Consider the following 40,566-nt stretch of genomic DNA (forward strand, 5'->3'; position numbering starts at 1 on the left):
GTTTCATTCCGACTTTGGATTTCTGCGATCACTACATTTACAATCTCAAACATGATATTGATTTCTTCTGAAGTTTTGCCAACAGCTTCCATCAGTCGCACTTCTTCCGAAGCCAATTGGGAAACGATTTGGTATACCCGATCAATGTCTTTTCCTGTGAGTTGTATTTTTTCATTGAGTTCTAAGATGTGTTTTCCGATCGCATCAAGCCTTTCATGAAGGTCGGAACAGGTTTTTAAAAGGATTTCTGAATATTCGTGCATGTCAATGCCATAACCTGAAAGTAAGAGGACTGGGTCGGTATTTGTGACCGTTGGTTCTAAGTAGCGTTTCAGAATATTCTTATGTTTTTGTTTCCTTATCAAAAAGAACCCAAATGGAATGAGAAGTCCCCCTTGTAATGCGTATGAGATTGGCTCGGCAAAGGGGCCAAAATGAATTTGGTAGATGATGATCGCAAGGAAAAGTAAAAAGAAACCTAGATAAATGGAATCATTCCAAAGCAATTGGTTGTACAACCTTTGTTTTTCTTTGTCCACACGTTCATTCTGCATTGGTTTTCCTAAAAATTGGGGATTTCTAATTTTTTTGACGCATTTTTTAGAAAAAAGACATCTAATCTTTAGACTATGATATTCACGAAAAGGGAAATCGAAGAACATTATCCACTCGCTGAACGTTTGCGTTTGGAAAAAACAAAATCACAAAATTCAGTGATCTATTGGATCAACGAACTGGTGAGAAACCAAGTCCGTGGTGCAGAGGATGTGCCAAGCCTAATTGAGGTCACAAAGGATTTGGTCATGCAAGTGGAAGACTTGTATGCAGAGAAAGAAAATTCTCTGACCAATACAAGCGAAACGCAGTCCAATACAATAGAACTAGATTCGATGGAAGAGCAAGTCTCTGATTTGTATGCGGAAAAAGAGATGTTATTTGCGGAAACAAAAACCCATTCCATTGCTGAGGTCATCTCCCTCATTCGTGGTATGGAAGAGCAATTGAATTCAATGTACTCAGAGTACGAAACATAAAAACATTCGATTAGGAATCAAATTAATGAGCAAATTCATAGACCCAAATATTTTAGGAAAACTTGGAAACCTTAGCCAAGCAGATGCTGATTCTTACCCATTTGGAGTTGTAAAAGTGGATGAATCTGGCAAAATTTTATTGTACAACAAATATGAATCCGAACTTGCCAATGTTCCCATCCAAACGGCGGTAGGGAAAAACTTCTTCACTGAAGTTGCCATTTGTACAAACAACCGTATTTTTTACGGTAGGTTTAAAGAAGGAATGATCTCCGGTGATTTGGACATTGCCTTCAATTATGTGTTCACCTACAAAATGAAACCAACCAATGTGGTCATCCATTTGTACCATGACAAAGGCACAAACACAAACTGGATTTTTGTAAAACTTAGATAACTCACTGTAAATAGAGTTGTTCTTTTACATACTCCTCAAGTCCAGAAAGGCTAACAAAATAACCCGTTTGTTTGTCCTCTTCTGGAATTTTGGATCCTAGTTTTTTCTCCAACTTTAGTACCATCTCGGTAAACAAAATGGAATCCATCCCGCAGTCATAGACGAAATGGTCATTTGGTTTTGGTTCGTATCCTAAAATCGATTTTAGAATCATGGCAATCGTTGTGTTCCCATCAATCGTGATCGGAATCTCATTTTTTTCTTCCAGGGATTTGAGTCGTAAATATTCTTCTAAACAAAGTTTGGTGATCGTAACATAATCTGTTTTCCCATTGGGCAGTTTGGGGATACTCTTTTGGATCACAATCACACGTGGCACATGACTTGAGGGAAGTTCATGCCTCAATGTACGGTAAATTTGGTCAATCGGAAGGGTCGAATCAGTAAAGATCCCAATTGTGTCACCTGATTCCTGTTTGATTGGAACTGATACAAATTGTCCCACAAGTCCTAAACCAAGGATTTCCGATTCGATCCTGTCTAGAGACACTCGTTTCCCTTTGTGTTTGATGATCCGATCCTTTCTTCCCAAGAGGAAAAATCCGAGTTCACTGGAATCGCCCAAATCACCTGTCGCATAATACCCGTCCTGTGGAAGGGATACAGATTCCCAAACTTGGTTTTGGAAGGTATAAAAACGTTTTGATAGAAACGGGCTTTGGATTTGGAGTTCCTTTTCCTCTGCTTCGTCTCGGAACCGAAACCGTACCTCTTGCAAGATTTGGAATCGATTTTGCCGTAATGGGTCTCGGTACCCCATTCCCCCTGTCTCCGTTGATCCATAAATTTCAAGTATCGAAATGCCTTCTCTCTCTCGGAGTGCACGAGCCAAGGGAACTGGAAATTTCATCCCGGAGACAATGGCTCGTTCTGGGAGCGATTCTCCCTCTTGTAAGGCCAGTTGGAGTTTAGGGGCAGAGGTGATCCAAAGGGTCTCGGGATCTGTTGGGGCATCCTCATTTCCCGTACGAATGGGAATGCCTAAGGCCTTGGGGAGTAAATACCCCCAGAGCAGCCCATACAAATGGCAAAAGGGCACTTGTACAAAGACTTCCCGGATTCCCTTGGAGAACGTTTGGAATTCCGTTAGGGAAAGCCAGGCATGGATCTCATTGTGGATTTGGTCCAAGTCCTTTGGGACTAGTTTCGGAAGGCCAGTGGAACCCGATGTCACCAAACTAAAGGAACGAGGGTTTGTGATTTGGGGGAGAGGGAAATCGGTGAGTTCCCTTTCCAGTTTTGTCCCACGCCACGAGGGGTCGACAAGGATGGGATGGTTCTCTTCTAAGTCTTTTTCAAAATTGCCAGAAAGGAAGTAATGATTGTCAGCAAAACGTAAGAGGGAGGCCATAAAACAAAAATCCTCCCCCCAAGGATTTGGAGGAAGGATTTCTTTTGAGAAGGTAGGTTTGTTTTTAAGCGGCTTTTGGGTTTCCCATTCGTCGTTTCATTAAAAAACCTAAGGCAGCTCCCACCACAATCATACTCACTGATACTTCTAAAGCGTTTTTGCGAACCGCTTTGATTAAGTAGGCAGTGAATCCATTGTCAGTATAGAAGTCGCTCACTCGGACAACGTACGATGGTCTGTTAGGCGCTGGGATTTGGTCTATGTGTAGGTACCAATCCTTATGAGCCACACCATTTGAGTGCATCCAAGAGTTGAAAAAGATGTAACCAGAAGTAGATGGTTTTCGAATATCAGCACCTTCTGTTGGGTGGTTGAAAACACCTGGAACGATGATGGCCCAAGGGAAACCATTTTTATCTAGGAACGCATCTTTTCCTTTTGCATCTTTAAAGTAACCAGGACGGAAGATTTGTCGGAACACACCATCTGTCTTTTGGTTGATCGCAAGGAAGTAATTGAGGTGTCCCCCAACGAGGTTCTTCGTTGCATTGAGGTCAACGGGTTCTTCGAAGGTGATGGTGACTTGAGCTGTCACACCACGCACAAAGTCATTGATGGTGAAAGTTGATCCTGCAGCAGGAGCATTCTTTTTCCCAAACAATGTTTTGTCGGAACTTGGAAGGAGTAAGATACCTCGTTTGAGTTGTGCTTGCGTGAGTGTTCCACCAGTACAGTCTCCGGCTGCGTTGGCAGTGTACTTAGGAGCACTAACACAACCATTCCAAGGGTTACCACTTCCATCCACATAACTCACTTGCACGTTCGCGTTCGTTGGCACATCAAGGGAAAGTCGGAGTTCGTGGTTGTATCCTGCACCTTTTGCAACGTGAGTGTAAGTTCCACGGATCGTTTTCACCTTGTTTGTTGGAGTTTTGTCCATCTCTGTGCTAAACACAGTGGAATGGTCATTTAAGTCAGCATCCCCAGCGGAAGGGAACATGTCTTCAAAAGCGATCGTATAACGACCAGACCGTGCAATTGCCGCTAAACTTGGATCATCTGGATATTCGTCAAAATTGTTTGCGATTCCATCACAATCGGAATCAACAGCTTGCACACAACCATTCACTGGTTGGAAGTTCGTTGTGTCTACGTTGACAACTGGAGCCACCACAACGGTTCCTTCTGAGTTGTTGCCTGTTGCTGGTTGTTGTACGGGAGCAGAACCAACAATCTCTACCACTTCACCAGTGGTTGGGTTCACACCCACAATGGTGATGTCCACAGAGACAACGGTTGGAGGAACGCTGATTGGAATCGTTGCCGATCCATTGCCATCAGTGGTCCCTACGCCCACAACATTTGGTTCCCCTGTTGTGACAGATTCCGTTACCGTCACTGGTGCGTTGGCAACAGGACCAGATTCGTTTTCTACCACTACAGTGACAGGAACTGTAATATTTGTTTCAAAGTTAAAGTCGCCACCGTTTGTTTGGTCTACCACATTGGTTGTGGTTTCATTGTTCACGGTAGTTGGTGCCGGTGTAGGCGCCGCAGGAGCTGGTGTGGGAGTGACAACAGAACCTGTGTCCCCATTACTTGTATCGCCACCTGTCCCTTGGGTTGTGTCAGGAGAGGTCACTTGGCTTGGATCTGTCGTTTCCAATCCAACCACAGTAAATGTTCCACTGCCTGTATCTGTAGAAGTTGTATTGGCTTGGGTTGTCCCATCGCCGAGCCCTAAGAAGGGGAGTAATAACATTCCTTTTTTCTTATTGGAACAATCCACAAAGAAGAGGGGAAGCACCAAAAGAATGATCCATCGATTCATATTTTTTTCCTACCTGTATATGGGATTGAACGACAAAGAATGAAAAAAATCAACATTCTTTTCGAAAAAATTAGGGAAATCCATGGGATTTCTGGGGGGATGTACGAACAGAATTCAAAAAAAAGTACAAACTCTATCCTTGATCAGACATAAGTGTGTATTAAGCGATCAATTCGCTTTTTTTGCTACGTGGGCCACAGCATTTCCAAAGACAAAATTCTGAAACCAGACATTAGTAAACCCCACTTCCTCGAGGATGGTTTTCAAGGTTTCCTGGTCTGGATAGGTTTTCGAAGAATGAGGTAGGTAATCAAACATTTCGTTTTGTTTCCCATACAAAAGGTACCCAAAGAGGGGTACGATTTTGAAAAAGTAAAAATCAGCAAAAACTTTCAAAAAACGAGGGCGGACACGACCAACATCTAAGTTGACATAAACGCCTCCTTCCTTTAACACTCGTTTGATTTCCTTTAAACACAAACGTAAATCGGAAACATTACGTAGCCCAAAACCCATGGTGACAATATCAAAACTTCCATCGGCAAATTGTTTTAGGTCCATGGCATCACCCACAATGAGGTTTACTTGTTTTCCTTCCACTTTTGGAAAGGCATACGACAACATTTGTTCTGAAAAATCAAGACCCACAACGGTTTCTAGGTTTGGGTGTTTGGAAAGTCGAGAGGTGATGTCCCCGGTCCCACAACACAGATCCAGAGCTGATTTGGCATTCGGAACGGCCTCGAGAGCCTTTCGAACCACCCAATCCTTCCATTTGCGGTGGAGGAAAAAACTGTTCCAATCGTTGAATCGATCATAGGCTTTGGCAATCCCATCAAAATTTTGTCTTACATATTCCGGTTTCTTTTCTTGGGAAGGCAGTTGGTATTGGTTCATAGAGGTCGATACATCCATGAATTGGACATTTTCAATTCCCGCAATTTTGATTTTTGTTCTTCTTTTTGCTTTTTCTGTCCTTTCCTTTGCCAATTTCATACGTTTGTCCCTGGGATTTCGGAAGTTAAATTCTAAAAATGAAAGAGAAGGGATTTTTCCCTCAGAACCAAGTGAAGAGGAGATGGAATTGTTTTTTTCTCCCATTGAAAGGACGATTGATTGGTTTCCTACCATTGCTTCTGTCTCCATGTTGCTTGGGCTTTTAGGGACTGTGATAGGGATTAGTACAGCATTTGGAGAAATGGAAGCCCAAGGGAAAGTGAGTTTAGAAGTTTTGGCTGGTGGGATCAAAGATGCATTAAACACAACCATTGCTGGGTTATTTGTCGCCATCCCTTGCCTTTTATTCCACCGAGTCTGTGAAAACAAGGTACGTCACCTTTCAGAAACAATGATTTTTGATTTTTCAAAACCCAAATGAGAGTTCGGAAACCCAAACACAGTACAAACATCGATATTAGCAGTTTGATTGATGTTTTGTTTATTTTACTCGTGTTTTTGATGTTGGCAGTTCGGTTTACGGAACCCACATCTACGATCTCATTGGACTTACCCAAATCCAAAACAGATAGTTTTGGAAGCCAAAGTTATGTTTATAAAATCCAAATGAAGGCCGTAAACGAGATTTATCTCAATGGAGAGAAAGTGGCACTTAGTTCTCTTTCAGACCAAATTCAAAAAAATACATCTCAATTCGATGCAGTGAGTTTGGAAGTGGACCAAAAGATTGAATTTGGAAATTTTGTGACGGTGACTGATTTACTAAAAGCAAAGGGATTTGAGAAAATTGATATCAAAACAAAAAAAGACTAAGCGTTGTTAGATTGCAGCAAATCAATCAAAAACTTGTATCGTTTGTTTTTTACTTTTTCGAGAAGGATTGTTTTACCTTTGTGATCAAAAGGAAGATTCGTTAACATATTGAGTAACTGGCCGAAGTTTTGGATTTTGATGAGTTGTAAGATCTCAAGCTTAAACTTACCCGATTCCAGGTTCAAAAAAGTTTGAACAAATTCTTTTTCTGTATCTTCCACTTTCGTGAGATGCCAAACTTCTTTGGAACTTGTGGGTCCAAGTTTTGATTTTTCCTTTAAGTCAGATGAAATTTCATTTACTTTTGTCAGAGGTAACTCAAAACGAAAAATCGATCCTTGGTTTAAATCACTTTCTACTTGGATCATCCCTCCTAAAAAATCAACTAACTGATGTGATATGGAAAGCCCAAGCCCTGTTCCTTCCTTGTAAGAACTACCTTGTTCCGTTTGTTGGAAGGCCTCAAATATGGAATGGAGTTGGTCTTTTGGAATTCCAATCCCAGAATCTTTTACGATAAAATGAACCCTATCAACGGATGGATCAAGTCCTGGTTGGATTTGGATTTCCAAATGGACAAAACCTTGGTTTGTAAATTTTAATGCATTTCCTAATAAATTCACAAGGATTTGTTTTATTTTTTGTAGGTCTGCTTCATAAAAATGATTTTCAATCACCTGAGGGTGTAACAATTCAAATTGAATTTGTTTTTCTGCAAACCGGTAGGAAAACATGGAAAACAAAGTGTCCCATAATTGCACAAGGGAAAACTTTTCTTTCATCTCTGTCATTTTCCCTGCTTCGATTTTAGATAAATCCAATATATCATTGATCATTCCAAGTAAATGGACACCATTTTCATAAAGCGAATGCACATATCCTTTTAAGTGTTCTGGTAAATTGGGATCCTTTTCTAATATTTGGGAAAATCCAATCACTGCATGTAATGGCGTTCGTAACTCATGTGTGATTTTTGAAAAAAAGACCGACTTCGATTGGTTGGCTTTGATGGCAGCTTCCACAGCTTTTTGCAGCCGTTTGTTTTGTAATTCGATTTTTTGAGAATAGTCGTTTAACTTATCTTCTGCGATCTTCCGATCGGTGATATCAAATACAGTGGATTTGCTAATCACAAAGTTTCCATTTTTATCAAATGTGGGAACGGAATTTAAACTCACAAAAAAAGTGGATTTGTCTTTGCGTACGAATTCTAATTCTACTCCCGTTAAAGTCTCATGGGGGAAAGAATGTAAAATTTGTTGGAATTTATCATAACTACTTTCCGTTAACAAATCATTGATTTTGAAATTCCCAACAATTTCTTCCCTTGAATACCCCAACCAATCTAGTTCTGTGTCATTGATCGAAACCAAAACGTTGTCTTTGTCGAGGGAATGGTAACCACAAGGAGCATTGTTATATAAATCTAAAATCCTTTCATAGGATTTCATTAAGTTTTCTTCTGCAATTTTACGATTGGTGATATCAATTCCTATCGACAAAACTTCATAAGGATAACCAAATTCGTTTTTTAAAATCCGGTTAGACCAAGTAACCGTTCGTTTGTCATCATTGCCAATGAATACATCAAATTCCTGTCTGATGTTTTGTTCTGGTCTGTGGAAGATATTCCATAATTGGCTTTTGATTTCATTGGATTTATCAAATGGGATCCGAAACAAATCGAGGACAAGGTCTTTGCCTTCTGCCATATCTTTTCCCATTTGGAAAAATTCTTCAGCATACGGGTTTACCGAATGGATTCGAAAATCGGGGCTCCATCGAATGATGATGGAATTTGCTGTATCGTATATATCTTGGTATTGTTTTTCTTTTTCCCGAATGATCCTTTCTATTTCTTCTGCATTAGAAAGGTTCTTACGAAATAAAATTAACCTAAGTTTTTTTTCCCTTCTGTAGGCATTATGATAATAATAAGCATAAAAGAGTAAGGCCGATGCAATCAGAATGGCTATGATTTCGTCTATCATTTCACTTCTAATAATAACATCGTCATATCATCCGCAACTTTTCCAATTGAGTATTCTAATACTTCTTTTGAAATTGTTTCCAAGAGATCCTGAGATGGGAGTTGGATGTATTTTTCTACCAATTCGGAAAATTTTTGATCACCCAAGTATTCATCTTTTTCGTTCGGTACTTCAAACATCCCATCGGAAAACAAAAACAATCTGTCACCTGACTTCAGTATGATATCTTCATTGGTTGTATTCAACTGATCGGGAAACATCATCAAACAAAATCCTTTGGTTCCTAGTTTTTGGATTTGATTGTCACGTAATAAAAAAATGTGATGGTGCCCCGCCATAGAATAGGATAACAAATTTTCTTCAGCACGATACCGAATGTATACAGCACTGATAAAATGCGTACTGATGAGTGGTGTTAAGGTATTATGAAGCCAATACAAACATTCGCTAGGTGACAAAAATGACTTATTCATGGTTTTGAAAGTGATGATGGCCATAAGCGATACCATTGCCGCAGCAATTCCATGCCCTGTCACATCACCAAATAAAATGTCCAGGTCCCCTGAAGGTAATACATCATAGGTAATCAAATCCCCACCGACTAGGTCCATTGGTTTGTAAGAAGTATAAATTTGATAGAGAGGAGAGGGGGGGAATTGGAAGGTAACTAACTTTTCTTGGTTAGCTTTTGCCAATTCTAAATCCTTTTGGATCCCATACAATAAATCGATCCGCTCTTTTTCCAAGGTTTTGATTTTGATATGAGTGCGAATCCTAGCTAAAACTTCGGATTCTTGGAAGGGTTTTGTGATATAATCTACGGCACCTGTTTCCAATCCCTTAACGATGTCTGATGTTTCATTTAATGCAGATAAAAATAGAATGGGAGTGTTTTTTTGTCGTTCCATCCCAAGCAAACGATTGGCAACTTCCAATCCACTGATGCCAGGAAGTAGTATGTCGAGTAAAATCAAATCAAAATCCAAAACTTCCGCAAGTTCTAAGGCGTACTCACCATCATAAGCAACTGCCACTTCATATCCTTGGCCAAGTAAAATATGGGTGATGATTTCCATATTGGTTTCGTTATCATCAACAACTAAAATTTTTGCGGCAACTTTGGAATTCACTATGCAAAAAGCATGTGTTACAAAATTCTTTTGGCAAGGTTTTTTTGAAACATTAGGTTTCTCCATTTCTTAAATGAGAAAGATTATCCATATTGATATGGATGCGTTTTATGCATCAGTGGAACAAAGAGATTTCCCAGAAATGAGAGGGAAACCTGTTGTTGTAGGTGGATCTCCGCATTCTAGAGGTGTGGTCTGTGCTGCCAGTTATGAAGCTCGGAAGTTTGGAATTCGATCGGCTATTTCTTGTTACCAAGCATACAAACTTTGCCCAGAAGCAATTTTCACTCCCCCTCGTTTTGAGGTATACAAAGCAGTCTCCAAAGAAATCCGTTCCATCTTTTTAGAATACACGGACCTGGTAGAACCACTTTCCTTAGATGAAGCATATTTAGATGTCACGAAAAACAAAATGAATTTACCTCTTGCCAGTACCATCGCAAAAGAAATTCGCAAAAAAATTTGGGACAAAACGGGACTCACTTGTTCGGCAGGTGTGGCAACAAACAAGTTTTTGGCGAATATGGCTTCCGAGAAAAACAAACCAAATGGATTGTATGTGGTTTTACCTGGAGAAGAAATTTCCTTTTTAGATGAACTTCCTTTGTATCAATTTTATGGGATCGGGAAAAAGACTTTTGAAAAATTGCAAAGGTTGGGTTTTACAAAAGGGAAAGATTTACGCCAAGTGGATGAATCCATTCTCACGAAAGAATTTGGAAAAATGGGAGCCGTGTTTTACCGGATGGCAAGAGGTTTGGACGAAAGGGAAGTGATTCCCTACCGTGATCCAAAATCAATTGGAGTGGAAACAACCTTTACCCACGACTCGGATGATTTTTCCTATTTTTTACTTACTCTGGAATCACTCGCAAAAGAATTAGAAATGCGAATGATGAAAAAAAATAAAAAGGGGAAAACACTTACCCTTAAAGTAAAGTTTGAGGATTTTACGGTAAAACAAAAATCAGTCACATCCGATGCCTTTTTCTACTTGGCAGACAATCTTTTGGAGCAATCCTCGAATTTGATGGCTACTGTTTGGAAGGAACACGTCGACCCTCCCAAAAAAATACGACTTTTAGGTTTATCAGTTACCAATTTTAGTGAAAAGGAAACAAAAGGAGACGGAAACCAACCCTCCCTGTTCGGATAATATATGTTAGATGACGAAAATGATTTAGAATCTCTCGGTCCCTTAAAAGTATTACGTGTAAAAGGAGACCCCGATGCCCCCACTGTAGTTTTATTTCATGGTTATGGGGCAAGTGCCTTCGATTTATACCCAATCCATGAAGTGTTAGTAACCGATCAAAAATTCAATTGGGTTTTCCCACATGGTCATTTGAGTATCCCTTTGATGCCTGGATACAATGGTAGGGCATGGTTTCCGATCGATATGGCTGCTTTGGAAGAAGCAATTCGCAAAAACGATTTTAGAAATTTTGCAGACAAAGACCCAGAAGGAATGGATATCGCAAGGGCATCCGCCTATTTGATGTTAGAAGCTCTTGGAGTTCCATGGAGCCAATTGATTTTAGGAGGGTTTTCCCAAGGAGCTATGCTTGCAACAGACATCACATTACGAAATGAACAAAATTCAAAAGGGCTCATGATCCTTTCCGGTGCTTTAGTCAACGAAGCCCTTTGGAAAGATTTGGCTCCTAAAAAAACAAACTTACGATTTTTTCAATCCCATGGAGAATTTGATCCTATTTTAGGTTATGCAAACGCGAAAAAACTCGAGAAATTACTCCGAAATTCAGGATTACTCGGAGAATTCATCGCTTTCCCTGGTGGCCATGAAATCCCAGCACCCGTCGTGCAAGGCATCAGCCGGTATTTAAACAGTTTGTCATAAACAAAATTGGGTGAAATGAAATTCCTATCGTTTTTCTTCATCCAACTGGTCTAAGGTTGGGTGGTGGTTATGAAACGGTTTTTCTATTTAGTTTTGTTTTTGGGAATTTCACAAACTCTTTTTGCACAGAGTTTCGATCACAAACATAGTGTTTGGGATTCATTATTAAAAAAACATGTGAAAAATGGTCTCGTTTCCTATAAGGGATTCATCTCAGATGGATCAACCTTAAATGGGTACTTGGATCAATTAACAAAAGTAACTGATGCAAATTACCAATCATTTTCCGAAAAGGAGAAAATGAGTTTTTTAATCAATGCCTATAACGCATTCACAGTGAAACTCATCCTCGACCATTACCCAGTTGAAAGTATCACTGACATTGGATCTCCCTTTTCCAAAGTCAATTTGGCACGAGGGATCCCTTGGAAAAAAGAATTTTTCCAATTACTCGGTAAATCCCGCCATCTGGATTGGATTGAACATGAAAAGTTAAGAAAAGATTTTAACGAACCAAGGATTCACTTTGCCATCGTTTGTGCTTCCATCGGCTGTCCTATTTTGCAATCGGAAGCTTATTCTCCGGCAAATTTAGAAAAACAATTACAAAATGCAAAACTAGTATTTTTAAAAAACCCAAAGAAAAATTCTTATGATAAAAAGACGAACACTCTGTACTTAAGTAAGATTTTCAATTGGTTCCAACCTGATTTTACAAAAAAATCCACTTTGATCCAATTTGTCCAAGATGGATTTGAAGAAACCATCAAACCAGATGCCAAAATTGTTTATAATGAATACAATTGGGATTTAAATGAATTGAAATGAAAGAAGAATTCTGCCGTACGATCCATCCATCTAACGGCAGTTCCACTTGGTTTGGAGGTATGGTTCTTTTGTATCTAAGTGTAAATGCTTATGGTTTCAATTGACCAATTCTAATTCATAGGTGATCGTAGCCGTTTTTTCTAGGGTTTTTGCAACGGAACAATACTTTTCTAAACTTAAGTCAATGGCTCGTTTTACTTGGGATTCTTGGAAATCCCCTTTCACAAAAAACTTCATATGAATTTTTTTGAATAAATTTGCTTCTTCCACTTTTTCGCGGTCTGCTTGAACATCCACAGAGTAATCCTTCACTTCAATGCGGTGTTTGTTTAGGATCATGATTACATCAATGCTACTGCAACCAGCAAGTCCCATGATGAGAAGTTCCATCGGTCTAGGGCCAGAATTTTTCCCACCAATCTCTGGTGAGGCGTCTATCTGAATGGAATTTCCAGATTCGTTGGTTGCTTCTAGGACAAAAGGGGAATCAATTCGTTTTAAATGGATGTGCATACTTACTTTTACCACAAGCGGGGGTGGTCCCCCGCCATTATCCACTATTTATTTGGTTGTGGTGTGTATCGTAAATAAGGTTTGATGGTTCGAAATCCTTTTGGGAATTTTTTCTTTGCATCTTCATCTGATACAGACGGTACAATGATGGTGTCTTCTCCATCCTTCCAATTCGCAGGAGTTGCCACGCTGAATTGAGAAGTGAGCTGTAAGGAATCAACCACACGTAGCAATTCATCAAAATTCCTTCCAGTCGATGCAGGGTAGGTGAGTGTGAGTTTCACTTTTTTATCCGGTCCTATCACAAATACGGAACGAACAGTTGTGGTTTCGCTTGCATTGGGGTGGATCATATCATACAGATTGGATACTTTTTTGTCAGCATCTGCGATGATTGGATAATTCACTTTCGTGTTTTGTGTTTCGTTGATGTCAGAGATCCAACCTTTATGGCTGTCAACAGGGTCAACTGAGAGTGCGATCACTTTTACATTTCTTTTTTCAAATTCAGGTTTGATTTTGGAAACATAACCTAACTCAGTTGTACAAACTGGCGTATAGTCCTTAGGGTGAGAGAAAAGAATCCCCCAACTTTGTCCTAAATATTCATGGAAGTCAATTTTTCCTTCCGAAGTTTCTGCTTGGAAATTGGGTGCTTCATCGCCGAGTCGTAATGCCATTTCGTTGTTCTCCTAATGGTTCAGTTACTTCCTAATATTGAAATTGCCCCCTCTAAAGCAAGAAAAATATACAATTTATTAGATATTTTGTCTAGTTTAGCGGAATATATCCCCAAAACCTTACTTTTTAGTTCTAGTGAACGAACCATCCCAATCCAGTTCCGGCGGTGATTCCATATAGTATTGGCATCGTTCTAAAAGGAGTTTTGAGGCATCCTCTTTTGTTTTTTTGTACAAGGCTTCAAACTGAGTTTTTGCATCGGCAAACTTTCGGTTGAAATAGGAAAACAAGGCAGTTTCGTAGGCAGTTACAAACTTTTTGTCTTCTTCCGTTTCCTCTCCCTTTTTACACCTCACTTCATACAAAGTCACTGGTTTGGATTTCCCCTTCACTCGGACTGTATCCAGTTTTCTTGTAAAAAAATGGTCCTTGATTTCATCGTGAACGAATTCAGAAATTAAGATACAAACTCCATAATCTTTTCCAGCTGCTTCGAGCCTTGCTGCAAGATTCACGGTATCACCCATCATGGTATAAGAGGCAAGGGCATCAGTTCCCATAAATCCGACTTTCGCATAACCTAAGTTAAGACCTATACGAAATGTCATTTGGTGCGCCTCAGGGATATAGGAATTTTTTTGGATCCAATCTTTTTTAAGTTCTTCTAATTTGTCTCGCATTTCCACACTGGCAGTCACTGCTTTTAAACAATGATTTTCAACATCCAAAGGTGCATTGAAAATTCCCACGATGGCATCCCCAATGTATTTATCCAAAACACCATCGTGTTGTTTTAAGATAAGTGTCATGGCAGACAGGTATTCGTTGAGTAAATCGGCTAACTCTTTTGAGTTTAGTTTTTCTGAGATGGTACTAAAACCAGCAATGTCCGAGAAAAAAGCAGTGATGACTTTTTCACTTCCTTGTTTGAGTTTTTCTAAATCTTTTAGTGCTTCGCCTACAACTACTGGGTCCACCATACTTCCCAGTACCCCACGCATCTTTTCTCTTTCTTTCAGACCAGACACCATTTGGTTTAAGGCAACGGTTAGGTTTCCGAACTCATCATTGCCACCATCATCAAAATGTACATGTAAATTCCCTTGGCCCACATCTTCTGCACTGCGAATGATCTTTCTGATCTTTTGGACCACAACCCCTGAAATGAAAATCGCAAAAATAATTGCGACAAGACAAATGGTGATCGCCGTAAAAACAATTTGGTTACGATTTTCTTTGATGGCTTGGATTCCATCGGTTCGATCAACCAACGTTCGTATCAATCCAGAAAAATTATCACGTAGTACCATGAGAGGGACATTTTCCGACTCAAGTAAATGAGTGCCATCTAACTTCCACATGATCTCTTCCGATTCACTTCGAGAGTGACCGAAACTCCCATCAGGGAACAGTCTTTTTAACTCTTTTGTGGGTGTTTCTTGTTCAGCAGTGATGATCCATTTACGAATCGCTTTCCAACGATTCCTTTGTTCTTCTCTGGCGTCTGGGTCTTGGTAATACCTTTCATATTCTAAAGGATCTGTTTTGAACTTTAACAAAACCCAATCTTCCAAGGTCACATCTCGTAAACTGCGCAAAGTTTCAATTTTTTCATTTAATTCTTTATTGGCAATCGGGTAACGTAAAGAAACTTCTTCATAAATTTTATCCCTTTCTGCCACCAAATCATTGTAAGATTTGTAAAAACTTGTAAAAAGTTTATCCTTTGCCGGTGGGATAGGTGGTTTTGCATTTTTTAAAAATTGGATGCGGTCTCTTAGTTTTGGGATGAGTTCGGATAATTCATTGGTGATTCGGTAGTCTTCTTTGATCACCTCCCTATAATCGCCTAACTTTGCCTTGATGTTAATTAAGTTAAAGGCTCGTTTTGTTGAGTTTTGGTGCCTAAAAAGAGGGGAGTGTAGTGCTTGGATTTCGCGGTCTTTCCATTCATACACATATTGTTTTTCATTTTCATCTACAGCAGTGATATCATCTGAAAGTTTTTGAAAGGAATCTACCAAACTATTTTCCATTTGGTCAAAACTATCAATTTTTGCTAATGGGGAAGTGTTATCGATGATTTGTGTATCAAAGGAAGCAAGAGATGTTTCCCCTTGGATCATAGCAGACATCGGGAAGGTTTGGATACGGAATAATTTTGTATCAAGCCCAAGTTCTTCCAGTTTCCTTTTTTTGGAATCAGCGTAAAACTTAGCGATGTAAAGGTCTAATTTCGATTTTTGGTTCCGTATCTCTTTTTTGATGTTTTTGACATCTAATTCCCATTTTGCTTTGGCTTCCGTTTCTTCCGGTATTTGTTGTTTGATGACCTCCAAATACTTTTCTTCATTTTTTACATAAGACGAGGCGAGCCCAACAAGTGTATTCCATTCCTTTTCACTGATATTTCGATTGGAAGCTTCCCGTAATTGTTGGCGGATTTCACGTTCCAAAACGTTTACATCATCTTTTGTGAGATACACTGAAAAAAATGTATCTACTTTTTTAAACACTTTCGAGGTACCAAGAGATCCAAAGAGATTGGTTTTAAATCCGAAAACAGAAACTGTTTTTTTCTTTGTTACGAGTTTTTTAGTTTGGTATTTTTTAAGTTCTTCTTGTTGTTTTTCAATCCTTGATTTGAACTCTTCGATACGAATTAAATTTTGTGCAATGGATTCAATTTCCATCACAAGCCCTGCGATGAAGTTTTTAGAAACCGCCGCTTGTTTTTCATAACTTTCAGAGAGAATGGCTGTCTGTTGTCTGACGGTGATGATGGACAAAAGTAAGATGGTGAGGGCAATGAGTGTCCCTGTGAACCAAGCAAGTTTGGCACGAATCCCTTCCGAGAGGATTTTCCACACAGACAGAAGACCAGATTGGATGAGTTTTAAAAATTTCATGGGCTTGCCAAAATTTTGGAACGCCAAGACCAAAAAGCAAGATTTTTTGTCTTCCATTTTTCTCTTTGTTAGGTGGTCGGACCGAAAGGGTCACAACTCGTATTTCCCCTCGGCTTTCGTTTTGTTCAATTTTGCTTGCTATTTTTCACTTTCTTAGTAGCGTTCTTTTATCCAATGTCTATCAATCGTTTTGATTTAATTGCTATCGGGGGCGGTCCTGCCGCTCAAAAAGCTGCCATCCAAGCAAGCAAACTCGGCAAAAAGGCCGCCATCATCGAAAAAGATCCTTACTTAGGTGGAGGTTGTGTCCACTGGGGGACAATCCCTTCCAAATCCCTGCAAGAAACCAGTCGGTTCTATCGCAATTTAAAGTTATCCAACCTTCATGGCATGCAGTCACCACAGACAACCCAACTTACGTTACAAGAATTGATGTTTCGTGCAGGAACTGTCATTGAAAAAGAAGAAGATGTCACAAGAGAACAAATGATCCAAAACCGAGTGACAACCCTTACTGGTTGGGGGAAAATCATCGACAAAAACCAAGTAGAAGTCACAGACACTGCCGGTCGGAAAAAAGTTTACGAAACAGAAAATATCCTCATCGCCACTGGCAGTAGCCCAAGGCGTCCCATAAATGAGAATATCCCTTTTGAAGATGGACTTGTGTATGACAGTGATGGGCTTTTTGCGATGAAAAAGATGCCAAGTTCTTTGGCAGTTGTTGGTGCAGGGATCATCGGTTCCGAGTACGCTACGATTTTTTCCCATATCGGTGTCAAAGTCCATCTCTTTGATTCGCAAAGTCGGATACTAGGATTTCTAGATGAAGACATTTCGAGTGAGATGACACGGATCATGCAAAATGGTGGGATCCAAATCCATGTTGATTCATCCATTACAAGTTACCAAAAGATTTCAGAAGAAGAAGGATTTGAACTCACAACAAACAAAGGTGAGGTGATCCGAGTCAACCAGGTGTTGATTTCGCGTGGACGCCTTGGCAATGTGGACAATTTAGGTTTAGAAACAGTTGGCATTGTTCCCAATGACAGAAAACAAATCCAAGTGAATGAAAATTACCAAACGAATGTTCCCAATATTTATGCATGTGGGGATGTGATTGGGTTTCCAAGTTTAGCATCTGTTTCCATGTACCAAGGTGCCTACGTCGCAAAACACATGTTTGGTTTACCTTCTGTCCCTGTAGATGCGGAAGAGTTCCCGATTGGGATTTATACATTACCTGAAATTGCAACCATTGGTCCTACAGAAGAAGCTCTCAAAAAAAGGGGAGTCGCTTATGGAGTAGGAAGAGCCAAATTTGATACCATCACTCGGGCTCAAATCAGTGGAGACCAAGTGGGATTACTCAAGATCTTATTTGATAAACAAACACGAAGGGTACTTGGTGTTCACATCATTTCTGATAAAGCCACTGAACTCATCGCCCTTGGCCAATGCGTTGTGAACCTAAAAGCACCCATCGAATACTTCACAGAACACATTTTCAATTACCCAACGATGATTGGTGCTTACAAAAATGCGGCCAATGATGCCCTTTTGCGTGAAAAATAATCTGATTTTTTGAGAATCGGAGGTTCCCCATTTGTTTTCTTTTGCAGAGAGGAATGGGATTTTACTTGTCAGAGACTCGGTTTTACGAACACATACAAGATTGTGTCCGACAATTCTGTCTCCATGAGTCAAATCTACGAAAGAAGTCATAAACGAATTTTTGACTTCCTTTATAAGTACACTCAAAATGCGGACACAGCAATGGATTTGATGCAAGACAGCTTTTTAAGTTTTCACAAACATTATGGCAATGCTGGTCTCTCAGAAGAGAAGTCTGTCATGGTTTTGTATACCATTGCTCGCAATTTATCGATCAATTATGCTAAAAAGTTTTCAACCTCTCGGGAAATTGCTTCTGATGAAATTGAGTTTCATAGCCATAACCCTAAATTGGAAACCAAAGCCGAATACCAAGATTTAGAGGATCGTTTGTATTCGTTTTTAGGGGAACTTTCTGAAGATGAAAGGTCTGCCTTATTACTGAAGAATGTTGAGGGATTCCAACTCGTCCAAATCGCTGAGATTTTAGGAGTTTCGGTTTCCACCGCCTCAAGGCTTGTCATCAAAGCCACTGAGAAAGTTTTGGCCATAGCAAAAAGGGAAAATCTGGTTCCGGATTAATCAAAGAATGAACGAATTTGACAAAGAAAAACAGATCCAGTCATTAGAATCCCTTTTGCAAAAACCATCAAAGGTGGCAGAATCAAAAGAATTTCCAAAATGGGAAGACATTGCCACTCGGTCCATCCGTTACGAATACCAAGTCCCAACCCAAAACAATGTTGTTTCTTTTTTTCGAAAACCCATTGGTCTCACCGTGGTAGGTGGTGCAAGTTTTGCACTCGCAGCCAGTTTGTTTTTTGTATTTTTCATTCGCTCAGTTCCTGATGAAACCACGGGAGGAATGGCCAGTGCGGCGGCTCCTATGGAAGAACAAAGGCTCCATTTTAGTCCTTTGGATGTTTCGGTTTCACAAGTCAAAGGAAATGTGTTTGTTGTGCCTTCAGGAAGCGAAACACGTGTCCCATTAGCTGAAACGTACAAACTGACCTCTGGCGATTTGGTTCAAACGGAATCAGGGTCACAAGTGGACCTCCATTTTGAAACAGGATCATGGGTACGAGTCACTCCACAATCGCAAGTGGCGGTGGATCTCATCCAAAAAACAAATGATGGGACTTTGAACCAAAGGTTTTCTGTCAAACAAGGGAAACTTTTTGCCTCGGTAACTAAATTATCCAAAGATAGTGATTTTGTTGTGCAAGCAGGTGAACACCTTACGGAAGTTCGTGGGACTGTGTTTAGCGTTGCTTACGATGGGAAATCTGAAACTGTTGCGGTCCGGGAAGGTAGCGTTGCCTTAGGAGATTTGGTTCTGAATGCCAAGCAACAAGCAGTTGTTAAACAAGGGGAACAGGTCCCAAGTTCAGCATCTGCCGTCACCCCAAAAGAAGAAAAAGAACTCAAAGCGTTTTACACGCAAACCTTACTCGCCAAAGAATCTATGTTGTACAAGGAACATGCAAGACTAGAACTTGTACGATTGGATAACGGAACCGAATACCGGGGTGTGATTTTAGGGCAATCGGAAACACATTTGCACTTCAAAGGATTGGATGGTGATATGGAAATTCCCATCCAAAACATCCTCGAAACAGAAAAAATCCGTTAAATCTCAGAAGTTTTTTGACAAGATTTCCTTTTTCTGAAATTCTTTTTTCGGAAGCACAAACGCCACTGCTAAGGAAACTATGCCAGAGAATCCCAAAAAAACATTTCGATTCCGTTATCTCATCGATAAAGAATTCCAATTAAAATTTTTAGCCCATTATTCTCTATTGTTTATCTCAGGGGTACTGGTAACCTTGATTTTCTTATACTGGTTAAACCAATCCAAGTATGATGGCGGGGCTGTGTTTCGCCTCAGACAAGATGCCCAAACTGTGTATTGGAAAGTGGAAAATGATGACCCTGCACCTGGGGAGCCAAAAGAAAAATTTGTCCCGAGGGAGATCTACCTTCCTAACTACGACCACCAATTGAATCTCTACACAATACAATTTGATGCGGTCGTTACACTTTCTGTATTGTATTTGCTACTCATCACTGTATTTTCCATTTTCAAATCCCATAAGATGGCGGGACCTGTTTTTAGCATCAAACGATCCCTCCAAAGGATGGCATCGGGAGAACCCATTGAAACCATTCGCATTCGTAAAGGAGATGAGTTCCAAGAGCTTGTGGAAGTTTTGAATGAAGTGATCCAAAAGCGGATGAAAGAAGGGAAATAGGGAAAGAGAAAATAGTGATACTATGTCACATGTAAGATGGAAGGGCGGCCCCCGCCCTGAATTGGGTGGTGGAGGCGGGCTTGTGGGCTTTCTTCGCGGACTTTCTCACCTAACATAAATTTGCAATTCCTGCAACCCTATCTTCGATACCCTCATTTTTTTTTAAAAATAAGTTCGCATTTCCATAGAGAAAGGATCCATCCACTTCGAATGCTTTTCCTTTTGAAGCATTATTTTGATTTCAGATGCTATCTATTATGTAGCAATATGTAACTTCCCATAATGAATCTTATGTCGCATTGGGGATGGGACTTTTTGTATAGAAAGGCACATCGGTAACACATTAGATCACTCACATGGGTTACACATAATTATCTAATGTGCATTGTGTGGCCACCTCGAAACGGAATTGTGGATCCAACATGATTTTTGGAACGACCGCACCCGCTTACCGCTCCCAATCTTTTTCCAAGCGAATCAATCATTTGGAACTTTCGGTTTTGGAAAAGATTCCCACTTCAATCGCTACTTCGAGAGACTAAAAGCATCAATGGCGCATGGATTCAGCGCAAGCGCTCAAACTCAAAATTTGAAGGACTTACTCACTTTGTCCCGCAGGTCTTTTTCTTAATGTCTTCGCATAAATAAGAACCCACGAGTCTTTCTGCATCACACTTAAATTTTGCAGCCGCCTTTGTTTCCGTACTGCCGGAAATTGAGGCAGCCGTTTCCGCACAATACGTATAAGACTGGTATACGACAAGAGAACATGCCAAGTAATCCAAGTCAGCGCGTTCACATTTTTCATATGAAGGGTCAGTTTTCGTACAATGAATCACGGTGAATGATAAAATGAGGAAAAAACAATAGCGAATCATATCAGCTAGATTTTAGACAATCTATGGATCGTAAACATCTGTTTTTTTGATGCTAAAGTATGAATGATCCAAGCAAACTTATTTTCTTTGGAATTTCCAGTGGCTTTACGGATTGGATTTGTATTTTTGCATGATTTGGTTTCGTTCGATGTACCGAATTTTGCCAAATTGTTTGGCTTTTGCTTCTAAAATTGGAAGGCCTGGGTCTTTTTCCAAAACGACTTTAAAACTCCGATCACGAATGATCAAAGGCTCTAGCGATATGATTCCAAATTCATCGAAGAGAGATCGAAGTTCCTCTAAAGGGACGTCTTCGTTTGTTGCGAAAAGATACTCTCCTGATTTATACATCTGTCGTTTTTCCGAAATTGTAGGAAGTGTTGGATTCGTTTTTTCCTTACTAAACAAAATACAGCTGGTCATGGCGATTGCCATAACCAAGCTGATTACAATTGTCTTATTGTAATTGAAGTGTAACACCAGTGACTTGCTTCAAATGTTTAAGGGAGTTATTGGCATTGATGGCTGTCCCATATTGAGTTGTGCCACTCAAAGCTGTTTCGGCAACACCACCTGCGATCAGTTTTGTGATCACGTCCTGATAGGTGAAACTCGGGTTATAAGAACGGATCAAAGCGGCAACACCAGCTACGTTAGGAGTTGCCATAGACGTTCCATTTAAATTGGTGTAAGCAGTTGTCGACGGAGCCCAAGTATACATAGAAATCTCTGTTACTAACGCTCCACCGTTGTTCACTGAACCATCTGAAGTAAATCTATACCCAACACTACAATTCGATTGCCCAATGCAAGCAGTTAAGATCGGTGACTCCGTACTAATAAAAGAATATTCCGCAGAATTTTTCCTACAAAATTTCGTCATGTAGGTACTTCGCAAACCATCTACAAGGGAAATCGCAGTTCCACTAGAAAATGGGTTACCTGATGTAGCAGAATGATACATCTCTGTATAATCATAACAATTCGCTGAATCATAACCTTCTCCATCGGAAATAAGTATTTGGTTAAGCTTGACATTTGTAGCATTACTATTAATCGAAAAATTTTTATAAACAGATCTGCTTGAATACGCGGGCATTGCGGTCGGGTTATTATACGGAAAAGTATAATTCCACCCAATCACAGAACAATCATTAGGCAAAAATAGTCCAGACAATGTTAAAGGAGTCCCATTTGCAGAAAATGAACAGGAGTGGTAACTCCACGGATTCCCACTTTCACTTAACCCACTAATCCAGTCATTTTCATAAGAAGTTTGAGTTTCCGCGACAGTAGACTCATCCCCATAACCACTATAGATATTGGTACCAGGTGCACCAAAGTCAACAGTTCGACTGGTAGATGTAGCATTGGAATCATAATTGGAAAAATTTGCGAGTGCATGCTTTTGGTCTAAAGCTGCGATACAAATTAAGTTAGCGTTAGTGTTCTCGCAAGGATAAGAATTCTGGCTAGTACCAGTCCCGTTTAAATTCGCGCCATCATTTCCTGCCGCGACCACAACAAGGACATCATTGGTCCTTGCAAATTCGATCGCATTAAATATGGCAGTACTAAAACTGGATCCGCCCAAACTCATATTGATAATTTTAGCCCCATTGCGAACGGCAAAATAAATTCCATTGGCAACGGAATCGTTTGTTCCACCACCCAATCCAAGCACTCGGACTGCCATGATTTTTGCAGATTGGCAAACTCCCGTTATACCAACTCCGTTATTGCCAACAGCGCCAATCGTCATTGCGACGTGTGTCCCATGCCCTTCTTCATCTCTTGGATTATTATCATTGTTGACAAAGTCGTATCCATGATTGGGACAACCACCACCGATTGCTGTTCCGTTTTGGTTTACGCAACCTGCAGACCCATCCCACATATTGCCCACGAGGTCCTCATGGTTGTATGTTACACCAGTATCAAGGACAGCAACAATGGCATTTGCTCCTGTACAACTCGTTGTAACGTCCCAGCCACCAAGAACATTCATGTCCTTCCCTGATGTACCAGGATTACTTGAGTTAGCTGTATAACTTGGAGAAGCAAGTGTTTGCCCAGTATTGCTAAGTCCCCATAATCTGGAAAATTGAGGATCGTTAGGTGCAGATGCCTGTTTATAATACAAATAACGAGGTTCAACCGTTTCAACATTCGGATCTTGTTTGATACGCCGCATTCCTTCTTCCATCGTTTCGGATTCCAGAAGTTTCGCAGTTGTAAAATGACCTTTTAAATTTAATCCGCCAGTAATCGTTGCTAATTTTGAAGTTTGGCGAAGTAACTCTGAGTCCGGAACATTTTTTTTGAATGTAATGACTACTTCACCCGGAAGGTATGGCAACTTTTTCGAGGATTTTGATTTTGCCCTAAGAGCTTCAATATCCAACTTCGATTCACCGAATTTCCATATAGGTTCTGAGACCAAAAGATGAGAAGAAACTAAAATAGTAATAACAGTGAAAGCTTTTAAAATAAATTTTTGATTTAATTTCATATAGGTTTTTCCTCTTCCTTTTATGTACTAGGTACTGTGACAGATACTTGGCTTGAGGGAGTACCACCAGTTGTATTGTATTTACCGTATGAATAAACTTTAAAGTACCAAGTTCCAAAAGTCGTAACAGTAATCACTTTCGAATTTGAAGTCGTACCACCTGCATTCGCTTGGTTTTCGCAGATGACAGTTGGTGGATTATGGCTAGGCGTGAATCCATTTGTTTGGCTATAACAGATCCGATACCCTCCATCCGTATCATTGGGTGCCTTTTCATTCGTAGCATTCCATGTCACAAGAACATCTGTGCCAGTTTTTCCAGTCCCAGTTACAGCTAAGTCCGCGCTCGAAGCCGATCCATTATTTCCATTGCTTGTTGCAATTCGCACCACTGCATTTTTAGCTCCCGATGTTGATGGTGTAAATTGAATCGTAAATGTACCGGAAGCACCAGCCGCTAGTGTCGCTCCTGTACTAAATGCACTTGTAGTAAATTGAGAAGTATCACCAGATTCTTTTGTAATCGTAATGCCAGTCATTGTCGCTGTTCCAGTATTGCTGATTGTCACGGTTTTTGCTGTGGAAGTTAATGTCGGCCATACGATTCCAAATGTTGGAATGGTTCCTCCACTCGTGTAATTCGTGGAATTATGTGAAATCGCTATTGTTGGAACGGGTTTAGGAGTTCCCGTTGCAGATGCCGTAAATAAGAAACTCAGGGCGCCATCATAGTTAACGGCAATACTAGAGTTTTGGGATCCCGTTGCTAACGGGGAAAATTGAATTGTGAATGTGGCAGTTGCATCTGGTGCGAGTGTCGCCGGAAATCCAGCCAAATTCACCACAAACCTTGCATTGCTTGATGTCACAGCTGGTGAATCCAAATTCGCAGTTAAACTTCCTGTGTTTTTAACGGTGAAAACAATTGCACTACCAACGGAATCCACTTCCACAGAACCCATACTATAACTTCCATTTGCTGATATTTGTGTTGAACCCACTGATACTGCTAAACGGGGAGTCGCAGCTTCCGCTGTTCCCGTTAAATTCATTTGAAATGAAGACACGGCAGGATCACTCGATTGGATTTTCAAAATAGCAGATTTAGACCCAATGGTTGTCGGTTTAAAATTAATCGTAAATGTAACTGATTGACCTGCGGCAAGAGTAGAACTGCTTGGTTGTGTGATCGTAAACTCAGACGCGTTCGTTCCCGATTTTTCAATGATATTTGGAGATCCTGGTAAGGTAATGGAGGCAGTTCCAGCATTCTTAATTGTGACCGTTCCTGTTTTTCCATCCGTAGTATTCACTGGTTCCGATCCAATGTCAATCGTTGCCCCACTTTCTCTCACTACACCAGAATACCATACTTCTAGTTTCGGTGCAGCGACATCCCCTCCTCCACCTCCACCAAAACCTAACAGAGCCAAGGCAGATCCACCGCCCCCTCCTCCGCCGCCAGGACAAGAAATCAATGTGAATAAGGAAATTAAGGGAATGAAAAGATTCTTTTTTTGCATGTATTTGGGACCAAAACTACTAATTTCGACCACTATGATTTCCCTAAACGAGTTTCGCAAGGAATCGTTAATCTACGAGAGGAAGTACAAACCGTTAGAAATGGTGCAAAGCCTATTTCAGAACGTTCTTTCTGGTTTGTACGAATATTTTTTCTTTGTATAAGAGAATCTTTTAAAAATCGAACATACGAATGGAAAAGATTTGTTTTTTGGACCGTTGCAAAACCTGTTTTGTAAAGGTTATCACTACACCAAACAAGTTAAGGTTTACATTCGTTTTCTCATATGGTAGTATACGATATGGTATATTATCTCATTCTCACAGCCATTCCCTTTGCGATTGTATCCGCATTTTGTATCCATTGGTTCACCATTAGCAACGAAGAAAATCCGGAAACACGATTGCAAATTTCCCGAGGGGTTTACCTCGGATTTTCCTTTCAGGTTCTTGTATTTGCTTGGTTGTTATTCCAGATGGGTCATGCTAAGTTTGTTTACCCATTATATGCCATAACATTCTCTATGTTAGGTGATTGGTTCAATTTACAATTCCCTCTAACAAAAAAATATATGAAAGACCCAGTTCTTGGTGGTATTTTTAGTTTTGCGATTGCACAAGTGTTTTTCATTTTGGCGCTACACCAGCTCATCACATGGAATGAATTGTATTCTGGAATCCAACCTTATCTGATTACAATTGTGTTACTTGTTTTACCTGCTCTGATTTTTTATTTCAGAGTTTACAATAAAGAAAGATCCAAATGGGTGATGGCTTCTGCCTTTATCTACGGATTGGTATTGTGTTTTTTTGTATCACTATGCATTAACGCCTATTTTTTGTATGGTGGTGTTTGGATCTATTTGGCAATTGGTGCACTATTTTTCTTATTGTCGGATGCGGTGATGGGAGAAACAACCATCAATGGAACAAGGCACCCAAAATGGGAATTCCAAGTCCCTTGGGTCACCTACCTCATTGCACAAAATTTACTTCTCATTGGATTTTTCCTTCTCTCTCATACAAGGATGATGGCCCACTAAAGGCGGAAGAGATCAAACGGTGTTTGTCTTTGCTTTCTCCCAAACGAGTAGGATTTCTTTTCGTTTGGGATCCCAACGGTAACCTCCGAAGAGTCCAGATGATTGGATCACCCTGTGGCAAGGGATAAGGAAAGCGATTGGATTTTTACCGATCGCTGAACCAACCGCTCTATTTGCGTTAGGTGCTCCAATGGTTTTTGATACGTCAGCATAGTTTCTGACTTCCCCCATTGGGATTTGTAAGAGGGATTGCCACACCTTCAATTGGAAAGGAGTTCCCAGCGGAGACAATCGAATCGGTTTGTTAGGTGGTATAAAATGATAAAGATACTCTTTTACCGTTTCGTGGATGTCCCGATCCCCATTACACTCGTTCCAATCTGCATTTGGAAATTCATCTTTAAGAGACTCGAGTAAATTCAATTTTCCTTCAGGTGACGAAACAAACTGAAGGGATTGAACCCCTACTTCAGATGATACAATTAACATCTCCCCAAATATCGTTTGGAGCATTTCGTAATATAAGGAAAGCCCTTTCCCACCAGATTTGTACGCACCAGGTGTCATCCCTTCGCATTTGAGGAACAAATCATGTAACCTTCCCGCACTTGATAAGCCTAAATCAAAACTTGTATTTAGGATTGGACTCTCTTTTAAAATTCGCTTAGCATGTGTTATGGTAACAGAGGCCAGAAATTGTTTGGGTGAAACACCCACATAAGACAAAAACAATTTTTGGAAGTGGGAGGGACTTAGTCCTGAATGACTTGCTAAAGTTTCCAAATTGGGTTGGGTTTCGTAGTGACTGACGATGTATTCAATGGAGTTTTGGATGAGTTTGTATTGTTTTTCTTGGGAAACCACATTTGGATTTTAATCCCAAAATGGTTGGGAGGAAACCCGATTCTTGCGATTTTTAGAAAAAAATACATTTTGTTTGCATTTTTTACTGGGATTCAAAAGTATTTTTTTATCCCTATTGTGAATTCTAACGAATCAAAATTCCCTGTTCTTACCGCCTTACAGGCGATATCCGATTCCATTCAAAACTTCCCTATCAGTATTTTGGACGCACCTCCGGGATCAGGCAAAACCACTGCCCTACCCCTCGCATTATTAAAAATGGGAATTGGGAACGGTAAAAAAATTTGTATCTTAGAACCACGGCGGATTGCCGCAAAAAATGCAGCCAAACGCATCAGTGATTCGATTGGAGAAGACGTTGGTCAAACAGTAGGATACCGTGTGCGTTTTGATTCCAAAACCAGTAAAAATACAAAAATTGAATTTGTGACAGATGGTATCCTAACCAAGTATTTATTATCCGATCCAGAACTTTCTGAATATGGACTACTTGTATTTGATGAGTTTCATGAAAGGAGGTTAGAATCGGATCTCTGTTTTGCACTCGCAAGGAAGTCACAAGAAATATTTCGTAATGATTTAAAAATCCTGATCATGTCCGCAACACTAGAAGGACAAAACTTTTCAAAAATTGGGATCCATAATCCTCCCATCGAAGTGATCACAGAAACATTCCCCCTTGAAATTTTTTATATGGGAGAATCGAATCATAATTCGCAAAAAAGGTTACTGGACCTCATCCCAAAAGCAGTGGAACAAACGTCAGGTGACATTTTAGTTTTTTTATCTGGGAAAAAAGAAATTATAGATCTAAAAATGGCTTTGGAATCGAATCCGATCTGCCAATCCCAAACCTCCATATTCCCATTGTTTGGTGATATGAGTTTACAAGACCAAGAAAAAGTTTTCCTACCTCTAAAAGACGGGAAAAAGAAAATCGTGCTTTCTACCAATATCGCAGAATCTTCTGTCACCATCCCTGGGGTTCGGGTTGTCTTTGATACTGGTTTTTTCAAACATTCAGTGTTTGATCCAGAATCGGGGATCCAACACTTGATAAAAGACCGCATTAGTTTGAGTAGCGCCAAACAAAGAGCAGGTCGTGCGGCAAGAGAAGGCAATGGTTATGTCTATCGACTTTGGTCGAAAGAAGAAGAATCTAGTTTTTATGATCGTACAAAACCAGAAATTCTGGAAGGAGATTTAGATCGTTTGATTTTGGAAGTGAAGTCCTTTGGAGAAGGCATTGACTCTCTTCCTTTCCTCGATCCACCAAACAAAGGTTCCCTGTTATTATCCATGGAACGGTTGAAACGACTTGGTTGTTTGGATGGCAATCTCAACCTAACCCCAATTGGCAAAGAATCCTTGTTGTATCCTTTACCCATTCGTTTGGGGAGGATCTTAAGTTCTTTACCAAAAACAATGGAATACGAATTAGAAGGCATTGTATCGATTCTTGAAAATGAATCATCGGGAAAAGAGGCAAAAGATTTTTCACAAAGGAGTAGTTCCAACCAAACCCGAAACAGTCCAGAATTAAAACAGATCTACAAACAGATTTTAGGTATTTTCCAAGGGAAAAAGGAAGGAGTTGAAAGGGTAGAGGAAGGGCAAACCCAAAACTTTCAGTTTTACCTTTGCAAAGGTTACCCTGACAGAATCGCCAAACGAAAAGCAGATGGGAGTGATTACAAACTTTCTAATGGGAAAATAGGAGTTCTCAGTACGAATTTACTGAACTTACCTGATCATTTGATTGCAATCGACACAATTTCTTTTGGGCAAACCATTTATATCACCCAATACTTGCCTATCTCTTTGGAAATCATAAACGAAAGCCTTGGCGACCAATTGGATACCGTACAATTGCCGGAAATTCGAACCACCCAAAAAGGGGAATCTTATTTAGTTGTTAGAGAAGAACGGAAGTTAGGTGAACTTACCTTAGAATCCAAAGAACTAACAAAACCAGATCCTCTAGCCCTCCAAAACGCTTTGGAAAACTATTTACTCTCTCTGGATTGGGAATCAGAATGGAAACAGAGAGGCGAACTTCAGTCCTTATACGAACGAGTTCGATTTTTGGTGCAAAACCAAATATTGGATCTGAAAGTTTCCTTTGATGAGTTAAAACATTCTGCCAAGGAATGGTTATTTCCTTTTATCAATTGGGAAATAAATAAAATTGCTTTGGACCGAATTCCCTATTATGAAGCATTTAAAGCTTATCTAGGTTACGAAAACGAATCCATTCTAAACAAAGAAGCCCCAACTTCGTTACTTGTGCCCTCTGGCTCCAAGATTTCCATCCATTATTCAGGGAACGAACCTGAGTTACACGTCAAATTACAAGAGTTATTTGGTCTAAAACAACTCCCGAGGCTTGCCAAAGGGAAGGTAAATATAGTAATCCACTTGTTATCACCTGCAAGAAGGCCAGTGCAAATCACAAAAGATTTAGAAAGTTTTTGGAATTATGGATACCACGAAGTGAAAAAGGAATTAAAAGGTAGGTATCCCAAACACCCTTGGCCTGACAAACCCTGGGAGGCAGTAGCAACAAAACATTTGAATCACAACAAACGTTCGTAAGCTGAGACCCAACCCTTTTGGTTCACAAAAAATTTGACCTGGCAATTGGGGCAGAGATGGTCTCCCATTTGTTTGAACCTGAGTTTGGTTTGGCACTCCGGACAATGGATGGTTTTGCCTTCTTTCGAATTTGGGTGGAGTTCATTGGCAGGGGAATCACCGATATAAAACGATTCTAAATAATGGATGCATTCAGCTTCTGTGTTGAAAAACGAAAGGGTTTGTGATTCCAATCCAGGAATTTCTGTTTTCAAACCAAATCCAGCCAGTTTGGAACCTGTCTCCTTACACCTGACTGCCATTTTTTTGAGAAATTCCGAGCCCACTTCCGTGACTTCGTTCACCTCGCTAAAATCAAGGCAAAAAAGTGATGGAGAAAGGGTTTCTTCCTTTAGTTTCAAATAAAGTTCCGAGCCAATTTCTGCGGAAAATTTCCCAGCTAGGCGGAAAAGAAGTGATTTCAAACAGGTTTTTCCTCTTTTCTATTCTTCGGAAAAGATTCTGTATTTACAAGGAATTTTGTTCCAAATACCTTTATTTATCAGATATGAAATCGATTCCAAGACGATACTGGGTTTTTCCTGTCGACATCCTCTTTATGTTTTTGTCCTATTTTCTCGCACACCTTGTGCGCTTCGAAAACATAAGTTTCTTAGACAACTATCCCGATTTTTGGATTTGTGCCACCCTAGTGGTGGTCACGCGAAGTGTGGTCTTTTTATTTTCAGGAATTTACCGCTCATTATGGTCATATGCATCCCTACATGACCTGCTCGCTATCATCAAAGCAACCATCCTTTCCTCTCTTGTTTCAACCCTTGCCCTACTCTTTTACAATCGCTTCTACCAACTCTCGCGGATGGTTCCCATCCTTGATACCCTCATCTTACTTGGGTTTTTGTGCCTACGGAGTTTGAGTTGGAGGATGATCCGAGAACAAATTTTTAGTTCTGATAAAATCCGCAAAGGGATCCCCATCCTCATCGTAGGTGCGGGGAAATTGGGTAGCTCTTTTTTAACTGAAATTAGGCGAAATATCAATTTAGAGTATCTGCCCGTAGGATTTTTGGATGATAATGCCGCCAAAAAAGGGGGTTACATCCAAGGGGTTCCTATCCTTGGGACAACAGATGACATCGGTAAGGTGCTAACACGTTTTGGAATCAAAAAAGTGATCATGACTGTCCCCCAACCTGACGGGCGTGTTGTGAGCAAACTCATGAAAGAATGTGATGGCGCAGGTGTTGAATTTAAAATTTTACCAACGTTTGGCGAATACCTAGCAGGAAAACCAAATATCACACAACTGAGGGAAGTCCAAGTGGAAGACTTACTTGGCAGGCCCACAGTTAATTTAGAAATTGAATCCATCAGGTCCTACTTAGAAAAAAAGGTGATCCTAGTCACAGGTGCCGGTGGATCCATTGGATCTGAAATTTGCCGGCAAGTGGCTCTCTTCAAACCAAGTGTTCTCGTCATTTTGGATGCCGCCGAAACCCCGTTATACGAAATTGACTACGAACTAAGGAAAAACTATTCAGAGTTTAATATTGATATCCGTCCTGTAGTGGCAGATGTTAAAAATTTATCGAGGATCTCAGCTGTATTTGAAGAACATAGACCAGCTGTCGTTTTCCATTCCGCTGCGTACAAACACGTTCCGATGATGGAAATCAACCCATCAGAAGCCATCCTGAATAATGTGATGGGAACCAAAAATGTGGCGGATGTATGCCGTCTCATTGGTGTAGAACGATTTGTCCTCATTTCAACAGACAAAGCAGTAAACCCCGTCAATATTATGGGTGCATCCAAACGAGCAGCTGAGATTTATTTGCAACATATCTCCCAAAATTCAAGAACCAAATTCATCACTGTGCGATTTGGAAACGTTTTAGGATCCAATGGAAGTGTCATCCCAAGATTTCGAGAACAAATCAAACGTGGTGGTCCAGTCACCGTCACCCACCCTGAAGTGATTCGCTACTTTATGACAATACCTGAGGCCACCCAACTTGTTTTACAGGCAGGCAGTATGGGAGAACATGGGGAGATCTTTTTACTCGATATGGGGGAACCTGTTCGTATCCTATCGCTTGCAGAAGAAATGATTCGTTTGTCAGGTTATACACCTTACAAAGATATCAATATTGAATTTTCAGGACTAAGACCCGGGGAAAAACTGTACGAAGAACTTCTGTTAAATGCAGAAGGAATCAAAAAAACCCACCATCCAAAAATTCGAATCGCTGCTCCACTAGATCATTATAATTTATTACTTTTCCAAAACAAACTCAATCGATTGTTTTCTTTGGCAAAAGCCAACAAAAATAGAGAGATTTTCCTTGGGTTAAAAGACATCATTCCAGAATACAAAATTCATGATGAATACATCGAATGGGAAACATCACACGGTAAAAGGAATTTATGAGCGAAAACCTCACGCAGGAAGAAATCACAACATTACGTGAGTTCAAAAGGGATTTATTCAATTTATATTGGGAACGATTTGGTGTTTTTTACATCCATGTAATGCCCCATCCAAAATTGGAAATTGGCAAACGAGGACTTTTAAATGCCGAAAAAGAATCTGGCATTGTACTCGTGTTTGGTGACAAAGCCGTAAAAGTTTTAGATAGCAAACCTGATTATTTATTTGCCGAATTACAATTTGGATCTACTTGGGAACCAACAATGATCCCTTGGGATGCAGTGTTTCGTATTTACGATAAATTCCAAAATTCTGCCTCTCAACTTCGATTTTTACAAATCGAAACAAGTGGAAATGCAGACGAACCCCAAACAAAACCTAAATCTGCCAAACCAGAAGTGACAGGTGAGGGAAATGTGATTCGCGTAGATTTTGGAGGCAAAAGAAGCGAATGAATTTTTTTACCATCACTCGAGGTGACCTAGACGGATTTTTTGGACTCATGGTCGACAACCTCATCCAATTACTGGTACTCTCTGCCCTATGTATGGGAGTTTGTGGTTTTCCATTGGAATTCATCACCTCAGTGGTGTTACCTGGTGCGGCAGTTTCCTTACTTGTAGGGAACGTATTTTATGCTTGGCAAGCTTGGAAATTGGGACAAAGAACCAATCGAAGTGACGTCACTGCCATCCCCTATGGAATCAATACCGTTTCCCTTTTTGCGTTTATCTTTTTTGTGATGTTTCCTACCTACCAAGCAACTGGTGATTACAAAGAAGCTTGGAAAGCAGGCCTTCTTGTATCTTTTGCTTCAGGCCTTATCGAAGTAATTGGTTCTTTTCTTGCAGCCCACATTCGTAAGTACACACCCAGAGCGGCTTTACTTTCTGCATTGGCTGGCATTGCACTTACGTTTATTTCCATGGATTTTTTACTCAAAACTTTTGAAAGGCCACTCATCGCCTTTATCCCATTAGGTGTCATCCTTTTGCAATATTTTGGGAAGGTTCGTTTTCCATTTGGAATCCCTGGTGGATTTTTATCGGTTTTAGTGGGAGTTTTGCTTTCGTATCTTTCTGGATTTTGGGGAGACCCTGTTTACAAGGAAGGAGCAATTCAAAACGGACTTTCTAATTTAGGTTTTTATTTCCCACAACTTTCTATACTCCCTTTAATTGATACTCTGAATTACGCTAATTTACAGGCTTACTTCTCCATTATTTTGCCAATGGGAATTTTTAATGTCATTGGTTCTTTACAAAACATAGAATCCGCGGAAGCATCGGGGGATAGTTTTGATACCAAAACATCTTTACTTGTGAATGGAGTGGGGACTCTTGCAGGAACTGCTTTCGGTTCACCATTCCCAACAACCATATATATCGGTCACCCCGGATGGAAAGCGTTAGGTGCCAAACATAGTTATTCGATGTTATCTGGTGTTTTTATGACGATTGTGAGTTTATTTGGACTTATGGGTCTTATCCAAGCGCTTATCCCTGTGGAAGCAGGTATGGCCATTGTCCTTTGGATTGGGATCATCATCACAAGCCAAGCCTTCCAAGCCATTCCCAAACACCACTCCCCTGCAGTCGTTGTGGGATTATTGCCAGCCTTTGCGGGATGGGCAGTGCTTATCATTCAAAACGTGTTTTTATTTTTGGATGGAAAACTTCAAGGCATATTACAAGAATTAGGCGCAGGTAAAGAAATCCATTTTTCCTTATCAGAGATTCCCTCTCACATGCCGTTTTTACCTTACGCGTTGGGAGGAGTATTATCCCTTTCTCAAGGTTTTCTCATCACATCAATGATTTGGGCGGCGATGGTGGTTTTCATTTTAGAACGAGAATGGTGGAAAGCAAGCCTCTGGGCAGTGATTGCCGCCGTTTTGTCGATGGTCGGCTGGATCCACGCCTACGAACTAAAAGGAAATGCGATTTTGAATCGATTCACAGAAATTGCCAATTGGGATTTTCCAATCGCCTACCTTTCGCTTGCGACCTTATTTTTGTTAGTGAAGTTCCTTGGCTCGAAAGAAAAAGCGGATTCCTTCGACCATTAAATTGCTTGTAATCTTTTGCAAAAGGACTTACAGTTTCAGTCTAATGAATAGGTTCCTTCTTGGACCTTAAGGAGAACAATTTCCTATGACTTGGATCAAACGAATCGGTTTTTTCCTGTTAACTAACATATTGATTATGACTACAATTTCCATCGTCACCACCCTTATGGGATCGATGGGATTTAGCATCCGAGCCTTTGGTTTGGACCTAACGCAACTCATTGTTTTCTGTTTGATGTGGGGTATGGCGGGATCTTTTATTTCCCTCTTACTTTCCAAAATGATGGCGAAGTGGACGATGGGAGTGAAAATCATCGATCCCAAACAAGCTTCCTCTCACGAAATGGAAATCTATCGTCGCGTTCAATCCCTCGCACAGAGGGCACACCTACCTATGCCTGAGGTGGGAATTTACGAATCCCCAGAAGTAAACGCATTTGCGACAGGACCAAGTAAGTCCAGCGCACTGGTTGCCGTTTCTACTGGCCTTCTCAATCGGATGAACACACAAGAACTAGAAGGTGTACTCGCTCACGAATTGTCTCACATTGCCAATGGTGATATGGTAACCCTTACCCTCATCCAAGGTGTTGTGAACTCGTTTGCAATGTTCATCTCTCGTATCATCGCCTATGTTGCGGCAAACGCTGTGAAAGAAGAGATGGCACAGATCGTTCGCATTGCTGTGACCATCTTACTTGACATCGTGTTCTCCATCCTTGGTTCTATGGCTGTGGCTTATTTCTCCCGCCAAAGGGAGTTTAGAGCCGATGCTGGTGGTGCCAAACTTGCGGGAAGAGAGTCCATGATCTCGGCTCTTGAATCACTCAGACAAATGGTAGAGATGCCAGAAGATCCAAGAGGAGAAGCACTTGCATCCTTTAAGATCTCTTCCAAAAAAGGGGGATTCTTATCTCTTTTTGCCACACACCCGGCATTGGAAGAACGCATCTTGGCCCTCAAACAAATGAGATAATCATTCTAGAATTCGATCGAATGGTTAGAAAGGTCGGCATCTGCCGGCCTTTTTTTATTGCAAGACCCTAGACTTCCTAGGTTTCATCCTTTTATGTCCATTGTTAAATCTAAGATACGAACCATTCCTGATTATCCGAAACCAGGAATTTTGTTTCGAGACATCACTTCCCTTCTCATCGACCCAGAAGGTTTCCAACTCACCATTGGGATGTTCGTAGAACGCTACCAAAATGCAAAATTAAATAAAATTGCCGCGATTGATGCGAGAGGTTTCATCCCAGGAGCAGCTCTGGCTTTCCAATTGGGAGTTGGTTTTGTTCCCATCCGAAAAAAAGGAAAACTCCCAGGCAATACCATTTCTGAATCCTATGCATTAGAATACGGTGTTGACCACGTTGAGATCCACACCGATGCGATTGTTCCAGGAGACCGAGTTCTCATTATGGATGATCTCATCGCAACAGGTGGGACTTTGGAAGCATCCATCAAACTCATCCAAAATTTGAAAGGCCAAATCCATGAGTGTTCAACGATTATCAACTTACCTGATTTAGGTGGAGCGAAACGGATCAAAGATACGTATGGAATTGATGTGTTTTCTATTTGTGAATTTGAAGGGCATTAAAACCTAAATTTAAAATTACGATAACAAAAAGTTCCGGTTAAACATGGGTTTTCCAATCGGAACTTTTTGTTTTGTCCACACGGATATTCACTTCGTTTCCTAAAAAATTCCATCGAACCAAAAATAATTTTTTTAAGATGTGAATTCCCCTACCACCCGTCACAAGTTTTCGATCCGAATCAATTGGACTCGGAACTAGTCTTGGATTAAAACCTTTTCCACTATCAATCACAAATACATCAATGTATTTAGCCGATTCAAACACATGGACAGTGATGATATCGTCTTCTCTTTTCCCACCATGTTCTAAGGCATTGTCCAAAGTTTCATCTACAAGGATTTGGAACCAAAAACTATCCATTGTATGGCGCCAATTTTGTTTATCATATAATGTCCAAAGTTTTTCTTTGATGATCCTTGAATTCGCACGATTTGCAGGTATTTTCTCTTCAAAAATTTGTTTGGATCTTTCAAATAAAAAAGAGAAAGGATGTGTGAGGTAATCTTTTGTAAACGAGTAATGGAATAAAAATACAACGAAACAAGTGATAAACAATAAGTTCATAAAAAAGAAAAAATGTAAAAAGTAGGAAGTTGTTGTGGGAATACTTTTAGGGAAAATGCAAATGATCAAAAAACTAAAACAGGTAAAAATTGCAGCGTAATAAATGTATTCCATAAACTTTTGGATTGCAGGAAAATTGAATCGAAGTTTGGAAGTGATCAAATAAGAAAAAACAAAAAAAGTAAGGATATAATAGGAATTATAGTAGTATTTGAGTAAAATCAAACTTGCTTCTGGGTAAACATCATTTAAAAGTCCCAAATCAACTAACAATAACATGATGCCCATTCCAAAAACAAAGGATGAAACGATGAGGAGTTTTGGGAAGTTCCGAAAAAAAGTTGGGAAATGTAATCCAAAAAAAATCAATACAAACGAGAAAAAAACCAAATACGTAGAAATGATATGAGGGTGGTTGAGGATTTGGTTTTTTAAAATCAAACTATCAATTAAGATTGTGAAATCACCGATACAGAAAAAACCAGCAAGGACTGAAAAACTTGTTTTCATTCCAGTGCGAGGGTTCTTTCTAAAGGAAACGATGCCAGTGATCAAAGAAAAAAAGGCAACCGATCCGAATAAAATGGATTCAAAAAAACTCATGCAGAATCAAAAAAAAAGACTAATGACCCCAATTCCCTTTGCGAGTACTATTTTATTTTTTCTGATTTTATTCAACATTCCTATTTCTGCAGATCCCCACTCACAATCCATTGACGAATTGAAGAAATCTGTAGTCCAAATCCGAGTATTTTCGCAAACAAAAGACCCCTACTCCCCTTGGATGTCTTCCGGAATTTCAGCTTCAACAGGCTCCGGGTTTATCATATCAAAAAATCGAATTTTGACAAATGCCCATGTTGTTTCCAATGCGAAGTTCATGGAAGTGCAGAGATACAATCAAACCGAATGGTACGAGCTGAAGGTATTGTACATTGCACATGATTGTGATTTGGCAATTTTGGAAGTTCCCGATGAAAATTTTTATAAAAATAGCATCCAGCTTGAGTTAGGTGGAATACCTGACTTAGCAAGTCCTGTTGATATCATTGGATATCCTATTGGTGGGAGTAGAATCTCCGTTAGCCGAGGAATCGTCTCAAGGATCGAACAATCCACTTATGCACATACAGGGATCGATAGCCATTTAGTTGTTCAAGTGGATGCTGCCATTAACCCAGGGAATTCAGGTGGGCCAGCACTCCAAGATGGCAAAGTTGTTGGCGTCGCATTCCAAGCTTCCACTAAGGGAGAAAACATTGGGTACATCATCCCAACTAATGTCATCCAACATTTTTTAAAAGATATAGAAGATGGAGTTTACCATGGTTATGTGGAACTTGGAATCCAAACTCAAAATTCATTTTCAGAAACACATAGGAAGTTTTATGGCATACCAACATCAGAGGAAGGTGTATTTGTCACAAGAGTTTTCAAACAAGGATCGGCAGAAGGATTTTTATTTCCGGGAGATTACTTAACGGCAATCGACGGACGTAAAATTGGAAGGAATGGGAATTTAATCGAAACAAATTCCATCGATTTTTTAGAAGTGATTGATAACAAGTTTGCAGGTGAAGAAATCCAATTTGATTTGATACGAGATAAGAAAAAAATCCAAGTGCGTTTCCCTGCCAAAAAAATGGCACTTATGGAAAATCAAAGAGCAAGTTATGGTAAAGAATACGATTATTTATTATTAGGTGGTCTTCTTTTCCAAACAGTAACCCGCGATTTGTTAGAGGCATGGAGTAAAACAGGCCAAACCCAGGGTGGGAGTTTACTCGTCTATCGATTTTATGAAGCCTATCCATTAAGTGAAGGTGATAACGAAGATGTTGTATTCTATCGAAAATTACCCCATCCGATCAATTCACATACTGATTTTTATTTGAATATGGTTGTGGAAACGTTTAATGGTATTAAAGTAAAAAATCTAAACCATTTAAAAGAACTGTACCATAACTCAAAAGAGAAAACAATCAAAATCCAATTTTACGGGATACAAGTTCCTCTGCTCTTAGACAGAGACGAAACAGAAAAAGTAAATAGCGAAATCAAACGCTCCTATCATATAACAGGAAACAAATGAAATTACCAAATCTATTTTTTACATGTTTATTCATTTCATTACTTAGCCTTTTTCAATTGCATGGGAAGTCAATTCCAGTTGGGAATAACGATGCATCTATTTTGCAAATTAAGGTCACGGTATTATATCCAAATATGATCCAACCTTGGCGATATAAAAACCCGGAGATACGACAATCCACGGGAATTTACATTGGCGAAAACCGCCTTTTGGTTCCAGCACAAGCCATATACTTTTATACCAATATCGAAGTAAAAAAACCGGATGCCCTAAAGGTGTATACTGCTGAATTGGAAAGGTTAGACGCTGATTTAGGACTTGCCATTTTAAAGTTAGATGACCCGAGTTTCCAAAAAGATTTAAAACCAGTTCAGTTTCCAAACGAAGTTTTTGTTCCTGGCACAGGCCTTGTTATGGAAAGTAAAGACCAACGGAACTTAGAAGAAAAAAAAATTAGAATGATCCGACTGGATATCGATTCGTATGCGAGTGGTTATGTGGAATTACCTTTCATCGAAATCCAATCCGAGGAAAAGTTGGATGGGATTGGAGAATTAGTTGTGGATGTGACCTCCAGAATTCCACAAGGAATTTTATACCAGTTCAAAGAAAATGGATTGGGGAAGATGATCCCCTCTTTTGCCATCAAACATTTTATTGAAGGAAAATCATTCCCCTTCAAAGGATTCCGATTCAAACCGCTTCCCGATGTGGCTTCCCGAAATTACTTTGGACTCAGAAAAGACGATTTAGGAGTGTTAGTTGCAGAAATTTACCCAAACTCTTCAGCCTCAGGGATTTTAGAATTGGAGGATGTGATTTTGGAAGTATCAAATTATAAAATTGATCCAAAAGGATATTTTGACCATCCTAAATTTGGAAAACTTAATTTATCCTATCTATTCCATAATACCTATGATTCAGAATCAGCCTTTGGTAAAAAAATAAAACTCAAAGTATTACGAAAGAAAAAACCAATCCAACTGGAATTAGAAACAAAACCATTAAATGAATCTGACATTCGTATCCCACATGGGAATACGAGATTCCAAACTCCTAAATACTTAATGTTAGCTGGCATTGTATTTTTAGAACTATCGGAGCAATACCTTACAGAACACGGGAACCAATGGCGAAACCGCGTGAGTAAAGAATTATTATATTTAAATGATTTTTACCGAATCAAACGAAACCCAAAAGAAGGGAAAATTGTATTTTTATCACAAGTATTCCCACTATCAGGGAATAAGGCGTATCATACAACCCACCAAGTAATCTTAAAATCTGTGAATGGAAAAGAAATTTCTTCCCTTGAGGATCTCAAACAAATTGTAAACCAATCCGATTCTCCATTCATAAGATTCGTATTAGGTGATGGTTACGAACTCATTTTCAAAAAAGATGAAATCCGAAGCCTAAATGAAGAAGCCAAAAAGAATTTTCAAATCCAACAGGATTTCAATTTCTAAAAGCCAACTTGGTAATTCATTTGTTTTGAAATGAATAAAACTTTTATAAGAAATAAAAACAAAATGAGGATGGTGACCAAGATGTATTCTTGTTTGCGAATGGTCTTATCTTCATTCATAAGTAAAAGTAAAATTGGGATGCTAAGTGTGAACATCCTCGATACGTTTTCATAAACAGACCAAAAATGATAATACCCAGCTGTGCCTACCATAAAGAGGACCAATAAAAACGAAATTCTAAACTCCCAACCTTTTTTTAGTTTTCCAGTGAAGGGCAAAAATACTCCCAAAAAAAACAAAACCACTAAAGGGAATCGACTCAAAAGCCGTGCAAGTTCCTTTACGTTACTACCAGCCGCCAATTGGCTCCAAATGGACCCCATACAGCAAATCAGTCCTCCAAACGGGAGGATAAAGCCTGTTAGCCGGCCTGGCCTCCAATTAGGAAAACGATACGATAAATACAAATGCCAACACACGGGGATCACCAAAACTGATCCTACCACAATCATTTTTTTCCAATCTTTTCGAAATAAGGCAGCCAAGCCAAGAGGGAATAACAAAAATAGTGCCGGTTCTTTTGTGAGGATGGCCAAACTAGATAATAAAACAAATAATAAGTATTTTTCTTTTACATAAAAATAATATGCAATGATTAGGATGGAAACCATAACGGAATCACTAACCAATACATAATAAC

General features: G+C 39.8%; 36 protein-coding genes and 1 pseudogene (1 of these 37 only partly in view). 20 read left to right on the plus strand and 17 right to left on the minus strand.

The genetic code is table 11. From position 1 onward, the window contains the following. Positions 1-554: the 5' end (the start) of a methyl-accepting chemotaxis protein gene (locus EHQ62_RS15035; protein WP_135644277.1), read on the minus strand. The gene continues 682 nt to the left of window position 1, outside the view; the window shows 554 of its 1,236 coding nt (coding positions 1-554); it begins with the start codon at positions 552-554; its stop codon lies beyond the left edge, outside the window. Positions 555-629: 75 nt separating this feature from the next. Here EHQ62_RS15035 and EHQ62_RS15040 point away from each other — a divergent pair, with 75 nt between their 5' ends. Both EHQ62_RS15040 and EHQ62_RS15045 read left to right on the plus strand, forming a co-directional pair. Further along, on the plus strand, positions 630-1,034 hold the full coding sequence (locus EHQ62_RS15040) for a hypothetical protein (RefSeq protein ID WP_135644279.1): 405 nt from the start codon (positions 630-632) through the stop codon (positions 1,032-1,034). Positions 1,035-1,059: 25 nt separating this feature from the next. Then, complete coding sequence (locus EHQ62_RS15045; protein ID WP_135644281.1) at positions 1,060-1,431, plus strand: PAS domain-containing protein; 372 nt, start codon at positions 1,060-1,062, stop codon at positions 1,429-1,431. 1 nt (position 1,432) lies between these two features. On the opposite strand, the gene EHQ62_RS15050 is transcribed toward EHQ62_RS15045, so the two are convergent. The 3 genes from EHQ62_RS15050 to EHQ62_RS15060 form a co-directional block, all read right to left on the minus strand. Continuing rightward, positions 1,433-2,842 carry a non-ribosomal peptide synthetase gene (locus EHQ62_RS15050; RefSeq protein WP_135644283.1) on the minus strand — a complete coding sequence of 470 codons (1,410 nt, stop codon included), beginning with the start codon at positions 2,840-2,842 and terminating at the stop codon, positions 1,433-1,435. A 64-nt stretch (positions 2,843-2,906) separates the two neighbouring features. Further along, positions 2,907-4,673 carry an LruC domain-containing protein gene (locus EHQ62_RS15055; protein WP_135644285.1) on the minus strand — a complete coding sequence of 589 codons (1,767 nt, stop codon included), beginning with the start codon at positions 4,671-4,673 and terminating at the stop codon, positions 2,907-2,909. Between the two features lie 168 nt (positions 4,674-4,841). Beyond that, positions 4,842-5,570, minus strand: coding sequence for a ubiquinone/menaquinone biosynthesis methyltransferase (locus EHQ62_RS15060; RefSeq protein WP_135644287.1), 729 nt, complete (start codon positions 5,568-5,570; stop codon positions 4,842-4,844). A 16-nt stretch (positions 5,571-5,586) separates the two neighbouring features. Here EHQ62_RS15060 and EHQ62_RS15065 point away from each other — a divergent pair, with 16 nt between their 5' ends. Next, positions 5,587-6,051 (plus strand): MotA/TolQ/ExbB proton channel family protein, encoded by a 465-nt coding sequence (locus EHQ62_RS15065; RefSeq protein WP_135644289.1) that lies wholly within the window; start codon positions 5,587-5,589, stop codon positions 6,049-6,051. Beyond that, complete coding sequence (locus EHQ62_RS15070) at positions 6,048-6,443, plus strand: ExbD/TolR family protein (protein ID WP_135644291.1); 396 nt, start codon at positions 6,048-6,050, stop codon at positions 6,441-6,443. Before EHQ62_RS15065 ends, EHQ62_RS15070 begins: the two co-directional genes overlap by 4 nt. Here EHQ62_RS15070 and EHQ62_RS15075 read toward each other — a convergent pair. Next, positions 6,440-8,434 (minus strand): PAS domain-containing sensor histidine kinase, encoded by a 1,995-nt coding sequence (locus EHQ62_RS15075; RefSeq protein WP_135644293.1) that lies wholly within the window; start codon positions 8,432-8,434, stop codon positions 6,440-6,442. The genes EHQ62_RS15070 and EHQ62_RS15075 overlap by 4 nt on opposite strands. Beyond that, positions 8,431-9,564, minus strand: coding sequence for a PP2C family protein-serine/threonine phosphatase (locus EHQ62_RS15080; protein WP_208720707.1), 1,134 nt, complete (start codon positions 9,562-9,564; stop codon positions 8,431-8,433). The genes EHQ62_RS15075 and EHQ62_RS15080 overlap by 4 nt, the downstream gene beginning before the upstream one ends. Positions 9,565-9,637: 73 nt before the next feature. Between EHQ62_RS15080 and dinB the strand changes: the two genes are divergently transcribed. From dinB to EHQ62_RS15095, 3 genes are all read left to right on the plus strand, one after another. After that, positions 9,638-10,720, plus strand: coding sequence for a DNA polymerase IV (gene dinB, locus EHQ62_RS15085; protein ID WP_135644297.1), 1,083 nt, complete (start codon positions 9,638-9,640; stop codon positions 10,718-10,720). Positions 10,721-10,723: 3 nt separating this feature from the next. Then, positions 10,724-11,425, plus strand: a complete 702-nt coding sequence (locus tag EHQ62_RS15090) for an alpha/beta hydrolase (RefSeq protein ID WP_135644299.1) — start codon at positions 10,724-10,726, stop codon at positions 11,423-11,425. Between the two features lie 69 nt (positions 11,426-11,494). Further along, positions 11,495-12,253: a DUF547 domain-containing protein gene (locus EHQ62_RS15095; protein ID WP_135644302.1), complete on the plus strand. Its 759-nt coding sequence runs from the start codon at positions 11,495-11,497 to the stop codon at positions 12,251-12,253. A 96-nt stretch (positions 12,254-12,349) separates the two neighbouring features. On the opposite strand, the gene EHQ62_RS15100 is transcribed toward EHQ62_RS15095, so the two are convergent. The 3 genes from EHQ62_RS15100 to EHQ62_RS15110 form a co-directional block, all read right to left on the minus strand. Beyond that, positions 12,350-12,766 carry an OsmC family protein gene (locus EHQ62_RS15100; RefSeq protein ID WP_135644304.1) on the minus strand — a complete coding sequence of 139 codons (417 nt, stop codon included), beginning with the start codon at positions 12,764-12,766 and terminating at the stop codon, positions 12,350-12,352. Between the two features lie 44 nt (positions 12,767-12,810). Next, positions 12,811-13,446: a peroxiredoxin gene (locus tag EHQ62_RS15105; RefSeq protein WP_135644306.1), complete on the minus strand. Its 636-nt coding sequence runs from the start codon at positions 13,444-13,446 to the stop codon at positions 12,811-12,813. 120 nt (positions 13,447-13,566) lie between these two features. Continuing rightward, positions 13,567-16,356: an adenylate/guanylate cyclase domain-containing protein gene (locus EHQ62_RS15110; protein ID WP_135644309.1), complete on the minus strand. Its 2,790-nt coding sequence runs from the start codon at positions 16,354-16,356 to the stop codon at positions 13,567-13,569. Between the two features lie 174 nt (positions 16,357-16,530). On the opposite strand from EHQ62_RS15110, the gene sthA reads away from it, so the two are divergent. The 4 genes from sthA to EHQ62_RS15130 all read left to right on the plus strand — a co-directional run bounded on the left by sthA (position 16,531) and on the right by EHQ62_RS15130 (position 20,225). Next, positions 16,531-17,934 (plus strand): Si-specific NAD(P)(+) transhydrogenase, encoded by a 1,404-nt coding sequence (gene sthA / locus EHQ62_RS15115; protein ID WP_135644313.1) that lies wholly within the window; start codon positions 16,531-16,533, stop codon positions 17,932-17,934. A gap of 123 nt (positions 17,935-18,057) precedes the next feature. Next, positions 18,058-18,555, plus strand: a complete 498-nt coding sequence (locus EHQ62_RS15120; RefSeq protein ID WP_083930052.1) for an RNA polymerase sigma factor — start codon at positions 18,058-18,060, stop codon at positions 18,553-18,555. A 7-nt stretch (positions 18,556-18,562) separates the two neighbouring features. Next, on the plus strand, positions 18,563-19,606 hold the full coding sequence (locus EHQ62_RS15125) for a FecR family protein (RefSeq protein ID WP_135644320.1): 1,044 nt from the start codon (positions 18,563-18,565) through the stop codon (positions 19,604-19,606). Between the two features lie 79 nt (positions 19,607-19,685). Further along, the gene (locus EHQ62_RS15130; protein ID WP_135644326.1) at positions 19,686-20,225 is read left to right on the plus strand and encodes a HAMP domain-containing protein; all 540 of its coding nucleotides are present in this window, start codon (positions 19,686-19,688) and stop codon (positions 20,223-20,225) included. Between the two features lie 602 nt (positions 20,226-20,827). Here the strand turns inward: EHQ62_RS15130 and EHQ62_RS15135 are convergent. The 4 genes from EHQ62_RS15135 to EHQ62_RS15150 form a co-directional block, all read right to left on the minus strand. Next, a complete protein-coding gene (locus EHQ62_RS15135; RefSeq protein ID WP_135644333.1) occupies positions 20,828-21,103 on the minus strand; it encodes a hypothetical protein in 276 nt (91 codons plus the stop codon). Between the two features lie 105 nt (positions 21,104-21,208). Beyond that, entirely contained in the window at positions 21,209-21,538 is a 330-nt protein-coding gene (locus EHQ62_RS15140; protein ID WP_244241801.1) for a hypothetical protein, read from the minus strand. 22 nt (positions 21,539-21,560) lie between these two features. Further along, entirely contained in the window at positions 21,561-23,615 is a 2,055-nt protein-coding gene (locus EHQ62_RS15145; RefSeq protein WP_135644339.1) for a S8 family serine peptidase, read from the minus strand. A gap of 20 nt (positions 23,616-23,635) precedes the next feature. Further along, a complete protein-coding gene (locus EHQ62_RS15150) occupies positions 23,636-25,171 on the minus strand; it encodes a choice-of-anchor D domain-containing protein (protein ID WP_135644345.1) in 1,536 nt (511 codons plus the stop codon). A gap of 267 nt (positions 25,172-25,438) precedes the next feature. On the opposite strand from EHQ62_RS15150, the gene EHQ62_RS15155 reads away from it, so the two are divergent. Then, positions 25,439-26,179, plus strand: a complete 741-nt coding sequence (locus tag EHQ62_RS15155) for a lysoplasmalogenase (RefSeq protein WP_244241802.1) — start codon at positions 25,439-25,441, stop codon at positions 26,177-26,179. 12 nt (positions 26,180-26,191) lie between these two features. Here the strand turns inward: EHQ62_RS15155 and EHQ62_RS15160 are convergent, their stop codons facing one another. Then, on the minus strand, positions 26,192-27,043 hold the full coding sequence (locus EHQ62_RS15160; RefSeq protein WP_135644354.1) for a methylated-DNA--[protein]-cysteine S-methyltransferase: 852 nt from the start codon (positions 27,041-27,043) through the stop codon (positions 26,192-26,194). Between the two features lie 69 nt (positions 27,044-27,112). Between EHQ62_RS15160 and hrpB the strand changes: the two genes are divergently transcribed. Then, the gene (gene hrpB, locus EHQ62_RS15165; protein WP_244241803.1) at positions 27,113-29,638 is read left to right on the plus strand and encodes an ATP-dependent helicase HrpB; all 2,526 of its coding nucleotides are present in this window, start codon (positions 27,113-27,115) and stop codon (positions 29,636-29,638) included. On the opposite strand, the gene EHQ62_RS15170 is transcribed toward hrpB, so the two are convergent. Continuing rightward, complete coding sequence (locus EHQ62_RS15170) at positions 29,620-30,102, minus strand: hypothetical protein (protein WP_135644356.1); 483 nt, start codon at positions 30,100-30,102, stop codon at positions 29,620-29,622. The genes hrpB and EHQ62_RS15170 overlap by 19 nt on opposite strands. An 83-nt stretch (positions 30,103-30,185) precedes the next feature. On the opposite strand from EHQ62_RS15170, the gene EHQ62_RS15175 reads away from it, so the two are divergent. The 5 genes from EHQ62_RS15175 (at position 30,186) to EHQ62_RS15195 (ending at position 35,740) form a co-directional block, all read left to right on the plus strand. Next, positions 30,186-32,069 carry a polysaccharide biosynthesis protein gene (locus EHQ62_RS15175; RefSeq protein WP_208720708.1) on the plus strand — a complete coding sequence of 628 codons (1,884 nt, stop codon included), beginning with the start codon at positions 30,186-30,188 and terminating at the stop codon, positions 32,067-32,069. Next, positions 32,066-32,524 (plus strand): ClpXP protease specificity-enhancing factor SspB, encoded by a 459-nt coding sequence (locus EHQ62_RS15180; protein ID WP_135644358.1) that lies wholly within the window; start codon positions 32,066-32,068, stop codon positions 32,522-32,524. Before EHQ62_RS15175 ends, EHQ62_RS15180 begins: the two co-directional genes overlap by 4 nt. Then, positions 32,521-34,137, plus strand: a complete 1,617-nt coding sequence (locus EHQ62_RS15185; protein WP_135644360.1) for an NCS2 family permease — start codon at positions 32,521-32,523, stop codon at positions 34,135-34,137. The genes EHQ62_RS15180 and EHQ62_RS15185 overlap by 4 nt, the downstream gene beginning before the upstream one ends. Positions 34,138-34,222: 85 nt before the next feature. Beyond that, positions 34,223-35,113, plus strand: a complete 891-nt coding sequence (gene htpX, locus EHQ62_RS15190) for a protease HtpX (protein WP_135644362.1) — start codon at positions 34,223-34,225, stop codon at positions 35,111-35,113. 93 nt (positions 35,114-35,206) lie between these two features. After that, positions 35,207-35,740, plus strand: coding sequence for an adenine phosphoribosyltransferase (locus EHQ62_RS15195; protein ID WP_015679465.1), 534 nt, complete (start codon positions 35,207-35,209; stop codon positions 35,738-35,740). A 37-nt stretch (positions 35,741-35,777) separates the two neighbouring features. Here EHQ62_RS15195 and EHQ62_RS15200 read toward each other — a convergent pair whose 3' ends face one another. Further along, positions 35,778-36,815 carry an ATP-binding protein gene (locus EHQ62_RS15200; protein WP_135644364.1) on the minus strand — a complete coding sequence of 346 codons (1,038 nt, stop codon included), beginning with the start codon at positions 36,813-36,815 and terminating at the stop codon, positions 35,778-35,780. A 91-nt stretch (positions 36,816-36,906) separates the two neighbouring features. Here EHQ62_RS15200 and EHQ62_RS15205 point away from each other — a divergent pair, with 91 nt between their 5' ends. Both EHQ62_RS15205 and EHQ62_RS15210 read left to right on the plus strand, forming a co-directional pair. Beyond that, positions 36,907-38,397: a S1C family serine protease gene (locus EHQ62_RS15205; RefSeq protein WP_425269544.1), complete on the plus strand. Its 1,491-nt coding sequence runs from the start codon at positions 36,907-36,909 to the stop codon at positions 38,395-38,397. Beyond that, on the plus strand, positions 38,394-39,866 hold the full coding sequence (locus tag EHQ62_RS15210; protein WP_135644368.1) for a PDZ domain-containing protein: 1,473 nt from the start codon (positions 38,394-38,396) through the stop codon (positions 39,864-39,866). Before EHQ62_RS15205 ends, EHQ62_RS15210 begins: the two co-directional genes overlap by 4 nt. Here EHQ62_RS15210 and EHQ62_RS15215 read toward each other — a convergent pair. Continuing rightward, a pseudogene (locus EHQ62_RS15215) lies at positions 39,863-40,566 on the minus strand (AZOBR_p60025 family cell surface glycopolymer formation protein); the annotation flags it as partial. The gene EHQ62_RS15210 and the pseudogene EHQ62_RS15215 sit on opposite strands and share 4 nt — an antisense overlap.

It is taken from the genome of Leptospira jelokensis (assembly GCF_004769635.1).
GTDB lineage: Bacteria > Spirochaetota > Leptospiria > Leptospirales > Leptospiraceae > Leptospira_A > Leptospira_A jelokensis.

Bases quoted from the DNA above. Each gene is read 5' to 3' on its own strand.
- EHQ62_RS15040 (WP_135644279.1), top strand. From the start codon at position 630: ATGATATTCACGAAAAGGGAAATCGAAGAACATTATCCACTCGCTGAA.
- EHQ62_RS15045 (WP_135644281.1), top strand. From the start codon at position 1,060: ATGAGCAAATTCATAGACCCAAATATTTTAGGAAAACTTGGAAACCTT.
- EHQ62_RS15050 (WP_135644283.1), bottom strand. From the start codon at position 2,842: ATGGCCTCCCTCTTACGTTTTGCTGACAATCATTACTTCCTTTCTGGC.
- EHQ62_RS15055 (WP_135644285.1), bottom strand. From the start codon at position 4,673: ATGAATCGATGGATCATTCTTTTGGTGCTTCCCCTCTTCTTTGTGGAT.
- EHQ62_RS15060 (WP_135644287.1), bottom strand. From the start codon at position 5,570: ATGAACCAATACCAACTGCCTTCCCAAGAAAAGAAACCGGAATATGTA.
- EHQ62_RS15065 (WP_135644289.1), top strand. From the start codon at position 5,587: ATGAATTGGACATTTTCAATTCCCGCAATTTTGATTTTTGTTCTTCTT.
- EHQ62_RS15070 (WP_135644291.1), top strand. From the start codon at position 6,048: ATGAGAGTTCGGAAACCCAAACACAGTACAAACATCGATATTAGCAGT.
- EHQ62_RS15075 (WP_135644293.1), bottom strand. From the start codon at position 8,434: ATGATAGACGAAATCATAGCCATTCTGATTGCATCGGCCTTACTCTTT.
- dinB (WP_135644297.1), top strand. From the start codon at position 9,638: ATGAGAAAGATTATCCATATTGATATGGATGCGTTTTATGCATCAGTG.
- EHQ62_RS15090 (WP_135644299.1), top strand. From the start codon at position 10,724: ATGTTAGATGACGAAAATGATTTAGAATCTCTCGGTCCCTTAAAAGTA.
- EHQ62_RS15095 (WP_135644302.1), top strand. From the start codon at position 11,495: ATGAAACGGTTTTTCTATTTAGTTTTGTTTTTGGGAATTTCACAAACT.
- EHQ62_RS15100 (WP_135644304.1), bottom strand. From the start codon at position 12,766: ATGCACATCCATTTAAAACGAATTGATTCCCCTTTTGTCCTAGAAGCA.
- EHQ62_RS15105 (WP_135644306.1), bottom strand. From the start codon at position 13,446: ATGGCATTACGACTCGGCGATGAAGCACCCAATTTCCAAGCAGAAACT.
- EHQ62_RS15110 (WP_135644309.1), bottom strand. From the start codon at position 16,356: ATGAAATTTTTAAAACTCATCCAATCTGGTCTTCTGTCTGTGTGGAAA.
- sthA (WP_135644313.1), top strand. From the start codon at position 16,531: ATGTCTATCAATCGTTTTGATTTAATTGCTATCGGGGGCGGTCCTGCC.
- EHQ62_RS15120 (WP_083930052.1), top strand. From the start codon at position 18,058: ATGAGTCAAATCTACGAAAGAAGTCATAAACGAATTTTTGACTTCCTT.
- EHQ62_RS15125 (WP_135644320.1), top strand. From the start codon at position 18,563: ATGAACGAATTTGACAAAGAAAAACAGATCCAGTCATTAGAATCCCTT.
- EHQ62_RS15130 (WP_135644326.1), top strand. From the start codon at position 19,686: ATGCCAGAGAATCCCAAAAAAACATTTCGATTCCGTTATCTCATCGAT.
- EHQ62_RS15135 (WP_135644333.1), bottom strand. From the start codon at position 21,103: ATGATTCGCTATTGTTTTTTCCTCATTTTATCATTCACCGTGATTCAT.
- EHQ62_RS15140 (WP_244241801.1), bottom strand. From the start codon at position 21,538: ATGGCAATCGCCATGACCAGCTGTATTTTGTTTAGTAAGGAAAAAACG.
- EHQ62_RS15145 (WP_135644339.1), bottom strand. From the start codon at position 23,615: ATGAAATTAAATCAAAAATTTATTTTAAAAGCTTTCACTGTTATTACT.
- EHQ62_RS15155 (WP_244241802.1), top strand. From the start codon at position 25,439: ATGGTATATTATCTCATTCTCACAGCCATTCCCTTTGCGATTGTATCC.
- EHQ62_RS15175 (WP_208720708.1), top strand. From the start codon at position 30,186: ATGAAATCGATTCCAAGACGATACTGGGTTTTTCCTGTCGACATCCTC.
- EHQ62_RS15180 (WP_135644358.1), top strand. From the start codon at position 32,066: ATGAGCGAAAACCTCACGCAGGAAGAAATCACAACATTACGTGAGTTC.
- EHQ62_RS15185 (WP_135644360.1), top strand. From the start codon at position 32,521: ATGAATTTTTTTACCATCACTCGAGGTGACCTAGACGGATTTTTTGGA.
- htpX (WP_135644362.1), top strand. From the start codon at position 34,223: ATGACTTGGATCAAACGAATCGGTTTTTTCCTGTTAACTAACATATTG.
- EHQ62_RS15195 (WP_015679465.1), top strand. From the start codon at position 35,207: ATGTCCATTGTTAAATCTAAGATACGAACCATTCCTGATTATCCGAAA.
- EHQ62_RS15200 (WP_135644364.1), bottom strand. From the start codon at position 36,815: ATGAAAACAAGTTTTTCAGTCCTTGCTGGTTTTTTCTGTATCGGTGAT.
- EHQ62_RS15205 (WP_425269544.1), top strand. From the start codon at position 36,907: ATGCAGAATCAAAAAAAAAGACTAATGACCCCAATTCCCTTTGCGAGT.
- EHQ62_RS15210 (WP_135644368.1), top strand. From the start codon at position 38,394: ATGAAATTACCAAATCTATTTTTTACATGTTTATTCATTTCATTACTT.